Raw genomic sequence first — 57,671 nt, forward strand, 5'->3', positions numbered from 1 at the left:
CGAAAACCGTACAACTCATTGATACTCAAGGAGTTTTCCGTTTCGACTGCGCCGGAAGTGGGGCGAATTATAGGCCGTTAGAATTCTAGGTCAAGCACTCATTTCAGCTTTTAGCGTAATACGCGCAAAAGCCTTCTTGCCAGCCTGACAGACATGTGTCGAGCCCAGCTCATATATATAGCTGCGATCTACCACCTCACCATCTATACGCACCCCACCCGAACCCAGCAAGTCACGCGCGACCGCAGAGTTCTTGACTAGCCCAGCCTTATTGAGAACAGCCGCAATAGGCATATCCTCTGTTGCGGTCAGCTCAATCTCCGGCAGATCATCTGGCAGCTCGCCATCCTTCATGCGATTGCCCGCACCTCGATGCGCATTGGCAGCCGCTTCCTCGCCATGGAATCGCGCCACAATTTCTTCAGCCAACTTGATCTTGATATCGCGCGGATTAGCTCCCGCCTCAACATCAGCCTTGAACCCATTGATTTCGTCCATCGAACGAAAGCTCAGCAGTTCAAAGTAGCGCCACATCAAAGCATCAGGGATAGACACAAGCTTGCTGTACATCACGCCCGGCGCTTCCTGAATACCTACATAGTTGCCCAGAGATTTAGACATCTTCTTGACGCCATCTAACCCCTCAAGCAGCGGCATGGTCACAATGCACTGTGCCTCTTGACCATAACCGCGCTGCAACTCGCGCCCCATCAGCAAGTTGAACTTCTGATCGGTGCCGCCCAACTCAACATCCGCCCGCAACGCAACCGAGTCATACCCCTGCACCAGCGGATAAAGGAACTCATGAATAGCAATTGGCTGATTGGTGGTGTAGCGCTTGTCAAAATCATCGCGCTCTAGCATGCGAGCAACAGTGTACTGGGACGTTAAACGAATGAAGTCCGCAGGCCCCATCTGATCCATCCAGGTGGAATTGAATGCCACCTCGGTTTTAGCAGGATCAAGAATCTTGAAGACTTGCGTCTTATAGGTCTCAGCGTTATCGAGCACTTGCTCGCGAGTCAGCGGCGGACGCGTTGCGCTCTTACCACTCGGATCACCGATCATCCCAGTGAAGTCACCAATAAGGAAGATGACGTGATGACCCAGCTCCTGGAACTGACGCAGCTTATTAATAAGGACGGTATGCCCCAAGTGCAGATCGGGCGCAGTTGGGTCGAATCCAGCCTTAATACGCAGTGGCTGACCGCGCTTTAATTTCTCGACCAACTCAGACTCGACCAGTACCTCTTCGGCACCACGCTTAATTAGCGCTAGCTGCTCTTCTACCGACTTCATATCAGACCCGTAAGGCTCAAATTCAAAGGGAACCAACCATACAAGATCAGGGACTAATTACAAGTTCTGGCGGGCACACGGACAGCTATCCGTCCGAGAAAGACTCGCGGACTTGCTTCAAGGGTGATTTGGTTATATTTTATACAGTTATTTCATCTTCACTATGTCAGTCATCTTTTCCAATTCATCCTTTATCTCAAAGTCAAATTATCTATGACCAGTCAACCGCCTAAAGCGCCACCGCTTTATCCGAAGACCCACCTGCTCGCCGCAAGTGGTATCGCCGCCCTCTTAAGCTTGGCCTTGCTGGTATTCCCCTCCAGCGAAGTAGAAGCCAAAAGAACGACTCTAAATCTGGAGCTGGAAAGCCCCGCTGAACAACTGACACAAGAACAAGACGCTGGCGAACGTGTTCAAGCCACAAATGAAGCCAATCCATCGCCATTTGCACAGATTGAACAGCAAGACACGCCAGTAACCGCAACGACCAAGACCGAAGAACAGAAACAACCAAACCATCGTGAAGTGATAGTGGCTAAAGGCGACACTCTTTCGACACTTTTTGAAAAGGTTGGCTTGCCGGCGGCTTCAGTGCACGAAGTTCTGGCTAGCGATAAGCAAGCCAAGCAATTCAGCCAACTTAAACATGGACAAAAACTCGAATTTGAAATGGGCTCTGACGGCCAGCTGAAGAACCTGCACAGCCAAGTCAGCGACCTGGAAACCATCACCCTAAGCAAGAATGCCAAGGGGTTTACGTTTCGCCGCGTAACTACGCTTCCAACAGTGCGCTCAGCCTATGCTCACGGCGTGATCAGCAGTTCACTTTCCGCCTCTGGACAGCGTGCCGGCCTGCCGCATAGCACCACGATGGATATGGCTAAAGTGTTCGGCTACGACATCGATTTTGCGCAGGATATTCGCCCTGGCGATCAGTTCGAAGTGATCTACGAGCAAAAAGTAGCCAATGGTAAAACTGTAGGCACGGGCAATATCTTGTCTGCGCGCTTCACCAACCGTGGCAAAACTTACACCGCAGTGCGCTATACCAATAAGCAAGGCATCAGCAATTACTACACAGCTGATGGCAACAGTATGCGTAAGGCTTTTATCCGGACACCTGTTGATTTTGCACGCATCAGCTCACGTTTCTCTGCGGGCCGTAAGCACCCTATTCTCAACAAAATCCGCGCCCACAAAGGCGTAGATTATGCTGCACCTCGCGGCACCCCAATCAAGGCCGCCGGTGACGGAAAAGTGCTGCTTGCGGGTCGTCGTGGCGGCTACGGCAACACCGTGATCATTCAACACGGCAACACCTACCGCACGCTTTACGGCCATATGCAGGGTTTCGCCAAAGGCGTTAAAACTGGCGGCACGGTCAAACAAGGTCAAGTCATTGGCTACATCGGTACGACAGGCCTATCCACCGGCCCACACCTGCACTATGAGTTTCAGGTCAACGGCGTACACGTAGATCCATTGGGCCAGAAGCTACCGATGGCTGACCCTATTGCGAAAAACGAACGCTCTCGATTCATGCAACAAAGCCAGCCACTGATGGCCCGCATGAATCAAGAAAAGGCCACCCTGTTGGCCTCGAGCAAGCGCTAAGCAATGACTCTGTATATAGGGGTGATGTCAGGAACCAGTCTAGATGGCCTGGACATCGCACTGGTTGAGCTAGAGGCCAGGACGAGTATTAAGCTGCTTGCCAGCCACTACATTCCAATGCCCGAAGCCATGCGCGCAGAAATACTGGGGCTGTGTAGCAGCGGGGCTGACGAAATAGCCCGCAGTGCCATCGCTGAGAATCGTTGGGTTGAACTAGCAGCCCAAGGCATCGCAGCTCTTCTTGAGCTGCAACAACTAACCGCCCGAGACATCCGTGCGATTGGCAGCCACGGGCAGACCATCCGGCACGAGCCCGCCCAAGGCTTTACCGTGCAAATTGGCAACCCTGCCTTATTGGCAGAACTAACCAACATTTGTGTGGTGGGTGACTTTCGACGCCGCGATGTTGCAGCAGGCGGCCAAGGCGCGCCCTTGGTTCCAGCGTTTCATGAGGCCTTGTTCGCAGACAGCCCCGGCAACAGAGCGATCTTGAACGTAGGGGGATTCAGCAATCTAAGCCTGATAAACCCAACAGATCCCGTCTCTGGATTCGACTGCGGCCCCGGAAATGTTCTGCTTGATGCCTGGATCCAAGAGCAGTGCGGCGAACTTTATGACCGAAACGGAGAGTGGGCAGCCAGCGGCGCAGTAGATACAAGGCTCTTGCAAGTATTACTCCAGGACCCGTTCTTCCAAACCAAAGGCCCTAAAAGCACTGGCCGCGAGGTATTTAACCTTGCTTGGCTAAAACACCATCTGCTCAGCCTGCCCAGCATCTATCCGCAAAACGTACAAGCAACCCTGCTTGAACTCACTGCGTCAACTATCGCTCAGTCACTTCAAACAGCGCAGCCTCATACCGATGAATTACTGGTCTGCGGCGGCGGTGCTCACAATGCTGCACTCATGGCCAGGCTGGCGAGCTTACTTGTACACACCCAAGTGAGCAGCACTCTGACCAAAGGCGTTGATCCGGACTGGGTTGAGGCAATGGCCTTTGCATGGCTTGCACACTGCTGCCTCGAAAACATCCCCGCCAATCGCCCTAGCGTGACCGGCGCCCGAGGCTTACGCGTGCTGGGCGGTATCTATCCGGCCTGAATGGCAGATAGCAAAACGCCGCGAATAGACGCGGCGTTCAGGGTGAAGCTGAACTGCGCAATTAAATCGAGAACGACGACCCGCAACCACATGTCGTGCTTGCATTCGGGTTCTTGATGACAAAGCGCGAGCCTTCCAGACCTTCCTGATAATCCACCTCGGCACCTGCCAAGTACTGGAAGCTCATCGGATCGACCACCAAGCTAACGCCTTCGCGCTCAACAATAGTGTCGTCATCGGCCACTTCTTCATCGAAGGTAAAACCGTACTGAAACCCGGAACAACCGCCGCCCGTAACAAATACGCGCAACTTCAAACGATCATTACCCTCTTCATCGACCAGGCTCTTCACCTTGTGCGCAGCACCTTCGGTGAATTGCAAAGCCATGGGGGTGAAGGATTCGACGCTCATGCTGACTATCTCCCGGCGCTATGCCGCCATAATGCGTGATGACGCGCATTATCCGCTTCTCCTAGAAAAGCGGTCAACTATTCATAAGTAGCAACGGCAAGCTCCAGCTCTACAGATGCAGCCTGCCACCTCAAACGGGCCGCAGGTTTAAGGCAGCATCCCAGCGTGGGACAGCCCCAAACACTCATCCAGCCCAAACAGAATGTTCATGTTCTGAACCGCCTGGCCAGAAGCGCCCTTGACCAAGTTGTCGATCACCGACAACACCACAACCAGATCGCCATCCTGAGGACGATGCACCGCAATCCGGCACACATTCGCTCCACGCACACTGCGTGTTTCCGGGTGGCTACCTGCGGGCATCACATCAACAAATGGCTCATTGGCGTAACGTTTTTCAAACAATGCCTGCAAGTCCACTGAGCGATCAACGACTGTTGCGTACAACGTGGAGTGAATACCACGAATCATTGGGGTCAAGTGTGGGACGAACGTCAGCCCGACATCCTTGCCTGCTGCACGACGCAATCCTTGACGGATTTCCGGCAAATGGCGATGACCTTTAACCGCATAAGCTTTCATGCTCTCTGAGGTTTCGGCATACAGCGAACCCACACTGGCACCACGCCCCGCACCACTCACACCGGATTTACAGTCGGCAATCAACAACGAGGTATCAGCCAAACCAGCCTCCAGCAAAGGCAGAAACCCCAACTGGGTTGCTGTTGGGTAGCAACCTGGGACCGCGATCAGTCGAGCCTGTTTGATCTGCTCACGATTCACTTCTGGCAAACCGTATACCGCCTCATTCAGCAGCTCAGGCGCACCGTGAGGCTGACCGTACCACTTGGCCCACTCATCGGCGTCCTGCAAGCGGAAGTCCGCCGACAGATCAATGACCTTAGTGCCAGCCGCCAGCAGTTCACCTGCCAGAGCATGCGCCACACCATGGGGAGTTGCGAAGAAGACTACGTCGCAAGCCGCCAGAGTCTGCGTGTCCGGCACACTGAAGGCCAAGCCATCATAGTGACCACGCAGGTTGGGGTACATATCAGCAACTGGCAGGCCAGCCTCGGATCGAGAAGTGATAACAACCACTTCTGCTTGCGGATGCTGCGCCAACAAACGCAGCAACTCGACACCGGTGTAACCCGTGCCGCCGACAATACCGACCTTAACCATAACCTGCCCCTCAACGAACCCACTGGAAAGCCTCTGATAATAGGGACAGCACGCCCCTGCGACAACCGCCAAGGTGACTCCCGGACGCTCTACTACTACTATTCGACCTACCGTGAACCTGGGAATAACTAAAAATGCTTTATCTATGGCTCAAAGCCTTCCACATCATCAGCATTGTCTGCTGGTTTGCTGGGCTGTTTTACCTTCCGCGCCTGTTTGTTTACCACGCACAAAGCGAAGACTCCGTCAGCAAAGAGCGCTTCAGCCTAATGGAGCGCAAGCTGTATCGAGGCATCATGGGCCCGGCAATGATCGCCACTCTGGTTTTCGGCGGCTGGCTGATCAGCCTTAACCCAAGTGGTTACTTCAGCCAAGGCTGGATGCACGCCAAGTTGACGTTGGTGGTGCTACTCATCGGCTATCACCACATGTGTGGCGCACAGGTAAAACGCTTTGCTCGCGGCGAGAACAAACGCAGCCATGTGTTCTACCGTTGGTTCAATGAAGTACCGGTCGTGTTTTTGCTGGCCATCGTAATTTTGGTAGTGGTCAAACCGTTTTAAGTCCAACCCACCGCTAATAAAGGTTATCCAATGTCACTGCCCGCCCTGCTTGAAAAACGCCTGCGACTGCCGGTAGTGGCAGCCCCCATGTTCTTGATCTCCAATCCGCAGTTGGTACTCGCCTGTTGCCGCAACGGCGTGGTGGGTAGCTTCCCCGCGCTCAATCAGCGCGAGAGCAGCGGTTTCAAGGCCTGGCTGGAAGAAATCGAAGCAGGGCTCGCGACACTGACAAACCCCGCCCCCTACGCCGTGAACCTAATTGTGCACAACAGTAACCCGCGGTTTCAGGCTGACCTGGCCATTTGCATTGACCACAAAGTGCCCATTGTGATCACCAGCCTTGGCGCCGCAAAGGAAGTTGTCGACGCCGTGCACAGCTATGGCGGTCTTGTGTTTCATGATGTCACGACCCGCCGTCACGCCGAAAAAGCCGCCGAGGCAGGTGTCGATGGCCTGATTGCCGTTGCGGCGGGTGCAGGTGGGCATGCAGGCACTTGGAGCCCATTTGCCCTTGTGGCAGAAATTCGTCAGTTTTTCGACAAAACCGTACTGCTCGCGGGTTGCCTCAACCACGGGCATGAAGTCCTTGCCGCACAGATTTTAGGTGCCGACCTTGCCTACTTGGGCACCCGCTTTATCGGCACCCAAGAAAGCCACGCCCCGGACGCCTACAAGCAAATGCTGTTAGCATCCCGCGCGGCCGATATCATCCACACCCCCGCTGTCTCGGGTGTACCTGCCAGTTTTATGCGCCAAAGCCTCGAAAACGCGGGCTTCGACCTTGCTTCACTGCAAGGCAAAGCGCTAACAAGCAATACGTTAAAACCGCTCAATGACGAAGCCAAGGCTTGGAAAACAGTATGGTCTGCTGGCCAAGGTGTTGGAGAGATTCACGACCTGCCTGCAATGGATGAGTTGATCGCACGACTGGATGAGGAGTACCGCAAGGCTCTAAGCCTGACTTCCCATCTATCGAAACATTGGCCGCACCACTGAAAACTCGAACCTGCCACCAAAGGCAGGTTTTTTGGAAGCTATGACATGGAAGCCACAATGCCTGAACTCCGCTTGGATAAATCCCCTCAAGCCCCCGAAGCAAAACTGGATGTATTCGGTTTTGACGGTCGGATCGGCCGTATGCGCTTGCTGGCCTGGAACCTTGTGCTCTCGACGATCTACATGGTCGCCGCGTTAATCATGATGCTGGTTGTCCAGTCCTCGCCAACGCTGAGCATTTCTATATTGGGTGCGCTGGGTATTGCCTACCTGGTGCTGTGCATCAGAATCAGTGCCCAGCGCTTGCACGACCTTAACTGGTCCGCGTGGATGCTGCTCTTGCACTTGGTTCCGATTGCAAACCTGGTACTGTCCATTGTGCTGCTCTTGATGCCGGGCACACCGGGGCCAAACAAATACGGCCCTCCACCCCCAGCAAACAGCCCTGCCGTTAACGTTTTGGGCTGGATCTGCATCATTCTGATGATCCTGGGCACGCTCATTACCATTGCCGCCTTTGCGATGGGCATGATGAGCTCGCTAATCAACGCAACCAACGGCTACAGCCTGTAGACTCTGCATCTTTAAGAACGCGTTAATGCCAGGGACATCATTGTCACCGGACTGCACCGTTGCGATGGAGAACAGCATGACCCGTTACGCTTTAATCACTGGCGCCTCAAGTGGCATTGGCTTGGCCTTGGCTGAAGCTCTTGCCCGCCGAGGCCGCAGCCTGATTCTGGTGGCACGTCAACGGGACGCACTGGAAACCATCGCACTGGAGCTGACTCAACGTTTTGGTGTCGAAGTTTTATTCCGCGCATGCGACTTGGGCGAGCCTTTACGGCTTTCAGGTTTTCTACTGGAACTCGAAGAAGGTGATCGGCAAATCGACCTCTTGGTCAACTGTGCAGGCATCGGCACCTGTGGGCCATTTCTGGCCCACGACTGGAGTGCCGAGCAAGACTTGATTGAGCTCAACATCCTGGCCTTAACGCGGATGTGCCACGCCATCGGCAACATGATGGCAGTTCAAGGCGGCGGACAGATCCTCAATGTTTCCTCAATCGCCGCTTACCAGCCTGGGCCTTGGCTCAGTACTTATTTCGCCAGCAAAGCCTATGTGCTGCACTTTTCAGAAGGCTTGCGCGAAGAAGTGAAGAAAACCGGAATCAAGGTCTCAGTGCTTTGCCCCGGCATCACTCGCACAGGCTTTTTCGATGCGGCCAACATGAACGTCGATAACGTCACACAAAACCGTAACGCCATGAGCCCTGAAGAAGTCGCTCTCTATACCGTTCGGGCGCTAGAAAAAAACAAGGCCATCATCATGCCCGGCTGGCGCAATCGCTGGTTAACCCGCATCCCTCGCGTGCTTTCACGTTGGCTAACACGAAAAATCGCCGCTTCTGTCAACAAATCTTACTGCCCCCGCTAGCCTTGGGCTGGGCGCCTGAGGCAGTCCTGAGTACACTCAGGCCGGACCTTACCTACGGAGAGACAGCTTTGGATACTCTGTTCACCAAGATCATCAACCGTGAAATTCCGGCCAAGATCATCTATGAAGATGATCAGGTGCTGGCCTTTCACGATATTGCACCCCAAGCGCCTGTGCATTTTTTGGTCATCCCCAAAAAACCGATCCGCACCCTCAACGACCTGACCGAAGAAGACAAGCTACTGGCGGGTCATATCCTGTTCACAGCCCAACGTCTGGCCGTAGAACAAGGCTGCGAAAAAGGATTCCGCGTAGTGATGAACTGCAATGAAGACGGAGGCCAAACGGTCTACCACATTCACATGCACGTTCTGGGTCAACGTCAGATGAACTGGCCTCCGGGCTGATTGGCGCTCAACCCTGCTGACTAACAGTGGGAGCCACTGTGCTCCCCCTGCTCATCGCATGATCCAACGCAAACCCTAGACGCCCGATTGGGGTAAACTGGCCGCCGTGATTTTTACCGGAGGTAAGCATGACTACCCAACGTCACTACTCGCCGATTGACCGTCTTCTGCTTCAGGCCGATACCGCCATGCGCACGCTGCTGCCCTTCAGCGGCCAACCGCATCGCCCATCGCCTGCCATCGTAAAACCTGAAAACCCGCTGAGCGAACAAGCCACTCGCCATGTTGCCGGGCTAATGCGCATCAACCATACCGGCGAAGTCTGTGCTCAGGCGCTGTATCAAGGCCAAGCGCTGACCGCCAAGTTGCCCCATGTGCGCGAAGCAATGGAGCATGCTGCCGAAGAAGAAATCGACCATTTGGCCTGGTGTGAGCAGCGTATCCGCCAATTGGGCAGCCATCCAAGTGTGCTGAACCCTCTGTTCTACGGCATGTCCTTCGGGATCGGTGCCGTTGCCGGGCTGATTAGCGACAAAGTCAGCTTGGGCTTTGTGGCTGCGACTGAAGATCAGGTGTGCAAGCACCTCAACGAACACCTTGAGCAGTTGCCCGCCGAAGACGAAAAGTCTCGAGCAATTCTTGAGCAGATGCGTATTGACGAAGAACACCATGCCGAATCAGCTTTACAGGCTGGGGGGTTCCGCTTCCCTGCACCGGTCAAGTTCGGTATGAGCCTGATGGCAAAAGTCATGACCAAAAGCACATACCGCATCTAACGCCCACAAAACGCAAAAAGGCGGCTACCTCTCGGTAGCCGCCTTTTTTATTGCTCAAACTTTACGACATGTTGCGCGCGTAAAAGATTTCAAGCATTTCGTGCTTCACACGCTCAGTGACCTGAGCACGCTGCTCCACCGACAGGTTGCTGGTCGCGTCGCCGAACAGGTAGTTATCCAGTTCGAAGTCCTTGAGCAGCATCTTGGTGTGGAACAAGTTCTCTTGGTACACATTAACGTCGGTCATTTGATAACCGTCGCGAGTGTCTTCGGAAAGGTAGTTCTGTATCGAATTGATCTCGTGATCAATGAAGTGTTTTTTACCTTCAATGTCACGCGTGAAACCGCGTACGCGGTAATCGACGGTCACAATATCCGAATCAAACTGATGGATCAGATAGTTGAGAGCTTTAAGCGGTGAAATAACGCCACACGTCGACACGTCAATATCCACACGGAAAGTCGCAATCCCATCCACCGGGTGAATCTCCGGGTAGGTATGAACCGTGATATGACTTTTGTCGAGGTGAGCCAGAATGGTCTCGGGCAGCGGGCCTGGGGATTCTTCGATCTGGCTTTCGGTAGGTGTTACCGGCTGCTCCGAAATCAGAATAGTCACGCTGGCGCCTTGGGGATCGTAATCCTGACGAGCGATGTTCAGGATGTTGGCACCAATGATATCAACCACATCTGTAAGGATCTGCGTCAGGCGTTCTGCGTCGTACTCTTGATTGATGTACTCAACGTATGCCTGCTGGTCTTGCGGGGTTTCCGCATAGCAGATGTCATAGATGTTGAAGCTCAAGGTCTTTGTCAGGTTATTGAACCCGTGGAGCTTGAGTTTGCTTTTCACCGTTATAAAACTCTCTATGTCGATGCGGCTCGGCCGCGTGATCCAGCATGCCCGTCAAGTGCGTAGGACGCACCTGCGTAGGACGGTTAACACCTCTTCGCGATGGCGATTTTGGTTATCTGTTCGGACGCGTGACTGGGTAAATTCCCGGCCACGACCCTGAAAAAAGTGGCGCATTATGCAGACGTCAGCGACTGATCGCCAGAGTCTGCATTGCATTTATGAAAATTGAATGTCCACTTAACCCAATTCGATAATTTCGTAATCGTGCGTGATGGCAACGCCTGCTGCGCCGAGCATGATCGATGCTGAGCAGTATTTCTCGGCAGACAGCTCAATGGCACGCTTGACCTGGGCCTCTTTCAAGCCCCGACCTTTGACGACAAAGTGCAGGTGAATCTTGGTGAAAACCTTAGGGTCTTCAGTGGCCCGCTCGGCCTCCAGAAAGGCTTCACAGCTTTCAACAGCCTGACGCGACTTTTTAAGGATGCTGACGACATCAAAGTTACTGCAACCGCCAAGGCCCAGCAGCAGCATTTCCATTGGGCGAACCCCAAGGTTACGACCACCGCTTTCAGGTGGGCCGTCCATCACAACGACGTGGCCACTGCCTGATTCGCCAAGAAACATGGCTTCGCCAGCCCATTGAATGCGCGCCTTCATCGTCCAGACTCCACTGCTTTAAAAGGGGCGCCAGCTTAGCACAGGGTCAAAAACTGATGGCTGACGGCACCAAGGCAAATCTCCTATAAGGCCGGTGGAAAATTCTCCCATACGGACAGAATGCGTCTGTTAAGCTGGCGCCAAATCGCTGGCGCTAGTCAGCAAACGCTCTATATAAAAATAGATATAACCCTCACCGTGCATGTTTTCGGGATACAACCATGGTTGCCCTTACTCCCATACCCAAGATCAAGAACCTCGACAAATTTCTGACTCATTGCCAACGTAAGCGCTACCAAGCCAAGAGCAATATCATTTGTGCTGGCGACCGCTCACAAACCCTGTTTTTCATCCTTAAGGGCTCGGTCACCATCCTGATCGAAGATGATGACGGCCGCGAAATGATCATCGCCTACCTCAACACTGGCGACTTTATTGGCGAGCTGGGGTTGTTCGAACAGGCAGGGCAAGAGCAAACGCGTAGTGCTTGGGTGCGAGCCAAAACTGAATGCGAAGTCGCAGAAATCAGCTACATAAAATTCAGAGAGTACGCGCAGCTAGAACCCGAGCTTCTTTACGCTCTCAGCGGGCAAATCGCACAACGTTTGCGCAACACCACACGCAAAGTCGGCGACTTGGCGTTCTTTGATGTCACAGGACGCGTGGCGCGGTGCTTGCTCGAATTATGCAAACAGCCCGACGCCATGACTCACCCAGACGGCATGCAAATCAAAATAACTCGCCAAGAGATCGGCAGAATTGTCGGCTGCTCACGCGAAATGGTGGGCCGTGTACTCAAGGATCTGGAAGAACAGAACTTGGTGGACGTCAAAGGTAAAACGATGGTGGTGTACGGCACACGTTAAGGCTTGAGCAGGGGCGCCAGAATCTGTTGATAGCTGGCACTCAAGCGCTCGAAGAAGTCCGGCGCGTCAAAAACCTCATGCAATGCAATATGACTCTCGGGACGACAACGTTGCTCCAGCTCACACAGCTGATTGAAACGATTGACCGCCGCCACCATCGACTCACGCTCGTTATCAAGCAGCAGCGCCCCGTGAACCAAACCGACAGGTCGCAGCCCGCCTTTGCTTTGACGCCAGCGCTGCGCGGTACCCACCAACTTTCGGGAATTGAGATTGACGTTAAAGCGGCCATCGCAAAATGCGCCCTCAACCTCCCCCAAAGAAGCGTCGCCCCCTAGCGCTGTGAGCAGATCACAGATCGGCTCGCATAGACGACGGTACGCCGTTTCAATACGACCATGATCGCCCTCACTGCGTGGTGGCGCATAAACCAATGCAATATTGACTGTTGAAGCTGATTGCGGGACAGGTTCGCCGCCCGTTTCGCGCAATAAAATGGGCCACCCACTGGCGGCCAATTCAATACTTGCTTGCTCAAAACCCGGCAAGCGACTCAATCGCCGAGGCATGACCAGCGCATGGTCAATGGGCTGCCAAAACAACACCCCTGCTTGCAGATCGCCCGCACACACTGTGGCCAGTAAATCCTGCTCGGCTTTAAGACCGGCTTCGACGGTGAGTTGCTGGATGAGCGTCATAAGTGTCCTGAGCAAACAAAACAAGGGGCACACACCCGCAGAATAGGAACTTGCTCGCGGAGCCACCTTTACGGCACGTCACACACTGCGCGTTATGCAACGCGAGCAAGCTCGCCTCTACAGGCGTACGCATCAGTCCAGCGTAGAACCTGTCACCGGCGTACCACGCTCCGGGAAGAACAAACGCTGCAGTTCTGCACCGGGTTGCTCTGCCCGCATAAACGCTTCACCGACCAGGAACGAATAAACCTCGCTGATTTCCATCAGCTCGACATCAGCCCGATTGAGAATCCCGCTTTCGGTAATGACCAACCGATCACGCGGGACACGCGGCAGTAGATCCAAAGTGGTTTCAAGACTGACTTCAAACGTGTGCAGGTTACGGTTGTTAATACCCACCAACGGGGTGTCGAGGGTTTTGAGTGCGCGTTCCAGCTCATCACCGTCGTGCACTTCAACCAAGACATCCAGCCCGACGCTTTTGGCAACGGCCGCAAGCTCAGCCATTTTCACGTCATCCAATGCAGAAACGATCAACAGCACGCAATCAGCACCCAATGCACGCGCTTCAACGATCTGATACGGATCGATCATGAAGTCCTTGCGAATCACTGGCAACTTGCAGGCGGCACGCGCCTGTTGCAGGTAACTATCGGCACCTTGGAAGTAATCGATATCAGTCAAAACTGACAAACAGGTCGCGCCGCCCTTTTCGTAACTTTGAGCAATCTCGGCAGGCACGAAGTGTTCGCGAATCACACCTTTGCTGGGCGATGCTTTTTTGATTTCAGCAATCACTGCGGGCTGCTTCAGCTTGGCTTGCGCCAGCAGCGCTTTGGCAAAACCACGCACAGGGTCGGCTTGAGCGGCCTGACGTTCAAGATCGGCCAAGCTCACGCGGGCGCTACGCTCAGCCACTTCCTGAACCTTACGCGCCAGAATATTTTCCAGAACGGTGGGCACACTCATGCTTCATTCTCCTGCTTGAAAATCGCGGTAAACGCACCCAGCTCTTCGAGCTTTTCGCGGGCAAGACCTGTGTGCAGCGCATCGTGAGCCAGCGCTACACCCTCTTTGAGCGTATATGCCAAATCAGCGGCGTACAGTGCAGCCCCCGCATTAAGCACAATCATTTCCGCCGCTTTTTGGCCGTTCTCAGTTTTACGACGATCCAACGCATCACGGATCAACTCCAGCGACTGCTCAGGGCTGTCGACCACCAGACCAAACAAGCTTTGGCTCTTGATGCCCAAGTCTTCAGGCTGAACCCAATACTCGGTGATTTCACCTTTGCGCAGCTCCGCGACGAAGGTCGGTGCAGCCAAGCTGAATTCATCCAGTCCATCTTGTGAATGCACGACCAATACGTGTTTGCTCCCCAAGCGTTGTAACACTTCAGCCAACGGTCGGCACAACGCCTGACTGAACACACCGACCACTTGATGCAACACTCCAGCCGGATTCGTAAGCGGGCCGAGCATGTTGAACAGCGTACGCAGGCCCAGATCTTTGCGTGGGATAGCAGCGTGTTTCATAGCGCCGTGGTGAGACTGAGCAAACATGAAGCCAATGCCGACGTTGTCAATGCAGCGCGCCACTTGTACCGGCGTCAGGTTCAGGTAAACCCCTGCCGCCTCAAGCAAATCGGCACTGCCACTTTTGCCCGAGACCGCGCGATTGCCATGCTTGGCCACTGTGCAACCCGCCGCCGCAATGACAAACGCCGAGGCTGTCGAGACGTTAAAGATATTAGCCCCATCGCCGCCAGTGCCAACAATGTCGACCACACCATCGAGGGTGTTGAGTTCTACTTTATCTGCCAGCTCACGCATGACGGTCACGGCACCGACGATCTCATCGATGCTTTCGCTCTTCATGCGCATGCCCATCATGAACGCGCCAATCTGCGCGTCCGAGCATTGACCCGTCATGATGTCGCGCATCACATCGCGCATTTCATCAGTGCTCAGGTCGAGGTGGCCGACGATACGGCTCAGGGCAGTCTTGATATCCATATGAAGTCCTTAGCGCGTGCCGCCAGTTTGTTTGAGGAAGTTGGCGAACAATTCGTGACCTTGTTCGGTCAGGATCGATTCAGGGTGAAATTGCACCCCTTCGATATTCAGCGTTTTGTGGCGCAGCCCCATGATCTCGTCAACCGAGTCATCAGCGTGCTGCGTCCAGGCCGTCAACTCCAGACAGTCCGGCAAGGTTTCGCGCTTGACCACCAACGAGTGATAACGGGTCACGGTCAACGGGTTGTTCAATCCTTGAAACACCCCCGTGTCGAGATGAAAAACCGGACTGGTCTTGCCGTGCATAACTTGCCGAGCGCGCACCACATCGCCGCCAAAGGCCTGACCGATGGATTGATGCCCAAGGCACACACCCAAAATCGGCAGCTTGCCCGCAAAGTGTTTGATCGCCTCAAGGGAGATGCCCGCCTCATTGGGCGTACACGGCCCAGGGGAAACCACAATGCGCTCAGGGTTAAGCGCTTCGATTTGAGCCACGGTCAGCTCATCGTTGCGCACCACCTTGACCTCTGCACCCAGCTCGCCGAGGTACTGCACAACGTTGTAAGTAAAAGAGTCGTAATTATCGATCATCAGCAACATGGCAAAGCTCCTCAGGCGTCGGACGCGGGGGTTTGTTCAGCGAGCGCTACGGCACGAAACATCGCGCGGCGTTTGTTTAGCGTCTCTTCCCACTCCAGAGCCGGTACAGAGTCAGCGACAATGCCGCCGCCCGCTTGTACATGCAGCTCACCGTTTTTGATCACTGCCGTGCGAATGGCAATGGCCGTGTCCATGTTGCCGTTCCAGGCAAAGTAACCGACTGCGCCGCCATACACGCCGCGTTTGACCGGCTCCAGTTCATCGATGATTTCCATCGCCCGGATTTTCGGCGCACCCGATAAGGTGCCCGCAGGCAGAATTGCGCGCAACGCGTCCATCGCCGTGAGCCCGCTTTTGAGCTGCCCGGTCACGTTGGACACAATGTGCATCACGTTGGAGTAACGTTCGATGACCATTTTTTCAGTGAGCTTGACCGAGCCGATCTCTGATACGCGGCCCGTGTCGTTACGACCGAGGTCAATCAGCATCAGGTGCTCGGCGATTTCTTTGTCATCGCTGAGCAGGTCTTCTTCGAGCGCCAGATCTGCTTCTTCAGTCGCACCCCGTGGGCGCGTCCCGGCAATCGGGCGTACGGTAATCAGATTGTCTTCAACCCGCACCAGCACTTCTGGCGAGCTGCCCACAACGTGGAAGTCACCAAAGTTGAAGAAGTACATATAAGGCGTTGGGTTGAAGCAGCGCAGCGCGCGATACAAATCAATCGGCGCAGCCTTGAAGTCGATGGACATACGTTGCGACGGCACGACCTGCATGCAGTCGCCTGCAAGGATGTAGTCCTTGATGGTATCGACCGCTTTTTCGTAATCGCTTTGTGTGAAGCTGGAGCGGAACACCGGATCAGCCGCTTGCTGCTGGGTGAAGTCCAGGCCACGGCGCGGCGCAATCGGTTGGCGCAGTTGCTCAAGCAACGCTTCCAGGCGGGCCTGGCCTTCTTCGTAGGCATCGGCCTGCGCAGGATCAACCAACACAATCGCGTGCATCTTGCCGGCCAGGTTATCGAACACCACCACGGCATCCGACACCATCAGCAGAATATCCGGCACGCCGAGCGGATCAGGGTTCGGGCACTTGCCCAAGCGCTTCTCCACGTAACGCACGCAGTCATAGCCAAAATAGCCCACCAACCCACCGTTAAAACGCGGCAAGCCAGCGATGGTCGGCACGTTGTAGCGTGCCTTGAACTCTTCAACGAAAGTCAGCGGGTCTTGCGCTTCGTGCGACTCGATCTCAACACCGTCGTGGGTGACGCGGATTTGCTGCTCATGCACACGCAACACTGTGCGGCAGGGCAAGCCAATGATCGAGTAACGGCCCCACTTCTCGCCGCCTTGCACCGACTCCAGCAAATAGGAGTTGGGCTGATCGGCCAGCTTGAGGTAGATCGACAGCGGGGTGTCGAAGTCGGCAAGGGTTTCACGTGCAAGCGGGATACGGTTATAGCCAGCAGCGGCCAAACGCAAGAATTCTTCGCGATTCATGAGGTGCCTCGTGGTCTGAGGGTCAAACAGTCAGGTATGCAAACGTGCCGGTTAACCGGCCAAATAAAAGTCAGGCGCGCCAACGCCAACGGGCCAGGGCCTTGATAACTTTCATCCAGAGTTTGCGAGTGACCACCACGATGGAATCTCTTTGCGAGGGGTGAACAGAAGTGCCCAACGTTATCTCAGCCGCCGAATCTAAGCAACCGGCTATCAGCTCATGCAGATTGCCGATCACCATATCGGGTGACTCTTCTTCAATCGGCCGACCGTGGTTGTAGCCATAGCTGAGCGCCACACAACGCACGCCCGCCGCTTTGGCCGCCAGCACATCGTTGCGAGAATCGCCGACAAACAAAGATTGTTCTGGCGTCACGCCGGCCATTTTCATCACAAACAACAGCGCGGCTGGGTCTGGCTTTTTTTGCGGCAGCGTATCGCCACCAATGATCCAGCGGAAAAACCGCCCCAGCTTTAGCTCATCCAGCAAGGGCGCGACAAAACGTTCAGGCTTGTTGGTGATCAGGGCCATTTCAACACCCTGCTTTTGCAGCCATTTGAGGCTTTCGCGCACACCAGGATAAACCTTGGTGTGTTCATGGCCACCAGCGTAGGCCTCCATGAAAATCTCCAGCGCCTGTTCTGCCTCGGCATCATCGACACCCGAAGCCTCAAGGTTGCCGGCTAATGCGCGACGCACCAACATGGGCGCGCCGTTACCAATCCACATCCGCACGTTTTCAATCCCGGCGGGCGGGCGGCCCAGCTTGAGCAGCATGCTTTCAACGGCAACCGCCAGATCCGGTACCGAATCAATCAAGGTGCCGTCCAGATCGAACATCACCAGTTTTGGAAGTTGTCCTTGAAGTAGCTGCTCAAAGCCACTCATGGGCGTGCCAACGCAAGCTCGGCACGCATTTTTTGAATCACTTCTTCATAGTTTGGCGTGTTGAAGATCGCCGAGCCCGCCACAAAGGTATCTGCGCCGGCTTCTGCAATTTCACGGATGTTGCCAACGTTTACACCGCCGTCGATTTCCAGACGAATTTCACGGCCCGAAGCATCGATCAGGGCGCGCGCTTCACGCAGTTTGTCCAGCGTGCCGGGAATGAACTTCTGCCCGCCAAAGCCTGGGTTAACGCTCATCAGCAAGATCATGTCGACCTTGTCCATTACGTACTTGAGCACATCCAGCGGGGTGGCAGGGTTGAACACCAAACCGGCCTTGCACCCGCCTTCGCGGATCAATTGCAGGGAGCGGTCGATGTGCTGAGTGGCTTCAGGGTGAAAGGTGATGTAAGTCGCGCCAGCGTCAATGAAGTCACCAATGATCCGGTCGACCGGGCTGACCATCAGGTGTGCATCGATGGGAGCGGTGATGCCGTACTTGCGCAGCGCGGCACATACCATCGGCCCGATGGTCAGGTTGGGCACGTAATGATTGTCCATGACATCGAAATGCACGATGTCGGCACCCGCGGCGAGTACGTTGTCCACTTCTTCGCCAAGACGGGCGAAATCGGCGGAAAGAATCGATGGGGCAATAGCGAAGGGCTGCATGACGCACCTTTAGTGAGCTAAACACGGTGGCGCGCATTGTATACCGCCGACCGCAACCCGCACACCGGGGCCGCGATGATTGGCCGCAAGGCCAACGCAATTCCCAGTAGCAGCTGCCGAAGGCGGCGTCCGGCGACGCAGTCGTCGTGAAACCGAACGAGACGGTAAATCAATCAAACCCCGTCCACTGTATTTACGATCGCTGCGCGATCGGACGCAGCCTTCGGCAGCTGCTACAGAACATCGAAACATCCGGTTAATCGTTGCTTGCGTGACTTGCTTGAGGATGACCTAACGTTAAAGAAACATCTGCGCAGAGGGCAATGGATTGCCAAACCCAAAAAATGCTTATCGTCTACGTATCGGCCGTTTCTCCGAGCCCGGCCGCATTTACCTGCTCACCACAGTTACCGAACAACGACGCCCGATTTTCAGCGACTTTCATTTAGGGCGCCTGGTGGTTAATCAACTCAAACACGCCCACGACGAAGGCATCGTCCACTCAATCGCTTGGGTCGTAATGCCAGACCATTGCCATTGGCTCGTCGAGTTACGCCACAAAACCCTCGGCGAACTCATGTGCCGTATCAAGTCGCGCAGCAGCGTAACGGTCAATCAGACAAGCCAGTCCAGCTGCCGTCTGTGGCAAAAGGGCTATCACGACCGAGCCCTGCGCCAAGAGGATGACGTGAAAGCCACCGCCCGTTACATCGTGCGTAACCCGATCCGTGCGCGATTGGCCACACGAATCGGTGATTACCCCCTATGGGATGCCTGCTGGGTGTAAGCCTAAGCCTGTGCTGTGCGCAATTTTTCACTGCGACCGCGTAACCACTCCAGCGTCAGCAGTAGCACCACCGAAAACGCAATCAGCAATGTGGCCGCCGCCGCGATGGTCGGGCTGAGGTTTTCGCGAATGCCGCTGAACATCTGACGCGGCAAGGTCGCTTGTTCTGGCCCGGCCAAAAACAACGTCACCACCACCTCATCAAACGATGTCGCAAAGGCAAACAACGCACCAGAAATCACACCCGGCGCGATCAACGGCAGGGTCACGCGGCGAAAGGCTGTCAACGGTGAAGCGCCCAGACTCGCCGCTGCACGCACCAAGTTATGGTTAAAACCTTGCAAGGTTGCCGACACCGTGATGATCACAAATGGCACGCCCAGCACGGCATGCACCACGATCAGCGAGGTGTAGCTGTTGCCAAAGCCCAGCGGTGCGAAAAACAAATAACTGGCCACACCAATAATCACCACTGGCACCACCATCGGCGAAATCACCAGCGCCATGACCAGCGCTTTGCCGGGGAAGTCGCCACGGGTCAAACCAATCGCGGCCAACGTGCCAAAGACCATCGCCAGCACGGTCGCGGCCGGAGCCACGATGACGCTGTTTTTCAGGGCGCGCATCCACTCGGCCGAGGCGAAAAAGTCCTGATACCAATGCAGGGAAAACCCTTGCAGCGGGTACACCAAAAAACTGCCTGAGTTGAAGGACAACGGGATGATCACCAACACCGGCAAGATCAGAAACAACAGAATCAGCCCACAAAGAATGCGCAAGCTGTAAAACCACACCCGCTCAATGGGTGACATATAAGGGCTCAGCATGGCGATCTCCTTAACTCAAGCGCAGGCGGCTCGCGCCCACCAGCCAGTTGTAAATCAGGTAAAGCACGACCGTCGCTAGCAACAACAAGCCGCCCAATGCGGTCGCCATGCCCCAGTTGATGCTGGTGTTGGTGTAGAACGCGACGAAGTAACTGACCATTTGATCGTTCGGGCTGCCGAGCAAGGCCGGGGTGATGTAGTAGCCAATCGCAATGATGAACACCAGTAAACACCCGGCGCCCACACCGGCATAAGTCTGTGGGAAGTACACCCGCCAGAAACTGGCAAATGGATGGCAGCCCAGCGAGATGGCGGCGCGCATATAAGTCGGAGAAATACCTTTCATCACGCTGTAAATCGGCAAAATCATAAACGGCAGCAAGATGTGCACCATCGAGATGTACACCCCCGTGCGGTTGAACACCAACTCCAGCGGCTCATCAATCAAGCCCATGTTGATCAAGGTGCTGTTAATCAAGCCACCCGACTGCAACAACACAATCCAGGCCGCAACCCGCACCAATACAGAGGTCCAAAACGGCAGTAACACCAGAATCATCAGCAAATTGCTTTGGCGCGCTGGCAGATTGGCCAGCAAGTACGCTAGCGGATAAGCCAACACTAGGCAGATGCCGGTGATGACAAAACCCATCCAAAAGGTGCGGGCGAAGATGTCCAGATAGATCGCTTGGTCAGGCGTAGCCGGGGCCACTTCACCCAAATCATCGATTCGGTGGTCAACTGCCGCCAGCAAGTAAAACGGAGTCACGCTAGAGCTGTTGCGCTTGATCGCCTGCCAATACGCAGGATCACCCCAACGCTCATCCAAGGCTTCCATTGCATCTTTGTACGACTCAGGCGCCACGCTCAATGGCAAGGCCTTGGCCGTTTTCATCAACAAACTGCGATAACCCGCCAACTCCATGTTCAAGCGCTTGGACAAGTCGCCCAGCACCTGATTTTTGCGCGCCAGCGCCAAGTCTTCACTGAGCGCTTGGTACACCGGTTCCGCCGGCAAACCCTTGCCATCCCAAGACTCCACTGCAACCACTGTGCGCGGCAAACCTTCGACCACTTCCGGGTTGCCGACACTTTTGTAGAGCAATGCAGCAATCGGCACCAAAAACACCAGCAGCAAGAAAATAACCAACGGTGCAATCAGTGCCTGCGCTTTCCAGCGGTTAACCCGCTCGGCATGCGCAAGGCGCTTCTTCAGCGATGGGCCGGCGACCTCGTTCAGGGGGATGGCGATGGCCATGGCGAACTCCGCAAATCGTTAAACGATAGCGGCGCGCCCTTTCAGGCGCCCCGCGTGACAGTGCTGCTTATTTGGCAGCCCAGGCGTTGAAGCGTTGTTCCAGTTGCTCACCGTTATCGGCCCAGAAGCTGACGTCGATCTGCACCTGATTTTTGATGTTTTCAGGCGCGGTCGGCATGTCTGGCTGCACGGCTTCAGGCAGCAAGGGCATCGCCGCCTTGTTCGCCGGGCCGTAGGCGATGTTTTGCGAGTACGTGCTCTGTTGCTGAGGTTGCAGCGTGAAGGCCATGAACTTCTTGGCCGCTTCTGCTTTGTCTTTGTTCAGACCTTTAGGAATGGCCCACGCGTCAAAGTCATAAATCCCGCCGTTCCACACAATCTTCAGGTTGCTTTCTTTCTGCACGGCGGCAATCCGGCCGTTGTAAGCCGAGCTCATTACCACGTCACCCGAGGCCAGGTACTGCGGTGGCTGTGCGCCGGCTTCCCACCATTGAATGCTGGGTTTGAGCTCATCGAGCTTTTTGAATGCCCGGTTCTGGCCGTCTTTGCTCGCCAGTACCGTGTAAACGTCTTTGGGTGCAACGCCATCGGCCATCAGCGCGAATTCCAGCGTGTACTTGGCGCCTTTACGCAGCCCGCGTTTGCCCGGAAAGGTCTTGGTGTCCCAGAAGTCAGCCCAGCTCGTCGGCGCCGTTTTCAGCTTGTCGGCGTTGTAGGCCATCACAGTGGACCATACAAAGAAGCCCGCGCCACACGCTTGAATCGCCCCAGGGACGTACTGGTCAGAATTACCAAACAGCGCTGGGTCCAATTGCTCGAACATGTCTTCGTCACAACCACGGGACAACTCTGGCGATTCAACTTCTACCAAATCCCAAGAGATGCTTTTGGTGTCGACCATCGCTTTGATTTTGGCCATTTCACCGTTGTATTCACCGGCGATGATTTTGCCGTCACCTTTGGCTTCCCAAGGGGCGTAAAACGCTTTGACCTGAGCCGCTTTGTTCGCGCCGCCAAACGACACCACTGTCAGATCCGTTGCAGCCATCGCATTGGCCGCACACATAAGACCCACACTCAGGGCCGTGAACTTAAGCATTTTCATTGTTGTTCTCCACTAGGGTTGGTGAAGCCGGGGCGATTAATTCGCCTCTAAGAGAGGGTCCAGCGCGCGTACATGTTCGACCTGCCAGCCCAGCGGCACGACATCGCCAACGGCCAAGGCCGGGTCCAGCTCAGCAATGGGCTGTTTTACAAAAAAGTCGTTTTTGCCACAGACTTCCAGGCGCAACCGAACGTGGTCGCCCAGGTAGATAAATTCTTCCACACGCCCCGAAAAACGGTTCACGCACGACTCGCTGTGACCATTGAGGCTCACCCGCTCCGGGCGAATGGATAAAGTCACCGGATCACCCGTGCGGCCCACATTCACCGCCAGCGCCTGTACTTTTTCACCGCGGCTCAGCTCAACCACACAGCGCTCGCCGTCCTGACTGAGCAGGCGGCCATTGAGGCGGTTGTTTTCGCCGATGAAGTTAGCCACAAAGGTATTTTTCGGTTCTTCGTACAAGCAACGGGGCGGCGCGATTTGCTGGATTTCGCCTTGATGGAATACCGCAACGCGGTCTGACATGGTCAGTGCTTCGCCCTGATCGTGGGTCACATACACCACCGTGACGCCCAAGCGCTGGTGCAGGTGTTTGATCTCCATCTGCATGTGTTCGCGTAACTGTTTGTCCAATGCGCCGAGCGGCTCATCCATCAGCACCAATTGCGGCTCGAACACCAGCGCCCGCGCCAGTGCAACCCGCTGTTGCTGACCACCAGAAAGTTGCGCCGGGTAGCGCTGCGCAAAAGCATCGAGCTGCACCATGCTCAACACACGCTTGACGCGTTCACTGATGTCAGTTCGGTTTAGGCCGCGCACTGATAACGGAAACGCCAGGTTTTCGGCCACCGTCATGTGCGGGAACAGTGCGTAGTTCTGAAACACCATGCCGATATCGCGCTTGTGCGGCGGCACGTTGTTGATCGAGCGGCCGGCCAGCAAAATCTCACCTGCTGTCGGCGTTTCAAAACCCGCCAGCATCATCAAACTGGTGGTTTTGCCCGAACCGGAAGGGCCGAGCAAGGTCAGGAACTCGCCTTTGCGAATATCCAGATTGAGATCTTTGACGATCAAGTTCTCGCCGTCGTAGCTCTTTTGCACACCACGAAAGCTGACCAACACATCACTCGCCCCAGCGCTTGCACCGACCTCACTCATAGCCACACCTTTTGTTTTGGACTGCCGTGGCCCAAGACTAAAGAAGCTGCCAGCCCGCAGAAATCGGGGCGCAGGAGAGATTCACATCAGGAGGTTGGAAGGGTTGGTGTAGGGATCGCCCTACAGCAATGTCGCGAATAGAACACTCATTTGCATCAAGCCTCGCAACAAGGCAGAGGCTGGTCATAAAACTGTCGTAAACAGGCAAGCTCGGAAACGTAGCCGTCGCGAATCAGACAGGGCGTCGGTTAGAGCAATTTATGTTCCATCGCGTATTTCACCAGTTCAGCCAGCGAGGTGACGTTGAGCTTTTGCATCAGTCGCGCTTTGTGGGTGCTGATGGTTTTACTGCTCAGTGCCAGTTGCTGGGCAATGTCGTTGACGTTGACGCCCTGCGCCAATCGTTCAAACACTGAAAACTCCCGCTCGGAAAGCAAGGCATGCAGTGGACGGGCATCGGTCAAGCCCACTTCAAACACCATACGATCCGCCAGATCCGGGTCGATATAGCGCCCACCCGCTGCGACTTTGCGGATGGCCGTGAGCAACAGTGCCGGGTCGCTGTCTTTGGTCGCGTAACCCGCCGCCCCAAACTTCAACGCTCGGGCAGCCATTTGTGCTTCGTCGTGCATCGACAGCACCAAAATCGCCGGTGGGTTGTTCAGGGCGCGAATCCTGGGAATGGCTTCAAGGCCATTCACGCCCGGCATCGAAATATCCAGCAGCACCACTTCACACGGAACATGGCGCAAGGTCTCAAGCAGTTGCTCACCATTGCTCGCCTCACCCACCACCAGCAGGTCTTTGGCCAGGCCGATCAGTTGTTTGATGCCCTCACGCACGATGGTGTGGTCTTCCGCTACCAGTACACGAATCACGTCTATGTCCTCATCAAAGATCACTAAAGGGCTTGGCGCAAAGGCACCCGCACACTCAAGGTTGTGCCTTCTCCAGGCTCGCTGTGCAGGGACAACGTGCCACCCAACATCAACACCCGCTCGCGCATTCCCACCAGACCAAAGGAGGTCGGGCGCCCAGACGCGGGGACAAAACCCTGGCCATCGTCACTGATGCTCAGGCACAGCTCATGACCTTCAACGCTCAAGGTCAATTCAACGGTTTGCGCCTGAGCGTGACGCATTACGTTGGTCAGGGCCTCCTGCAAAATCCTGAACAACCCCACTTCCTTGGCTGCACTCAGCGGCGGCAAGTGTTCCGGCACCCGAACCAGACACGGGATTTGCGTTCGCGCTTCAAAACGATGAGCCTGCCACTCGATAGCCGAACTGATGCCCGCGTCCAAAATCGGCGGGCGTAATGCTGTGGCCACATCCCGCACCAGTTGAAATAACTGGGCGATCAGTTTTTTCATGCTGTTAAGTCGCTCACGCAACCCTGGATCAAGCTCGGCATACGCCAGCTCGCACATCGACGTTTCTAGCTTGAGCACCGTCAACATCTGACCCAGTTCGTCGTGTACTTCGCGGGCGATGCGAGCCTTTTCTTCTTCGCGCACGCTTTCAAGGTGCGCCGACAGTTCTCGCAATTGCCCCCGCGAACTGTCCAGCTCCAACTCGATGCGCTTGCTCTCGCTGATATCCCAGACGATGCCATCCCACACAACAGTGCCATCTTCTAGCCGACGGGTAATGGCCTTGATTTCGGCCCAGCGCTGCTGACCTTGACGGGTCAAAATCCGCCCCTGCCACGACCAATCACTGTCGCTGTCCAGCGCCATGTCTTGCACGCGATGGTAATCCGCCCTGTCATCCGGGTGTACCAAGCTGCGTAGTCCCACCTCATGCCGACGCAATGTAGCGGGCGAGTAGCCCGCCAAACTTTCACTGCCTTCACTGATGTAAGGAAAATCCAGCTCACCAGTCAGTAACGAGCGCTCAAGACGAAAGACCAAGCCCGGAACGTTGGCAGCAATGCCTTGCAGACGCGCATCGCTTTCTTGCAAAGCAGCCTGCACCTGACGGCGCTCAGTGATGTCATTGAGGTAAACCACCAAGTACTCGGCAGCTTGAAAGCGCAAAAAGCTCAAGGTCACATCTGCTGGAAACTCACTGCCATCAGCGCGAATGCAGTGGGTTTCGATACGCTGCGCGCCGTCTTCGCTGGCGCGCGCGCGCTTCCACAAGCTCAGCCAGCGATCCATGCTCAAGCCCGGCTCAAAGCTGCTTAATGGTCGTTCCAGTAACCCGCCCGCTTTATAGCCGAGCATGTCCTCCGCGGCGCGGTTGGCGTAGCGCACGTGGCTGTCCCAGTTCACCCACAAAATACCCACCGGGCTTTGGTCGATTGAAAACTGGGTCAGCCGCAACGCCTCAGCGCTAGCGGCGCGCAGCGCAATATCTTCTCGCGCGCCGAGCAGCGCACTCTCCAATGAGGTTTGCTGGCGCCGCTGCCAATACACAATTGCCATGCTGGCCAGCAGCAACGCACCGATCAACACACTCAGGTTTTGCCAAAAACTTGGCGACGGTCCCGCATGCGGGTATTTGGGTTGCAACCAACGACTGTGCAGTTGCTCCATGTCCCGCGCCGGGATCGCATGCAGCCCTCGCTCAACGATGGCGGCCAACTGCGGCCAGTCACGTCGAGTGGCGACGCGCAGCAGTTGCGGCAAACCAATATCACCGACAACCGCCAACCCCGCGAACTCGGGCTCGATCGACAAACGACTGAGTTGAGCTTCGTCGATCACCGCATAAGTTGCTTGCTGGCTCAGCAACAGTTGCAGGGCCTGACGCTCAAGCGGCACGCCCTGCAAGTTGAGGCCTGGGTAACTGCTGTGTAAAAAGTCTGCCGTGGCACTGGGCATGCGCACTGCAACACGGGTCTGGCTGTTCACCTGCTCCAAATCAACAGAGCCCGTGCCATCTCGCACGCCCACCACCAATTGCGGCACACGCATGTAAGGGTCAGAAAACTGCCACAGCCGTAAACCTGCCGGGGTTTGAGTCAGGCCCGGCACCCAGTCAATTTCACCTCGGCGGGCAGCCTGTTCCAGCTGCTCCAGATCAGGGTAATTACGCCAGATCAGCTCAACATTCAGCGCCTGCGCCAACCACTTCATGAGCTCAACATTGGCCCCCGATAACTGCTGCAAACGTTGGTCGAACTTGGCATAGGGGGCTTGCAACACAAGCCCTACACGCAGGGTTTTGTGCTGCGCCAGCCACTGTTGCTGCTCAGTGGTCAATTGCGCCGCAGGCACGGGCTGCGCACTGACCATCAAGGGCAGCCACAACCAGCCGATAACTAACAGATAGCAAAAACGTATCATCTGAACGCTCACACCCTGACAAATACTGACCAACCCATTAGGCTGCCGGGATTACTTCTGGCCTGGAATAACTGATGTCTTCTTACTCTCTGGCAGTGCCAGCTTTGTGCCTGTCGCTGATGTTGCCTTGTGCCTTACCAGTGCTAGCAGCTGATCCGGCCCCAGCTGACGAACCCGCTAAAACCGAGCCAGTGGTGCGCCAACCGCTGCTTGAACGCAGCCAGGAAGACGCCACCGCACTTGAGCGCCAACTGCCGCAACACGAGCAACAACAGCTGCAAGCAGGCGACGACAACTTTCTCGCGCTGTGGAAGCCTGCCAACAGCAGCGACCCGGCAGGCGCGGTGATTATCGTCCCCGGCGCCGGCGAAACAGCTGATTGGCCGCAAGCCGTTGGGCCTTTGCGCAACAAGCTACCTGACGCCAATTGGGCCAGCCTGAGCCTGAGTTTGCCTGATATGCAAAGCGAAGCCAGCCAGGCTCGGGTGGTCGAGCCGCAAAAAGCACCCACGCCAGAAGCGCCAGACAGTAGCAGTAAAGAAGCCAGCACCACAGCCAAACCCATCGAGCAAGCGGCCAGTGCTGAAGCAGAAAGTGCAGGCGCGAACACCACCCCGACTCAAACATTTGAAGAAATGAGCAAAGCGGATGCCGAGCGTATTTTTGCCCGTATTGATGCAGCGATAGCGTTCGCTCAACAACAAAACGTGCGCAGCCTTGTTTTGCTAGGCCACGGCACAGGTGCCTATTGGGCGGCACGCTATATCAGCGAAAAACAGCCGCCACAGGTGCCAAAGTTGATCATGGTTGCCGCACAAACGCCCGCACAGGCACAAGCCGATTTGAGCCAACTGACCCCGAGCCTCAAAGTTGCACTGCTGGACGTTTACTACAAAGACAAGGCGCTGGCGCGCAAGGCCGCCTTGCAACGGCTGCAAGCCAGCAAGCGGGTTAATGGTGCGAATTTCAATCAACTAGGGTTGGCCGCCATACCGGGCAATCGCGATGCCGAACAAGAGCAACTGTTGCGCCGTGTTCGCGGCTGGCTCAGCCCTCAGCCTGTGGATAAGTAAGCGTCAACAGCGCGCGGTTAAAATCCGCGCTGCTGGCGAATCAGGGCGTAAGCGTGATGCAACTCACGGGTTTTTTCTGTGGCCTCACGCACTTGCGCCGGGCTGGCACCACTGCCTGCGACTTTGTCGGGGTGATGACGGCTGAGCAAACGTCGATACGCGCGTTTGATCTGCGCCGGATCGCTGCTGTGCGTCACGCCCAGCAACGTCAGCGACTCTTGATAAGTGCCGCCGTAAGTTGCCAACGGCTTTTTGTGCGCCTGGTAATCAGCGCCCAAGGCCTGAATCTGTTGCGGCGTCCAGCCCAGCCAACGCCCCCAAAGCACGATCAAGTCGTGCTCTTCTGGGTCAACCCGGCCATCGGCAACCGCCATTCGCCAACACGCACGCAACACACCTTCGGCTGCATGCGGCTGGGCTTTTAAACGCCGCAGATAGCCACGAAGCGAGTCATTACCAGACTTGCCGCGATTAAATGCGCCAATGGCCCGCTTCTGCGCCGGGGCGCTCATGTCGAGCAAGCGCATTTCGTATCGCGCTTGCTCAATATGTTTGTCCACCACGCGTCCGCCGCTTTTGGCCAGACGGCCTAGCAACACGAACAGCAGTTCATCGTTGCGCAACACAGCGCGACCGCCTAAACGCTCGCGCAAGTGTGCCCAGCTCTGTAGTTGCAAGCGACGATCCAGCGCCTGCCCCAAGAGAGCACCGAGTATGGCCCCTGGAATATGGGCAATCAAAAAGCCCGATCCTGCACCAACCAGAGTCCCAAGCCACAGCATGTTAGTGGGCGCTCGCGATCAACGACTCAACCTCAGCCAAGCGCTCATGCGTCCCCACATCCACCCAATGCCCTTGCAAACGCTCTCCTGTTACCCGGCCTTTGGCCATGGCTTGACGTAATAAAGGTGCCAGCTTGAACGCCCCGGCCTGCGCGCCTTCAAACAACGCAGGGCTAAGCACGGCGATACCGCTGTAAGTCAGGGTGTCGACACCCGGCTCTGCGTCTCGAACGTGTTCAGCACTCAGGCAAAAATCACCCTTTGGATGATGCGCCGGGTTGTCCACCAGCACTAAATGCGCCACCCCGTTTAAAGGCTGACGCAACCGCTCAAAATCGTAGTCGGTCCAGATATCACCGTTCACCACGACAAACGGGTTATCGCCCAGCAATGGCAATGCTTTAAAAATTCCGCCGCCGGTTTCCAAAGGCTCGCCTTCAGCGGAGTACTGAATCTTGACCCCAAAGCGCGAACCATCACCCAAGTGGTCTTCAATTTGCTGACCCAGCCATGCGTGATTGATCACTATGTCGGTAAAACCTGCCGCCGCCAGTGCGCGCAGGTGGAACTCGATCAAGGGCACACCGCCTGCCCTGATCAACGGTTTTGGGGTGTGCAACGTCAGCGGCCGCAAGCGCTCGCCTTTGCCTGCGGCCAGAATCATCGCTTTCATACAGTGGCCTCGGCAGGCTCGCGAAGGCTGGTAATCAGCTCACCCAATTCAGCCAGCTCAGGGCGGCGCGCCAATACCGCTTCTATATAAGAGAAGAAACGCGGCACGTCGGCCAGGTAACGAGGCTTTCCATCCCGATGACAGATGCGGGCAAAAATACCGATCACTTTCAAATGACGCTGCACGCCCATCAGATCACTGGCACGCAAGAAGTCCTGAAGGACGGGCTGCACCGGAATGGCCAAATGCCGGGCGTTTTCCCAGTAATTGCTTAACCACTGCAACACCCGCTCTTCAGGCCAGCTGAGAAACGCGTCCTTGAACAGACACGTAATGTCGTAGGTTACTGGGCCATACACAGCATCCTGAAAATCCAGCACGCCGGGATTCGGGATGCTCAGCATCAGGTTGCGCGGCATAAAGTCGCGGTGCACCAACACTTTTGGCTGCTCCAGAGCACTGACGATCAAAACATCACTGACCCGCTGCCAAAGCGCCTGTTGCTGCTCATCAAGTTCAATGCCCAAGTGGCGGCGGATGTACCACTCCGGGAACAGCTCCAGCTCTCGGCGCAGCAAAGCCACGTCATAGCTAGGCAGGTCGGCGTCCATTGGCAATTGCTGAAAGGCCAACAGCGCTTCAATGGCATCGTCAAAAAGCTCATCGGCGTTGTCATCATTAATAACGTCGAGAAAGGTTTTATTGCCCAAATCGTTGAGCAGCAAAAATCCACGCTCAAGGTCTTGAGCATAAATTTTCGGCACATTTATGGTGCTGGTGCGCAGCAATTGGGCGATATCGACGAAAGGTTTGCAGTTTTCCTGGGGCGGTGGCGCGTCCATGACGATAAAACTGCGGCCTTCGCCGTCCCAGCGAAAATAGCGACGAAAACTGGCGTCACTACTGGCCGCAGTCAACGTGGCCGGGGGTACAGTGCCCCAACCTTCATTCGCAAACAGGATAGCCAACTGCTCATCGAGCCAAACTTTCAGGTGTTGCAAGCGTACATCTTGGTCAGGCATTACAAGGGTCTCCGACGGCGCTAGCCGTCAAGCGGGTCATGCTTTATTATCCAGCATCTTTTCCAGACCATCGAGAGGCGTGCGGTCCCCCACCGCGGGCTGATGGCACGCAGGAAGCCCGGACTAATAAGATGGCATTGAAATCCCCCGCGTTTCGTAAAAAATTTCCGTTGCTGGTAACCGGCAGTTTGCTGGCCATGCAACCTTTAGCCACGCCTTTCGCTGTTGCCGAGGAGCAGTATGACTGTTCCGTGTCGGCTACGGGCGGCTGGGATTGCGCACCCAAAGCGACGACGGCGCAATTGCCCCCTCGCCCGGTGCACAACGATGGCTCGGTAGGCGCCAGCGGCGAAACCGCCGAGCAAGTCGCTCAGGCTCCGCTGGTGACCGAAGCCAAAGGCCGTGGGCTCAAGGCGCGCAGTGCTGATTACAGCCACCTTGACTGGGTGCCGCGCGACAAACTGACCCCTGCGCAACTGGCCGAAACCGGCCCGTATTGCTCTGGCGGTTATGTTGAGCCCACCCGTCCGGGCATGAACGACACCACCAGCAAAAGCGATGCACCGACCTTCATCGGCGCTAAAGCTTCGCGCTATCAGCAGGAAGAGCAGATCGCAACGCTGGCCGGTGACGTCGTTATGCGTCAGGGCAGCATGCAGATCGAAGCCGACGAAGCGAGCCTGTATCAGGCCGAAAACCGGGGCGAGCTCAATGGCAAGGTCCGCCTGCGCGACAACGGCGCACTGATCGTCGGCGACCACGCTGATGTACAGCTGGACACCGGCGCGGCCAAAGTCGACAACGCTGAATACGTATTGCACAAGTCGCGCATTCGCGGCAGTGCGCTGTACGCCAAACGTGCTGAAAACGCGGTCATCCGTCTCAAGGATGGTACGTACACCACGTGCGAGCCGAACAGCAATGCCTGGCAGCTCAAGGGCAACAACATCACGCTCAACCCTGCTACCGGTTTTGGTACAGCGACCAACGTGACGTTGCGGGTTAAAGACATCCCGATCTTCTACACCCCGTACATCTACTTCCCGATCGACGATCGCCGTCAGTCCGGTTTCCTGCCGCCGTCCTTCAGCAGCAGCACCGACACCGGCTTTATGCTCGTGACCCCGTACTACTTCAACCTGGCACCCAACTACGATGCCACGTTGTACCCGCGTTACATGACCAAGCGTGGCTTGTTGATGGAAGGCGAATTCCGCTACCTGACAGAGTCCAGCGAAGGGCAGTTAGGTGCGGCGTACCTGAACGACGACAACGACGATCGCAAGCGTCAGACCGACTACACCGACAAGCGCTACCTGCTCAACTGGCAGCACAAAGGCGGCTTGGATTCGCGCATCCTGACTGAAGTTGACTACACCAAAATCAGCGACCCGTATTACTTCCAAGATCTGGAAAGTGACCAAATTGGCGTTGAAAACCGTAGTTACCTCAACCAGCAGGGCTCTGTCAGCTATCGCGGCGATACCTACACCGCCAAGCTGAATGCGCAAGCCTATCAAATGGCCACCATCACTCAGGTGACGCCTTACAACAAGCTGCCACAACTCACACTGAATGGTGCGCTTCCGTATCACCCAAGCGGGCTGAATTTCAACTACAACACTGAGTTGGTTCGGTTTGATCGTGACTTGGAAACTGGCGACTTTATCAACGAAGATGGCACCACTGCTCGCCGTTTAGATACCAACGTTAAAGGTCTGGCTCGCGCCAACGGCACGCGCCTTAACCTTAAGCCAGGTGTCAGCCTGCCGCTCAACTGGAGCTACGGCTACCTGACACCATCGCTCAAGTACATGTACACGCAGTACGATCTTGATCTGGATAGCAAAGGTAAAGAAACTTTACTTGCTGGCCAGAAATTCAACAGTACGCAAACTCGCAGCGTTCCAATCGCCAGCGTAGACGGCGGCCTGTACTTCGACCGCAACACCCAGTGGTTCGGCACCAACTACCGCCAAACTCTGGAACCGCGTGCGTTCTACCTGTATGTGCCTGAGCGTGACCAACAGGACATACCGGTATTCGACACTGGCGAAAGCACCTTCAACTACTCCTCGCTGTGGCGTGAGAACCGCTTCTCTGGCTCCGACCGTGTGGGCGACGAGAACAAGCTGTCCTTGGGTGTGACCAGCCGCTGGATTGAAGACAACGGCTTTGAACGTCAACGCATCAGCGTCGGCCAGGCTTACTACTTCAAAGATCGCAAGGTTCAACTGCCAGGTATTTCTGACAACCGTCAGGACTCAACCGCCAGTGTGTCGCCGTATGCCGTGGATTATGCCTATCGCTTCAACCGCGACTGGCGTGCCACCGCTGACTACAACTGGGATCCGGACACCCACAGCCCGCGTTCGGGCAGTGCGATGATGCACTACCAGCCAGAAGACAACCCAAGTAAGGTGGTCAACGCCGGCTTCCGTTATCGTAACGACCAGATCCGCTACGACCAGTACACCGGTCAGTGGGTTGTGGGCGGTGGTGACTACGGCACCAAAGGCCAGCCGGGCTACATCAAGGACTACTACAAGATCAAGCAGCACGACTTCTCGGTTATCTGGCCGGTTGTGCCGCAATGGAACGTGATCAGCCGCTGGCAGTATGACTACAACCGCAACCGCACTCTGGAAGCCTTCGGTGGTTTCGAGTACGACAACTGCTGCTGGAAGCTGCGTCTGATCAGCCGTTATTGGGTTTCCAACGACGAGTACACCCAGGAAGCCCCGGAAAACGAAAAGGGCGACCATGGTCTCTTCCTTCAAATTGTGCTGAAAGGTCTCGGTGGCGTTGTTGGCACCAAAGTAGAGAGCTTCCTCGACAAAGGCATCCAAGGTTATCGTGAACGTGAAGATCAAGCTTTCTGAGTGTCTGCGCCCGCTAATGCTGGGCGCGTTGTTCCTGGGCACTGCCGCTAACGCGGCAGTTCAACCTCTGGATAAAGTGGTGGCCATCGTCGATAACGATGTGATCATGCAGAGCCAACTGGACCAGCGTGTCCACGAAGTTCAGCAGACCATCGCCAAGCGTGGCCAAGGCGTACCGCCTGCCAGCGTGCTGGATCAGCAAGTGCTTGAGCGTCTGATCGTCGAAAACCTGCAATTGCAGCTCGGCGAACGCGCTGGCATTCGCATCACTGACGAAGAGCTGAATCAAGCCATCGGCTCCATTGCCCAGCGCAATGGCATGACCATCGAGCAGTTCCGTCAGGCCTTGGCGCGTGACGGCCTGTCTTATGAAGACGCCCGTGAACAGGTGCGTCGCGAGATGATCATCAGCCGTGTTCGCCAGCGTCGCGTGGCAGAACGCATTCAGGTGAGCGAGCAGGAAGTCAAAAACTTCCTCGCCTCCGACCTGGGCAAAATGCAAATGTCCGAAGAGTTCAACCTGGCCAACATCCTGATTCCCACGCCTGAAAGCGCGAACTCAGAAGCCATTCAGAACGCCTATAAGCAAGCTGTAGAGATCTACAACCAGCTTAAAAAAGGCGCGGACTTCGGCCAAATGGCAATCTCGCGTTCAGGCAGTGACACGGCGCTGGAAGGCGGCGACATGGGCTGGCGTAAGGCGGCTCAATTGCCACCTCCGTTTGACCGCATGTTGAGCGAAATGCCAGTGGGCGATATTACTGAGCCCATCCGCACACCGGGCGGCTTCATCATTCTTAAGCTCAATGGCAAGCGCGGTGGCGAGTCGGTGGTTGTGGACGAAGTTCACGTTCGCCACATTCTGCTCAAGCCAAGCGAAATCCGCAGCGAAGCCGCTACCAAAGAGCTGGCAGACAAACTGTACGAGCGCATCACTTCGGGCGAAGACTTTGCCACTCTGGCAAAAACCTACTCCGAAGACCCGGGCTCCGCGCTCAATGGCGGCGACCTGAACTGGGTTAACCCTGATTCGTTGGTGCCTGAGTTCCGCGAAGCAATGGCAGATACCCCGCAGGGCGTACTGTCCAAACCCTTCCAGACCCAATACGGCTGGCATGTTTTGGAAGTCCTTGGCCGTCGCGCCACCGACAGCACCAGCCAAGCTCGCGAGCAACAAGCTATGAACGTCTTGCGTAACCGCAAGTACGATGAAGAGCTGCAAACCTGGCTGCGTCAGATCCGCGACGAAGCCTATGTAGAAATCAAACTGCCTGGCGCCAACTCGCAAGAGAGCACAGACCAGGCAGCACAGTGAAAACCCAGCGTTTTGCACTGACACCCGGCGAACCAGCAGGCATAGGCCCAGACCTGTGCCTGCTACTCGCTTCGCAACGCCAGCCACACCCTCTGATTGCCATTACCAGCCGCGACCTGCTCCTTGAGCGGGCCGCGCAACTGGGCGTGGCAGTCAGTTTGTTGTCGGTCAGCCCCGATCATTGGCCTGACCAACCCGCCCCGGCGGGGAGCCTGTACGTGTGGGACACCCCGCTGAACGCCAAGGTCACTGCCGGTACGCTAGACAAAGCTAACGCTGCTTTTGTGCTGCAAACACTGACCCGTGCCGCCCTTGGCTGTGTGTCTGGCGATTTCGCCGGCATGATCACAGCCCCCGTACACAAGGGCGTGATCAACGAAGCGGGCATCCCGTTTTCTGGCCACACCGAATTCCTCGCTGACCTGACCCACACCGAGCAAGTTGTGATGATGCTTGCCACTCGCGGATTGCGCGTGGCGCTGGTCACCACTCACCTGCCGCTGCGTCAGGTTGCCGATGCAATCACCCCCGAGCGACTGACGCGGGTTACCCGCATTCTGCACGCCGACCTGCAACAAAAATTCGGCATTGCCCAGCCGCGCATCCTGGTGTGTGGGCTCAACCCCCATGCTGGTGAAGGCGGCCATTTGGGCCATGAAGAAATCGACATCATCGAACCAACCCTAGAGCGCCTGCGTAGCGAGGGCATGGACCTTCGTGGCCCGCTGCCTGCCGACACTCTGTTTACCCCCAAATATCTGGAGCACTGCGACGCGGTGCTGGCGATGTACCACGACCAAGGCCTGCCCGTACTGAAATACAAAGGGTTCGGTGCCGCAGTCAACATCACCCTGGGCTTGCCGATCATCCGCACTTCCGTCGACCACGGCACCGCCCTGGATCTGGCGGGCAGCGGCAACGTCGATACCGGCAGCCTGCAAGTCGCCCTGGAAACCGCCTACCAGATGGCCGAGACCCGTATATGAACGAGCAATACCAACACAAGGCGCGTAAGCGTTTTGGTCAAAACTTTTTGCACGATGCTGGCGTTATTGACCGCATCCTGCGTGCTATCAACGCCAAAGCCAGCGACCGTCTGCTGGAAATCGGCCCGGGCCAAGGCGCTTTGACCGAAGGCATTCTGAACAGCGGCGGCCAGCTGGATGTCGTTGAACTCGACAAAGACCTGATCCCGATTCTGAATCAGCAATTCGCGGGCATGAGCAACTTCACCCTGCATCAGGGCGATGCGCTCAAGTTCGACTTCAAGAGTCTCAACGCAGCGCCGCGCACCCTGCGTGTGGTCGGCAACCTGCCGTACAACATCTCGACACCGCTGATTTTTCACCTGTTGAAAAACGCCGAGCTGATCCGCGACATGCACTTCATGCTGCAAAAAGAAGTGGTTGAACGTATGGCCGCAGGCCCGGGCGGCGGTGATTGGGGTCGTTTGTCGATCATGGTTCAGTACCACTGCCGTGTCGAACACCTGTTCAACGTCGGCCCTGGTGCGTTCAACCCGCCGCCTAAAGTTGATTCAGCGATTGTCCGTCTGGTGCCTCACGATGTGTTGCCGCATCCGGCAAAAGACCATCGCGTGCTAGAGCGCGTGGTGCGCGAAGCATTCAACCAGCGTCGTAAAACCCTGCGCAACACCCTCAAAGCCTTGCTCAGCAACGCTGAAATCGAAGCCGCTGGCGTCGATGGCAGCCTGCGTCCAGAGCAACTCGACCTGGCTGCTTTCGTGCGCCTGGCCGACAAACTCAGCGAACAACCCGCCGCCGCACCCGCTGGCGACTGATAGCGAAACAAATACCGGGTACAGGCACAGACTCCACATCTGGCCTAGTACCCGTTACTTGGCCTAGACTCAGCCATCAGTTTTATCCCGAACTGTGTCTCCGCTTTCAAGTAGGCCTTTCGCATGTCCGATCCCCGCTATCTGGTCGACGTCAGCGTCGTCACCCGTTACCTGCCAGAACAATCCCAACCCGAACATGATCGTTACGCCTTCGCCTATACCATCACCGTGAAAAACAACGGCTCGCAACCTGCGACGTTGCTGTCCAGACACTGGGTGATTACTGACGGCGATGGCCATGTTGAAGAAGTTCGCGGCTCAGGGGTCGTAGGGCAGCAACCCTTGATCGAGCCCGGCGAGCAATACACCTACAGCAGCGGCTCGGTGATCACTACCAAAGTGGGCACCATGCAAGGCAGCTACCTGATGCACGCCCTCGACGGCAACGACTTCAAAGCCATCATTGCGCCCTTCCGCCTTGCCGTACCCGGAGCGTTGCACTAATGGCGGTGTATGCCGTTGGCGACCTGCAAGGGTGCCTGCAACCACTCAAGTCTCTACTGGCGCGAGTCGCTTTCGACCCAGCCAAAGACAGGTTATGGCTGGTAGGTGATCTGGTTAATCGAGGGCCGGAGTCGCTCGAAACCCTGCGCTTTCTGTACCGCATGCGCGAATCGCTGGTGTGTGTGCTGGGCAATCACGACCTGCACCTGCTGGCGGTGGCCAGTAATATCGAACGCCTGAAAAAAGGCGACACCCTGCGCGAAATCATTCAAGCCCCCGATGCTCAAGAGCTGCTGGACTGGCTGCGCCAACAAAAGCTGCTGCACTATGACGCCGAGCGCAACACCGCGTTAGTGCACGCGGGCATTCCGCCACAGTGGACACTAAAAAAAGCACTCAAGTGCGCCGCTGAAGTTGAACACGCACTGCGCGACGATAACCTCTACGGCCCTTATCTGGACGGCATGTACGGCAATGAGCCCAGCAAGTGGGATAGCGACCTGACAGGTGTTGCTCGCCTGCGGGTGATTACAAATTATTTCACTCGCATGCGCTTTTGCACCCGCGAAGGCAAACTCGACCTTAAGAGCAAAGAAGGCGCAGACACCGCCCTGCCCGGCTACGCGCCTTGGTTCACATACAAAGACCGCAAAACCCAAGGCCTGAAAATCATCTTCGGCCATTGGGCAGCCCTAGAAGGCAAGTGCGACGAGCCCGGCATCTTTGCTCTGGACACGGGCTGTGTCTGGGGCGGTGCGATGACGCTGCTCAATGTCGACACGGGGCAACGCCTGTGCTGTGACTGCGACGACCTTGGTTTCGCCGCCCCTGCTACTCAACCCCATTCTTCCCAATCGTTGGATGCCCGTTAACGCGCACCCGTTATCAGGCAAAAGGAAACTCCCATGACCGAATTCAAACGCATCCCCCCCGAGCAAGCCCAAGCCCTTCGCGAACAAGGCGCTGTAGTGGTCGACATCCGCGACCCTCAGGCTTTTGCAGCCCTGCACATCAGCGGCGCAAAACATTTGGACAACCACTCCCTGCACGACTTCATCACCCATGCGGATCTCGACGCGCCATTGATCGTTGCGTGCTATCACGGCAACTCCAGCCAAAGCGCAGCCGCCTACTTGGTCGGCCAAGGTTTCAGTGAGGTCTACAGCCTGGATGGCGGCTTTGAGTTGTGGCGTGCGACTTATCCGAAAGAAACATCCAAAGGTACAGCCGAATAATTTTTTATCTCCCCCAAGCCCGCGTGATCAGCGGGCTTGCGCCCTACCTGACCAACGGTCAAACCGAACAAATTTCGCATCTCGCCTTGACCTCCCTGATTACCAACTATCCTTAAGCGCAGGCCATCCGAATCTGGGGAGAGCCGGTACACCGGCGTATGGATCATCGGTAGTAACTTCAAGGGGTTAGCCACCTTGATGGTGTCCTGGGGGGTACACAGCAACTGCATGGTTGCTGCATGCCAGCACTCGAACTGACCGATCTGTCGCCGGCTCCACGTATCGAGCGAGGTGACGTCATGAGTATTTTTAGCCACTTCCAACAACGCTTTGAATCCACACGCCAAGAAGAGCTCACGCTCCAGGAATACCTTGAGCTGTGCAAACAAGACAAAAGCGCTTATGCCTCCGCTGCCGAAAGGCTGCTACTGGCCATTGGTGAACCCGAACTACTGGACACCTCGACCAACTCTCGGTTATCGCGCATTTTTTCCAACAAGGTAATTCGTCGCTATCCGGCCTTTGAAGACTTTCATGGAATGGAAGAATGCATCGACCAGATCGTGTCTTACTTCCGCCACGCGGCGCAGGGCCTGGAAGAGAAAAAGCAAATCCTCTATCTGCTCGGCCCCGTCGGCGGCGGCAAGTCGTCGCTGGCTGAAAAACTCAAACAACTGATCGAAAAAGTCCCCTTCTACGCCATCAAGGGCTCGCCGGTGTTTGAGTCGCCTCTGGGCCTGTTCAATGCCACCGAAGATGGCGCGATTCTCGAAGAAGACTTCGGCATCCCTAAACGCTACCTGAGCACCATCATGTCGCCGTGGGCCACCAAACGTCTGGCCGAATTTGGCGGCGATATCAGCCAGTTCCGCGTGGTGAAGCTGTATCCCTCGATTCTTAATCAGATCGGTGTGGCCAAAACCGAACCCGGCGACGAGAACAACCAAGACATTTCGGCGCTGGTGGGCAAGGTTGATATCCGAAAACTCGAAGAATTCCCGCAAAACGACGCGGACGCCTACAGCTACTCGGGCGCTCTGTGCCGGGCCAACCAAGGCCTGATGGAATTTGTCGAAATGTTCAAAGCACCGATCAAAGTGCTGCACCCACTGCTGACCGCCACTCAAGAAGGCAACTACAACAGCACCGAAGGTTTAGGGGCAATTCCTTTTACCGGGATTTTGCTGGCCCACTCCAACGAATCGGAGTGGCACACCTTCCGCAACAACAAGAACAACGAAGCCTTTATCGACCGGATCTACATCGTCAAAGTGCCGTACTGCCTGCGGGTCAGCGACGAAGTGAAGATCTACGACAAACTGTTGTTCAACAGTTCGCTGGCCAAAGCTCATTGCGCGCCAGACACCCTGAAAATGCTCGCTCAATTCACCGTGCTGTCACGCCTTAAAGAGCCTGAAAACTCCAACATCTACTCCAAAATGCGGGTCTATGACGGCGAAAACCTTAAAGACACCGACCCAAAAGCCAAGTCGATTCAGGAATACCGCGACAGCGCGGGCGTAGACGAAGGCATGAACGGCCTGTCGACTCGTTTCGCGTTCAAAATCCTGTCCAAAGTCTTCAACTTTGACCCGCATGAAATCGCGGCCAACCCCGTTCACCTGCTTTACGTGCTTGAGCAACAGATCGAGCAAGAACAGTTCCAGGCCGAAACCCGCGAGCGTTATCTGCGCTTTCTCAAAGAGTATCTGGCGCCTCGCTACATCGAGTTCATCGGCAAAGAGATTCAAACGGCCTACCTTGAGTCTTACAGCGAATACGGACAAAACATCTTCGACCGCTACGTGCTGTACGCAGACTTCTGGATTCAGGATCAGGAATACCGCGACCCTGAAACCGGAGAGATCCTCAACCGTGTCGCCCTCAACGAAGAACTGGAGAAAATCGAGAAACCGGCAGGCATCAGCAACCCGAAAGATTTCCGCAACGAAATCGTCAACTTCGTGCTGCGCGCCCGTGCCAACAACAATGGCAAAAACCCGACATGGCTCAGCTACGAAAAACTGCGCGTCGTGATCGAGAAAAAAATGTTCTCTAACACCGAGGACCTGCTGCCAGTTATCAGCTTCAACGCCAAAGCGAGCAAAGAGGACCAGCAAAAACACAACGACTTTGTCACACGAATGGTCGAGCGCGGTTACACCGACAAACAAGTACGACTGCTCTCCGAGTGGTACCTGCGGGTCAGAAAGTCGCAGTAACACAGCGACTGGCTTCAAGCCCAAGGCTGCAAGAGAACGCTCGTACCCGCGACGGCCTTCCCTTGCAGCTTGAGGCTTACCACTTGAAGCTCCCCGGAGGGGCCCATGAGCTATGTGATCGACCGACGCCTCAATGGCAAAAACAAGAGCACGGTAAACCGCCAGCGTTTTCTGCGGCGTTACCGTGACCACATCAAAAAGGCCGTCGAAGAGGCCGTAGGCCATCGCTCCATCACTGACATGGAGCATGGTGAACAAATCAGCATCCCGGGCCGCGATATTGATGAGCCCGTGCTGCATCATGGCCGTGGCGGCAAGCAAACCGTGGTTCACCCCGGCAACAAGGAGTTCACCAGCGGCGAACATATTCAGCGCCCTCAAGGGGGAGCGGGTGGCGGTGGTGGGCCTGGCAAGGCGGGCAATTCCGGCGAAGGCATGGATGAGTTCGTATTCCAGATCACCCAAGAAGAGTTCCTCGAATTCATGTTCGAAGACCTCGAACTGCCGAACTTGGTCAAACGCAATCTGACGGGCACAGACACCTTCAAAACGGTGCGCGCCGGCATTAGCAACGAGGGCAATCCGTCCCGGATCAACATCATTCGCACCCTGCGCTCTGCCCACGCACGCCGTATTGCTCTGTCCGGCAGCAGCCGAGCCAAACTGCGAGAGGCAAAAGCTGAACTTGAACGCCTAAAACGCGAAGAACCCGACAATTTCGGCGACATTAAACAGATAGAAGCCGAAATAGAGCGTCTGAGCGCACGCATTCATCGCGTGCCGTTTCTCGACACCTTTGACCTCAAATACAACTTGCTGGTCAAACAACCCAACCCCAGCTCAAAAGCAGTGATGTTTTGCCTGATGGACGTTTCGGGCTCCATGACCCAAGCCACCAAAGACATCGCCAAACGCTTCTTCATCCTGCTGTACCTGTTCCTCAAGCGGAACTACGACAAGATTGACGTGGTGTTTATTCGCCATCACACCAGCGCCCGCGAAGTTGACGAGGAGGAGTTCTTCTATTCACGGGAAACCGGCGGCACCATCGTGTCAAGCGCACTCAAGTTGATGCAGGAGATCATGGCCGAACGCTACCCGACCAACGAGTGGAACATCTACGCCGCACAGGCCTCCGACGGCGATAACTGGAACGACGACTCACCCATTTGCCGCGACATTTTGATCAATCAGATCATGCCGTTCGTGCAGTACTACACTTACGTAGAAATCACCCCACGCGAACATCAGGCTTTGTGGTTCGAATATGAGCGGATCAGAGAGGCTTTTTCCGACACCTTCGCTCAACAGCAACTGGTCTCGGCCGGGGATATTTATCCGGTCTTCCGTGAACTCTTCCAGCGCAGGTTAGCGACATGACCGCCAAAGAGCATAAACGCCACCCCATCTCCACAGGGTCAGAGTGGACCTTTGAGCTGATCCAGGCCTACGACCGCGAAATCGGCCGCCTCGCGGAACGCTATGCGCTGGACACCTATCCCAACCAGATCGAAGTCATTACCGCCGAACAAATGATGGATGCCTACGCGTCTGTAGGCATGCCACTGGGTTACCACCACTGGTCTTACGGCAAACACTTCTTAAGCACCGAAAAGTCCTACAGTCGAGGCCAAATGGGGCTGGCCTACGAAATCGTCATTAACTCAGACCCGTGCATTGCTTACCTGATGGAAGAAAACACCATCTGCATGCAGGCGCTCGTGGTTGCGCACGCGTGCTATGGCCATAACAGCTTCTTCAAGGGCAACTACCTGTTTCGCACATGGACCGACGCCAGTTCGATCATCGATTACCTCGTATTCGCCAAGCAGTACATCATGCAGTGCGAAGAGCGCCACGGCATCGACGCAGTAGAAGACCTGCTCGACTCCTGCCATGCACTGATGAATTACGGCGTTGACCGCTACAAACGGCCCTACCCTATTTCCGCCGAAGAAGAGCGGCGTCGCCAGAAAGACCGCGAAGAGCACCTGCAAAAGCAAATCAATGATCTGTGGCGCACCATCCCTAAAAGCGCTGACAAGTTCAGCGAGAAGGACAACGCTCGCTTCCCTGATGAACCCCAGGAAAACATCCTGTACTTCATCGAAAAACACGCCCCCTTACTGGAGCCGTGGCAGCGCGAAGTGGTGCGTATTGTGCGCAAAATCGCCCAGTACTTTTACCCACAACGCCAAACTCAGGTAATGAACGAAGGCTGGGCAACCTTCTGGCACTACACCTTGATGAACGACTTGTACGACGAAGGCTTGGTGACTGAAGGCTTCATGATGGAGTTCCTCACTTCCCACACCAGCGTGGTGTTTCAGCCCGGCTTCGACAGCCCGTATTACAGCGGGATCAACCCCTACGCACTGGGTTTTGCGATGTACCGCGATATTCGCCGCATCTGCGAGAGCCCTACCGAGGAGGACTATCGTTGGTTCCCGGACATAGCAGGCAGTGATTGGCTATCAAGCATCAAGTTCGCCATGAGCAGCTTCAAGGATGAGAGTTTTATCCTGCAATACCTGTCGCCCAAGGTTATCCGTGACCTCAAACTGTTCAGCATCATGGACGATGATCAAAAGGACGATTTACTGGTGCCCGCTATTCATGACGAAAACGGCTACCGCATCATTCGTGAAACGCTGGCTGCGCAGTACAACTTGGGCAATCGAGAGCCAAACGTACAAATCTGGAGCATCGACCGCCGAGGTGACCGCTCCCTGACCCTTCGCCACCAGCAACATGACCGCAAACCACTGGGCGACTCCACTGACGAGGTACTCAAGCATCTGCACAGGTTGTGGGGTTTTGATATCCACCTCGAAACCCTCCAGGGCGATCAGGTGATGAAGGTCCACCATGTACCCCCTAAAGGCGAACATGGTGACGGGGACTATGGACGACTGGATCTGTCAGCCATCCATTTGTAATCACGCCAGCCTCCGTTTTGATAAGACAAGGGTTATCCTGTCGCGCTAACGGAGGCTTCTTATGCAGATCTATAAAGTGGGCGGCGCGGTTCGCGACCGCTTACTGGGCAAACCCGTCACAGACATCGATTGGGTGGTGGTTGGCGCCACTGCCGAGCAGATGCTCGCCAAAGGATTTCGCCCGGTGGGTTCAGATTTCCCGGTATTTCTCCACCCAAAAACCGGTGAAGAATATGCGCTGGCACGCACCGAGCGCAAAAGTGGTCACGGCTATGGCGGCTTTGTGTTCCACGCCAGCCCTGACGTCACTCTTGAAGAAGACTTAATCCGACGCGACCTGACCATCAATGCGATGGCCGAAGATGATGCCGGCAATTTGACTGACCCCTACCAAGGCCAGCGCGATCTCGAAGCTCGTGTTTTACGCCACGTTTCACCCGCATTCGCCGAAGATCCACTCCGAGTGCTGCGTGTTGCCCGCTTCGCCGCGCGCTATGCCGGGCTAGGTTTCAGTGTCGCCCCCGAAACGCTAGAGCTGATGCGCCAACTGTCGCACTCGGGCGAGCTGAAAGCCCTGACCCCGGAGCGCTGCTGGAAAGAAATTTCCCGCGCACTGATGGAAGATTATCCGCAGGTATTTATTGAGGTATTGCGCAGCTGTGATGCGCTGCACGTACTACTGCCTGAAGTCGACGCCTTGTTTGGGGTGCCGCAACCTCCGGCTCACCACCCAGAAATCGACAGCGGCGTGCATACGCTGAGCGTACTTGAACAATCAGCATTACACGGGCAGCCACTGACCGTGCGCTGGGCTTGCCTGCTACACGATTTAGGCAAAGGACTTACACCTGAAAGCCAATGGCCAAGGCATATTGCCCACGAGCACAAAGGCCTGCGCCTGATCAAAGCCGTCAACGATCGCTACAAAGTGCCAAGAGACTGCCAAGAACTGGCCCTGCTGGTGGGCGAATACCACACACATGGTCATCGCGCACTGGAGCTCAAGGCGTCAACACTCTTGGAGTTACTGCAACGTTTTGACGTATACCGTCGACCGCAACGCTTTGAAGAGTTTGTCGTCGCGTGCGAGATGGACGCCAAAGGGCGTCTGGGGCTGGAAAACCGACCCTACCCGCAAGCTGACTACTTGCGAGGTGCCGCTTTGGCCGCTCAAGCGGTGGCTGTTCAACCTCTGCTTGAGCAAGGTTTTAAAGGCCCGGAGCTGGGCGAAGCCCTGAAGCGCGAACGACTCAAAGCTCTGCAAGCCTACAAGGATGCGGCCAAGCACTGACATCAAACGGCGGGAGCTGCCAAAGGCTGCGGTCTTTTGATCTTTAAACCTGAATAAGCAAAAGATCGCAGCCTTCAGCAGCCCTTAAGAGAGGACTCACGCAGTGTCTAGCTAGAAAGCATCTGCGCCGGCGTGAGTTGCTCACCTCGCCACTCAAACGCCGCCGGGGCGAGCACTTGGTCAATCTGCGCATCTGCCCACATTTGGCCGAGGGTCATACGCGTGCCTGGATGCACCTTGTCTGGAGCAATCAACGACAAAGGCCAAAGCACAAACGCGTTCTTGAGAATCTCGGCTCGCGGCAAGGTCAAGCCCTCGAAATTGCCGACCATATCGCTGTAAAAGAGCACATCAATATCCAGCGGCAAACCTTTGCGATCTTGGGCATAACGTCCGTTATCAGCTTCGATCAGCTTCAAACGCCGACTTAACTCGGCTAATGGCAAATCAGTTTTAGCTGACACCACCAAATTGAAAAAAGGCCCACTTTTGATGCCCACTGGCTGGCTTTCAAACACCGCCGAACACTTCATGTCCTGCAAAAAATCAGCAAGCGCGTCGAGCCCGGCACACAAATGCTTTTCGCGCTCGACATTGCTGCCCAGCCCCAAATAAACCTCTGTTAGCGGCATCCGCGCTCAATCTCCACGCCCACCCCTGTGGCCGCCGCAACGGCGCCGGGCTTGGTCAGCTTGAGATGCAACCAAGGAATATTGAATTCACTCATCAATACTTCAGCCAAACGCTCAGCAAAGGTTTCAACCAGTTGGAATTGAGCCTGCTCGGCGAATGCCTGAATGCGCGACGATACGCTCGCGTAATCCAGTGCCAATGTCAGATCATCTCCTGCGGCCGCTGGGCGGTTATCCCACGCAAAGCTCAGATCGAGCCGCAGGCATTGGCGGATGCCACGCTCCCAGTCATAAGCACCGATAACGGTGTCAACTTCCAGGCCTTCGATAAACACTCTGTCCAAGCACTCTTCTCCGCAGCACGACAAGGGCGCAATGCGCCGTTAGAATCAGGGCGTCCTCGCCCGGAATAGTTAGCATGTTTTGGTTACTGGCGATTCTCGCCTACCTGCTTGGCTCTCTGTCCTTCGCCATTTTGCTCAGCCGCCTGACCGGAAAACCCGATCCGCGAATGAGTGGCTCAGGCAATGCTGGCGCAACCAACATGTTGCGCCTTGCGGGCAAAAAGCTCGCCATCCTGACCCTGCTCGGCGATCTGTGCAAAGGCCTTTTGCCCGTCTTGCTGACCCAACAGCTCGCAGGCTCACTCCAGGAGCAAGCCTGGATTGGCGTGTGCGCGGTGGTCGGCCACATGTACCCGGTGTACTTTCGCTTTCGCGGTGGCAAAGGCGTCGCAACCGCTGCTGGTATGCTGCTGGGGCTTTACCCTCCCGCCGCATTGCTCGCCATTGCAGCATGGCTACTAACCTTTCAACTGACGCGCACCAGCTCACTGGCCGCGCTAATCGCCACACCGCTGACGCTGCCACTGCTTGCCTGGCAAGAGCCTGCTGCGTTGCTCCCCATGAGTGCACTAACCATGTTGATTGTGTGGCGTCATCGCGGCAATTTACGCGACCTGCTGGCCGGGCGCGAACGGCATTTTTGAATCAGCCGAGTGAACAACACTCACGTTCGCGCCACAAGCAACACCAACCCAAACCTTACAAGGGCTTGAGCTGCTCCATTGGCCAGCGTGCCTGCACGCTGATGGCCAAGCTTTCATGCTGCCCCGCCTGAAGGCGCTGGCAGCCTGCAAACGCAATCATTGCGCCGTTATCCGTGCAGAACTCCGGACGAGCGTAAAAAACATTGCCACCCATGTCGCCAAGCATTTTTTCCAGCGAGACACGCAGAGCTTTGTTCGCACTGACCCCGCCCGCTATCACCAAACGCTTCATGCCAGCGTGCTTTAGGGCGCGTTTGCATTTGATGGTCAAGGTCTCGACCACTGCCTGCTGAAACGCTAGAGAAATGTCACAGCGTGTTTGCTCACTGTCATCTCCGGCCGCTACACAACGCTGCCAAGTGTTCAGTGCAAAGGTTTTGAGCCCGCTGAAGCTGAACTCAAGGCCCGGGCGGTCTGTCATGGGCCGCGGGAATACAAAACGCCCCGCCACGCCTTGAGCCGCCAAACGAGCGATTTCCGGGCCACCCGGATAATTGAGCCCCATCATCTTAGCGGTCTTGTCAAACGCCTCGCCCGCAGCATCATCGAGCGTCTCGCCCAAAAGCTCGTATTGACCAATGCCATCAACACGAACCAACTGCGTATGGCCGCCTGACACCAACAAAGCGACGAACGGGAATTCAGGCGGTTGTTCCTCCAGCATAGGGGCCAACAAATGACCTTCCATGTGGTGCACGCCCAGCGCAGGAATACCCCAGGCAAAAGCCAGCGCCTGAGCACAAGAAGCCCCAACCAGAAGGGCTCCAACCAAACCCGGGCCCGCCGTGTAGGCAATTGCATCAATCTCGGTCGGTACGCAGTCAGCCTCGGCCAGCACCTGACGAATCAAGGGCAGCATGCGCTTGACGTGATCCCTTGAGGCCAGCTCCGGAACCACACCGCCATAAGCTCGGTGCAGGTCGATCTGACTGAACAGTGCGTCGGCCAAAAGCCCGCGTTCACTGTCGTATAGCGCGACGCCGGTTTCGTCGCAGGAGGTTTCTAATCCCAGTACTAGCATGGGTTTACGCCTTGTAGAGGCTAAATTCGAAGGCGCGCATAATAGTCGCCACTCCCGCCCCCGGCCAGCGGTTTTCGATCAGAGGCTTTGCATTCCGGGCGATGAGGGGTTAACATCCGCAACCCTTAAAAACCGACGTCTTCCAACGCGATTTTGCCTTGAGACGTTGACCCCGGTAATGAATGAAGGTAGCTCTGGATGCCAGCCGTCAAAGTAAAAGAGAACGAACCCTTCGACGTAGCTCTGCGTCGTTTCAAGCGCTCCTGCGAAAAAGCCGGTGTACTGGCTGAAGTTCGCAGCCGCGAATTTTACGAGAAGCCGACTTCTGAGCGTAAGCGTAAAGCAGCAGCTGCTGTTAAGCGTCACGCGAAGAAAGTTCAGCGCGAGCAGCGCCGCGCCGTTCGTCTGTACTAATACACAGACGTTCGTTGCAAGCTTCTGCCAAGCCCGGCCTAAAGCCGGGCCGTAGGCAGTTGCAGCAAGTTACATGCACTATCGTCAAGGCCGCAGACGCGACCGCGACAAAGCGCTACATCACGTCAGACCTGGCTTTAACAGCCAGCGGTGCACGTCTTTACTGACGAGCCTTACAAGGCTACCGACGAGCACACCTCTCTGATTTTCCCAAAGACGATCAGCCCAAGGCATTTCTCCTGTGCCTGCTTATGAGCTATCCGAGACCTACCACTGGTCGATGCCGGACTCAGAGCGCAACACCTATCGAATACATTCACACTGATTAAAAACGTTAGTCAGATGCGTTTCGACAGATACACTCCCCAAAAATTGATTGAGCAGACGTCACACGATCGAGCAGAGCATCCGCCTGCACGCCTTTATGACCAAGCCTCTCATGTGGGTTAATTTCTGCACCGTGATGACGAGAACGCCATGGCCGGGTTAATCCCCCAGAGCTTTATTGACGACCTTCTGAACCGTACCGATATCGTCGACGTCGTCAGCTCGCGCGTGCAAATGAAAAAAGCAGGCAAGAACTACACGGCTTGCTGCCCGTTCCACAAAGAGAAAACACCCTCTTTTAGCGTCAGCCCCGACAAACAGTTTTATTACTGCTTTGGTTGCGGCGCTGGGGGCAATGCCCTCGGGTTCATCATGGACCACGACAACCTGGATTTTCCTCAGGCTGTCGAAGAGCTGGCCAAAGCCGCCGGCATGGAAATCCCGCGAGAAGAAAGCGGCCGCCCACACAAGCCTCGGCAACCGACTGACTCGCCGCTGTACCCACTGCTAACAGCCGCCGCAGACTTTTATCGCCAAGCACTAAAAAGCCACCCCGCACGCAAAGCGGCGGTGGACTATTTGAAGGGTCGCGGCCTGACCGGAGAAATCGCTCGCGATTTTGGCCTGGGCTTCGCCCCGCCCGGCTGGGACAACCTTTACAAGCATTTGAGCAGCGACACGCTACAGCAAAAGGCCATGATCGACGCCGGACTGCTGGTCGAAAATGCCGAAACCGGCAAACGTTACGACCGCTTCCGCGACCGCGTCATGTTCCCGATTCGTGACAGCCGCGGCCGTATCATCGCCTTTGGCGGCCGAGTGCTGGGCGACGACAAGCCCAAATACCTGAACTCCCCGGAAACCCCTGTCTTCCACAAAGGCCAAGAGCTTTACGGGTTGTTTGAAGCACGCAAATTTAATCGCAGCCTCGATGAAATTATCGTTGTTGAAGGCTATATGGACGTCATCGCGCTGGCCCAACAAGGCTTACGCAATGCTGTCGCCACACTCGGCACCGCCACCAGCGAAGAGCACATGAAGCGCTTATTCCGCGTTGTGCCCAGCGTTTTGTTCTGTTTTGACGGCGACCAAGCGGGCCGTAATGCCGCCTGGCGAGCACTTGAAGCCACCCTGCCCTGCTTGCAGGATGGGCGCCGCGCCCGCTTTTTGTTTTTACCCGAAGGAGAAGACCCGGACACCCTGGTTCGCTCCGAAGGCACCGACGCTTTCAAGGCACGCATCAATCAGCACGCACAGCCGCTGGCTGATTACTTCTTCCAGCAATTGACCGAAGAGTCCGACCCGCGATCGTTGGAAGGCAAGGCCCACATGGCCACACTGGCGGCTCCGCTGATCGACAAAGTACCGGGCGCCAACCTGCGCGCTTTAATGCGTCAGCGATTGAGTGAAATAACCGGACTCAACAGCGAAGCGGTCAGCCAACTGGCTCAAAATGCGCCGGCACCCGCACAACCTGCCTACGACCCGGGTATTGATTACGATGCAATGCCTGACTACAGCGACTTCCAGCAGCCAGACATGTATCTGCCTCAACAGGAATGGACGCCGAAAAAGTCGGGCACTGGCGGCAAAAAGTGGGAAAACAAACCTTGGGACAAAAAAGGCAAGCGCGGCGCAGAGCGCGAGCAAGCCTGGATCCCGGTCGGGGTTGAGCCGCCCACACTGACGGCCCTGCGCACCCTATTGCACCACCCTCAACTCGCTAAAAAAGTTGAAGATGCCGAGCACTTTGCCGCAGAAGATCAGACCAATAACCAGCTATTGATTGCTCTGGTGGAAGCCGTACAGAAAAATCCTAAGCTAAGCTCTATACAGTTGTTGTCCCGCTGGCACGGCACCGAACAGGGCCGCTTGCTGCAAAGGCTGCTGGAAAAGGAATGGCTAATTGATGCCGACAACCTTGAACAACAGTTTTTCGACACCATAACTAGCTTGTCAGCTCGCCAACGCGAGCGAAAACTCGAACAACTTCTTCGAAAAGCACGTCAAGGCGAGCTAAGTAGCGAGGAGAAAAATCAGTTACTCGACCTTCTAGGTCGTAATAATCCCGCATCAAGCCCGACCTCAACTGGCGCGTGAGGTCATAGCTAAGGTATAATCCTCGGCTTGTTTTTTGCCCGCCAAGACCTTCAGTGGATAGGGTGTTATGTCCGGAAAAGCGCAACAGCAGTCTCGTATCAAAGAGTTGATCACCCTCGGCCGTGAGCAGAAGTATCTGACTTACGCAGAGGTCAACGACCACCTGCCCGAAGATATTTCAGATCCGGAGCAAGTGGAAGACATCATCCGCATGATTAATGACATGGGGATCCCCGTACACGAGAGTGCTCCGGATGCGGACGCCCTTATGTTGGCCGATGCTGACACCGACGAAGCCGCTGCTGAAGAAGCAGCGGCTGCGTTGGCGGCAGTAGAGACCGATATTGGTCGTACTACCGACCCTGTGCGCATGTATATGCGTGAAATGGGCACGGTAGAACTGCTGACACGTGAAGGCGAAATCGAAATCGCCAAGCGTATCGAAGAAGGCATCCGTGAAGTGATGGGCGCAATCGCGCACTTCCCTGGCACGGTTGACCATATTCTCTCCGAGTACACTCGCGTCACCACCGAAGGTGGCCGCCTGTCCGACGTCCTTAGCGGTTATATCGACCCGGACGATGGTATTGCGCCACCTGCAGCCGAAGTGCCGCCTCCTGTCGACGAAAAGGTGAAAGCCGAAGGCGACGAGGATGAGGACGAAAAGGAAGAGTCCACCGAGGAAGAGGAAGAGGTCGAAAGCGGCCCTGACCCGATCATCGCGGCTCAACGTTTTGGCGCCGTGTCCGACCAGATGGAAGTGGCACGCAAGGCACTGAAAAAGCACGGCCGTGGCAGCAAGCAAGCAATTGCTGAGCTGGTTGCACTGGCTGAGCTGTTCATGCCAATCAAGCTGGTCCCGAAGCAATTCGAAGGCCTGGTTGAACGTGTTCGCAGCGCTTTGGAGCGTCTTCGTGCGCAAGAACGCGCCATCATGCAGCTTTGTGTGCGTGATGCACGTATGCCGCGCACTGACTTCCTGCGCCTGTTCCCGGGCAACGAAGTTGACGAAAGCTGGAGCGACGCGCTGGCCAAAGGCAAAAGCAAATACGCTGAAGCCATTGGTCGCCTGCAACCGGACATCATCCGTTGCCAGCAAAAGCTGTCTGCACTTGAAGCCGAAACGGGCTTGAAGATTGCCGAGATCAAGGACATCAACCGTCGGATGTCGATCGGTGAGGCCAAAGCCCGCCGTGCGAAGAAAGAAATGGTTGAAGCCAACTTGCGTCTGGTTATCTCCATTGCCAAGAAGTACACCAACCGTGGCTTGCAATTCCTCGATCTGATCCAGGAAGGCAACATCGGCTTGATGAAAGCGGTAGACAAGTTTGAATACCGCCGCGGCTACAAATTCTCGACTTATGCCACCTGGTGGATCCGTCAGGCGATCACTCGCTCGATTGCCGACCAGGCCCGCACCATTCGTATTCCGGTGCACATGATCGAGACGATCAACAAGCTCAACCGTATTTCCCGTCAGATGTTGCAGGAAATGGGTCGCGAACCGACCCCGGAAGAGCTGGGCGAACGCATGGAAATGCCTGAGGACAAAATCCGTAAGGTATTGAAGATCGCTAAAGAGCCGATCTCCATGGAAACCCCAATCGGTGATGACGAAGACTCCCATTTGGGTGACTTCATCGAAGACTCGACTATGCAGTCGCCAATCGATGTAGCCACTGTTGAGAGCCTTAAAGAAGCGACACGCGACGTACTCGGCGGCCTCACAGCACGTGAAGCCAAAGTACTGCGCATGCGCTTCGGTATCGACATGAATACCGACCACACCCTTGAGGAGGTTGGTAAGCAGTTCGACGTTACCCGTGAGCGGATTCGTCAGATCGAAGCCAAAGCGCTACGCAAGTTGCGCCACCCGACGAGAAGCGAGCACCTGCGCTCCTTCCTCGACGAGTGATCACAAAACCCCCGGCCCTGCCGGGGGTTTTGCTTTAAGCCACACAATCTCCCGCCCTCTGTAGTAATCACTTGTGCCTTAGCCCGTCTACACTCGATTAATTCGAGAGTACTAAAGAGACGCGCATGTCACGATTGCTGGCCATCTTGTTAATGTCGCTTCTCGCTTGGAGCTCGGCCGCGCTCGCCCTCACATTTACTTCCGAAGAACAGCAATGGCTCAAAGATCATCCCGAACTCAAACTGGGCGTTGATGCCTCATGGCCACCTTTTGAGTTTAGAGACCAGCAAGGCCTCTACACCGGTCTCGCCGCAGACTATGTGCAACTGATCAAAAACCGTTTGGGCATCTCTATAAAACCTGTCGAGCCCTATGGCTGGGCAAATGTGCTGGAGATGGCTGAAAAGAACCAAATAGAGTGGCTCCCGGGCATCATGTCGACCCCTGAGCGACAAAAAACCCTGGCCTTTACTCGCCCCTACCTCGACTTCCCTATCGTCATACTCGCCCACAAAGGCGGGGCGGCCCCAAGAAACATGAATGATCTATACGGCCTGAAGATAGCCGTAGTTGAAGATTATTCGCCCCATGAACTGCTGCGCTCGCAACATCCCGACCTAAACCTGGTGCCTCTGCCCAATGTCAGCTCAGCGCTGCAAGCACTGGCCACCGATCAAGTGGATGCAATGGTCGGCGACCTTGCATCCAGTGTATGGAGCCTGCGCCAACTCAAGCTCAATGGCCTTTATGTCAGCGGTGAAACGCCCTATCGCTACCAACTGGCAATGGCCGTTCCCAAAGATCAAATCGTTCTGCTTGGCCTGCTCGACAAAGTGCTCGCCAGCATGACGCCCGGTGAAACCGCTGCCATCCAAGAGCGCTGGATGGGCAATTTAGTCGATATGCAAACGCTATGGCGCACCCTGCTGCTCTATGTGTTGCCCGGCATTGCGCTGCTGATTGCCATTCTGGCCATTGTCATTCGCATCAATCGCCGACTGCGCTCCGAGATTTCCCGACGGGTCGCCCTCGAACAAGCACTGCGCAGCAGTGAATATCGCTACAGAGGGTTGATTGAAAGCCTTTCTGCCGTAGCCTGGGAAGCAAACCCGGAGGATTACACCTACACCTTTGTCTCGCCTCAGGCCCAATCCTTACTCGGCTATCCTCTGGCGCTCTGGCTAACGCCGGGGTTCTGGTACAGCATCTTGCATCCTGACGACCGGGAATGGGCCAAGGCTCAAAGCGCCCAAAAAGTACTGACCGGGCGCGACTACAGCATGGATTACAGGGTAAAAACCTCTGACGGCAAAACCCTGTGGCTACGCGACATAATCAGCATCACCACCCATCACCAACAGCCGGTATTACGGGGCCTGCTGATCAATATCAGCGAAGCAAAAGAGACCGAAGAAGCCCTGCGCCTTTCTGAAGAAAAGTTCGCAAAAGCCTTTCATGCCTCACCTGACGGCCTTTTATTGAGCCGACAAAGTGACGGCCTGTTAATCGAGGTAAACGAGGGCTTCAGCCGTATCACGGGTTACGACAGCGCTGACTCTCTCTATCGCTCAACCCTTGACCTGAACCTGTGGGCAGATCGCCAACAACGAACAGAGTTATTAGCCCTGCTAAAACTTCACGGCTTTGTGCGCGACTTTAGATGCAAAATCCAACATAAAAACGGCAGGCTTCGGCTCTGCGAAGTGTCGAGTAGGCCCCTGATGATCGGCAGCGACAGCTGCATGTTAACCATCGCCCGCGACATTACTGATCGTCAGCAGATGCACGAGAAACTGCTGCAAACAGCCACTGTCTTTGAAAGCACCGCCGAAGGGATTTTGTTCACGGACACACGGCAAAGAATTACTGCCGTTAACCGCGCCTTTAGCGAAATAACCGGCTACAGCGAAAGTGAGACCCTCGGCCAAACCCCACGCCTTTTATCTTCAGGGCAGCATGACAGCGCTTTCTACGCGGCCATGTGGCATCAATTAACAAGCGAAGGGCACTGGCAAGGCGAGATCTATAACAAACGTAAAAACGGGCAGTTTTATCCCAGCTGGATGAACATCAACGCTGTGCGCAACAGCGAAAACCTCGTCACTCACTTTGTTGCCGTATTTGCCGATATTTCCAGCCTGAAACAGGCTCAGGCACGTCTCGACTATCAAGCTCACCACGACCCATTGACCGGTTTGCCCAATCGCTTGCTGTTTGAAAATCGACTGCAACAGGTTCTGTCAGATCAAGACAGTAATTTCCAACACGGCGCCGTTGTGTTTCTGGATCTTGATCGCTTCAAAAACATCAATGACAGCCTGGGGCATCCCGTCGGCGACCTCTTGCTCAAAGGCATTGCGACACGCCTCAAAGACCAACTGCGCGATCTCGACACCGTCGCCCGTCTAGGGGGTGATGAGTTCATCATCCTACTGCCCGGGCTCCATCACCCTGGGGATGCCGAGCTGATTGCCGACAAACTGCTGGCGTGTTTCAACGCCCCCTTTGCGGCGGGTGAACACGAGTTATTCATTAGCGCCAGCATCGGGTTCAGCATTTACCCAGAAGACGGCGACGATGTGGCCTCGTTAGTCAAACACGCCGACGCCGCTATGTACCGCTCCAAACTCAAAGGCCGTAACCGCGTCGAACGCTACACCCGCGACCTCACCTCCCAGGCCAGCCAGCGCGTGCTGCTCGAACAAGAATTACGACGCGCCCTTGAGCGCAACGAGCTTTCGTTGTTTTACCAACCACAAATCAGCCTGCACGATCTGCGGCTTGTGGGGGCAGAGGCTTTGATTCGTTGGAAGCACCCAACATTGGGAGAAATCCCCCCCGAGCGGTTCATCCCGCTGGCCGAAGAGAACGGCATGATCATCCAGATTGGTGACTGGGTACTGGAGCGCGCCTGCCTGCAACTCAATAGCTGGAACCAGACCTACGAGCCTTTCGGCCACGTCTCAGTCAACTTGGCGGGCGTGCAACTGCGCCAACCAACATTGCTGAGCCGCATCCAGCAACTGCTAAAAAACAACCAACTCAAACCCGGCTGCTTACAGCTGGAGATCACCGAAAACTTCATCATGAGCCAAGCAGAAGAAGCGCTCGCAGTCTTGCATCAACTCAAAGTACTTGGCGTGCAACTGGCTATCGACGATTTCGGTACCGGCTACTCGTCCCTGAGTTACCTCAAACGCTTACCGCTGGACACACTGAAAATCGACCAATCGTTCATACGCGGCCTACCCGACGACCCGCACGATGCCGCAATCGTGCGCGCCATTGTCGCGCTAGGGCGCAGCATGCAATTCACCATCATTGCCGAAGGTGTCGAAACCCAAGCCCAGCAGGATTTCTTGACTGACGAAGGCTGCGAACAAATACAGGGCTACATCGTCAGCGTGCCTTTATCGGCAGAAGAATTCGCCGCAACCTTTCTTCGCATCTCTATTTCGGACTTTTCGGATAGCACTGCCGAGAAACCATCGTTATAATCCGCGACTTACTGAGGGCCTATAGCTCAGTTGGTTAGAGCAGGGGACTCATAATCCCTTGGTCGTAGGTTCGAGTCCTACTGGGCCCACCAAACTCAAAGCCGCGCACTGCGCGGCTTTTGTGTATCTGGAGTCTTCCTTTGTCTGATACCCGCTCGTGCGCACTGGATGAAATTGACCGTCAATTAATTGCGGCCTTGCAGCTCAATGCCCGTGAAAGCGTCGCGATGCTGGCACGTCAGTTGGGGATTGCACGCACCACCGTGACATCGCGGCTAGCACGACTGGAAAAAAACGGGGTCATCACCGGTTATGGCGTTCGTCTGGGCCAGCGCCTGATTGAGGGTGGTTTGCAGGCTTACGTGGGGATCACCGTGCAACCACGCTCCGGCAAAGAAGTGGTACGGCGCTTGAGTGCGATGGCCCAAGTACAGCAACTGTGCGCGGTCAGCGGCGAATTCGATTACGTAGCTTGGCTGCGCAGCGACTCCCCCGAGCAGCTAGACCAATTGCTTGATCAAATCGGCAGCGTCGAAGGGGTCGAGAAAACCACAACGTCGATCATCCTCAGCAGCAAAGTCGATCGTGGATAAGTCATTTCGACCGCAAACTTCGTCATATCGACCAAACAAAAGCCATAACGACGACACTTTGCGTCTTATTAACGTGCTCTGCGCTCCCTATCATGGTGCCTGTCTTTTCCTATACTCAGCGTTAAACGCGGGTCGCCAGCAAGGTCAGCCATGAACAAGAATAATCGCCACCCAGTTGATGGGAAAAAACCGGTCACTATCTTCGGCCCAGACTTCCCCTTTGCCTTTGATGACTGGATCGAACATCCGGCCGGATTGGGCAGCATTCCCGCCCATAAGCAGGGTGCCGAAGTGGCGATTGTCGGCGCAGGCATGGCCGGTATGGTGGCCGCTTATGAGCTGATGAAGTTAGGCCTCAAACCTGTGGTGTATGAAGCCTCAAAAATGGGTGGCCGTTTGCGCTCCCAAGCCTTTGAAGGCAGCGAAGGGGTAATTGCCGAGCTGGGCGGCATGCGTTTCCCAGTCTCTTCAACGGCGTTTTACCACTACGTTGACAAACTGGGCCTCGAAACAAAGCCCTTTCCCAACCCGCTAACACCCGCCTCTGGCAGCACCGTTATCGACCTTGAAGGTCAGACCTTCTACGCACAAAAACTGGCTGACTTGCCGGCCTTGTTTCAGGAAGTGGCCGACGCTTGGGCTGATGCGCTGGAAGAAGGCTCGCGCTTTGGCGATATTCAGCAGGCCATACGTGATCGCGACGTCCCGCGCCTCAAAGAACTCTGGAACACACTGGTTCCGCTGTGGGACGACCGCACGTTCTATGACTTCGTCGCAACGTCCAAAGCCTTTGCCAAACTGTCTTTTCAGCACCGCGAGGTGTTTGGTCAGGTCGGCTTTGGCACGGGCGGCTGGGATTCGGACTTCCCGAACTCAATGCTCGAGATTTTTCGCGTGGTGATGACCAACTGCGATGACCATCAACACTTGGTGGTGGGTGGCGTTGAGCAAGTGCCGCTGGGCATCTGGCGTCATGCGCCCGAGCGCTGCGCTCACTGGCCAGTTGGCACTAGCCTCAGCTCACTGCACCACGGGGCGCCACGCACAGGGGTCAAGAGTATTTGCCGTGCAGCAGATGGCCAGTTTTCGGTCACCGACAACCTTGGCGTAACACGCCCTTATGAGGCCGTGCTGGTCACTTGCCAAAGCTGGCTGCTGACCACGCAAATTGAATGCGAAGAGTCGCTGTTTTCACAAAAGGTGTGGATGGCACTGGACCGTACACGCTACATGCAATCATCCAAAACCTTCGTCATGGTTGATCGCCCGTTCTGGAAAGACAAAGACCCCGAGACCGGCCGCGACCTGATGAGCATGACGCTCACCGATCGCCTGACCCGTGGCACTTACCTTTTCGACAATGGCGATGACAAGCCGGGAGTGATTTGTCTGTCGTACTCATGGATGAGC

Annotated in this window: 53 protein-coding genes and 1 tRNA gene (1 of these 54 running past the window's edge); 30 read left to right on the plus strand and 24 right to left on the minus strand. The window is 55.8% G+C overall.

Annotated elements, in window-relative coordinates:
- Nucleotides 1–90 precede the first annotated feature (90 nt).
- Nucleotides 91–1,299, minus strand: coding sequence for a tyrosine--tRNA ligase (gene tyrS / locus ACZRJQ_RS19990; protein ID WP_463980032.1), 1,209 nt, complete (start codon nucleotides 1,297–1,299; stop codon nucleotides 91–93).
- Between the two features lie 213 nt (nucleotides 1,300–1,512).
- On the opposite strand from tyrS, the gene ACZRJQ_RS19995 reads away from it, so the two are divergent.
- The gene (locus tag ACZRJQ_RS19995) at nucleotides 1,513–2,913 is read left to right on the plus strand and encodes a peptidoglycan DD-metalloendopeptidase family protein (protein ID WP_463980033.1); all 1,401 of its coding nucleotides are present in this window, start codon (nucleotides 1,513–1,515) and stop codon (nucleotides 2,911–2,913) included.
- Nucleotides 2,914–2,916: 3 nt separating this feature from the next.
- On the plus strand, nucleotides 2,917–4,014 hold the full coding sequence (locus tag ACZRJQ_RS20000) for an anhydro-N-acetylmuramic acid kinase (RefSeq protein ID WP_463980034.1): 1,098 nt from the start codon (nucleotides 2,917–2,919) through the stop codon (nucleotides 4,012–4,014).
- Between the two features lie 61 nt (nucleotides 4,015–4,075).
- Here the strand turns inward: ACZRJQ_RS20000 and erpA are convergent, their stop codons facing one another.
- Nucleotides 4,076–4,426 (minus strand): iron-sulfur cluster insertion protein ErpA, encoded by a 351-nt coding sequence (gene erpA, locus ACZRJQ_RS20005; protein ID WP_463980035.1) that lies wholly within the window; start codon nucleotides 4,424–4,426, stop codon nucleotides 4,076–4,078.
- A gap of 147 nt (nucleotides 4,427–4,573) precedes the next feature.
- Entirely contained in the window at nucleotides 4,574–5,608 is a 1,035-nt protein-coding gene (argC, locus tag ACZRJQ_RS20010) for an N-acetyl-gamma-glutamyl-phosphate reductase (protein ID WP_463980036.1), read from the minus strand.
- A gap of 134 nt (nucleotides 5,609–5,742) precedes the next feature.
- Between argC and hemJ the strand changes: the two genes are divergently transcribed.
- From hemJ to coq7, 6 genes are all read left to right on the plus strand, one after another.
- On the plus strand, nucleotides 5,743–6,171 hold the full coding sequence (gene hemJ / locus ACZRJQ_RS20015; protein ID WP_463980037.1) for a protoporphyrinogen oxidase HemJ: 429 nt from the start codon (nucleotides 5,743–5,745) through the stop codon (nucleotides 6,169–6,171).
- A 30-nt stretch (nucleotides 6,172–6,201) separates the two neighbouring features.
- A complete protein-coding gene (locus tag ACZRJQ_RS20020) occupies nucleotides 6,202–7,167 on the plus strand; it encodes an NAD(P)H-dependent flavin oxidoreductase (protein WP_463980038.1) in 966 nt (321 codons plus the stop codon).
- A gap of 57 nt (nucleotides 7,168–7,224) precedes the next feature.
- Nucleotides 7,225–7,740 carry a DUF805 domain-containing protein gene (locus ACZRJQ_RS20025; RefSeq protein ID WP_463980039.1) on the plus strand — a complete coding sequence of 172 codons (516 nt, stop codon included), beginning with the start codon at nucleotides 7,225–7,227 and terminating at the stop codon, nucleotides 7,738–7,740.
- Between the two features lie 76 nt (nucleotides 7,741–7,816).
- Complete coding sequence (locus tag ACZRJQ_RS20030) at nucleotides 7,817–8,605, plus strand: SDR family NAD(P)-dependent oxidoreductase (RefSeq protein ID WP_463980040.1); 789 nt, start codon at nucleotides 7,817–7,819, stop codon at nucleotides 8,603–8,605.
- A gap of 68 nt (nucleotides 8,606–8,673) precedes the next feature.
- Nucleotides 8,674–9,012, plus strand: a complete 339-nt coding sequence (locus tag ACZRJQ_RS20035) for a histidine triad nucleotide-binding protein (RefSeq protein WP_463980041.1) — start codon at nucleotides 8,674–8,676, stop codon at nucleotides 9,010–9,012.
- 128 nt (nucleotides 9,013–9,140) lie between these two features.
- A complete protein-coding gene (gene coq7, locus ACZRJQ_RS20040; protein ID WP_463980042.1) occupies nucleotides 9,141–9,788 on the plus strand; it encodes a 2-polyprenyl-3-methyl-6-methoxy-1,4-benzoquinone monooxygenase in 648 nt (215 codons plus the stop codon).
- Between the two features lie 61 nt (nucleotides 9,789–9,849).
- Here the strand turns inward: coq7 and speD are convergent, their stop codons facing one another.
- Entirely contained in the window at nucleotides 9,850–10,641 is a 792-nt protein-coding gene (gene speD, locus ACZRJQ_RS20045) for an adenosylmethionine decarboxylase (RefSeq protein WP_463980043.1), read from the minus strand.
- Nucleotides 10,642–10,881: 240 nt separating this feature from the next.
- Complete coding sequence (locus ACZRJQ_RS20050; protein WP_463980044.1) at nucleotides 10,882–11,304, minus strand: OsmC family protein; 423 nt, start codon at nucleotides 11,302–11,304, stop codon at nucleotides 10,882–10,884.
- Nucleotides 11,305–11,525: 221 nt separating this feature from the next.
- Here ACZRJQ_RS20050 and crp point away from each other — a divergent pair, with 221 nt between their 5' ends.
- Nucleotides 11,526–12,170: a cAMP-activated global transcriptional regulator CRP gene (crp, locus tag ACZRJQ_RS20055; protein ID WP_463980045.1), complete on the plus strand. Its 645-nt coding sequence runs from the start codon at nucleotides 11,526–11,528 to the stop codon at nucleotides 12,168–12,170.
- Here the strand turns inward: crp and ACZRJQ_RS20060 are convergent.
- The 7 genes from ACZRJQ_RS20060 to rpe form a co-directional block, all read right to left on the minus strand.
- The gene (locus ACZRJQ_RS20060) at nucleotides 12,167–12,868 is read right to left on the minus strand and encodes a lipoate--protein ligase family protein (RefSeq protein WP_463980046.1); all 702 of its coding nucleotides are present in this window, start codon (nucleotides 12,866–12,868) and stop codon (nucleotides 12,167–12,169) included. The two genes, crp and ACZRJQ_RS20060, sit on opposite strands and share 4 nt — an antisense overlap.
- Before the next feature lie 132 nt (nucleotides 12,869–13,000).
- Nucleotides 13,001–13,837 carry an indole-3-glycerol phosphate synthase TrpC gene (gene trpC / locus ACZRJQ_RS20065; RefSeq protein WP_463980047.1) on the minus strand — a complete coding sequence of 279 codons (837 nt, stop codon included), beginning with the start codon at nucleotides 13,835–13,837 and terminating at the stop codon, nucleotides 13,001–13,003.
- Nucleotides 13,834–14,883, minus strand: a complete 1,050-nt coding sequence (gene trpD, locus ACZRJQ_RS20070) for an anthranilate phosphoribosyltransferase (protein ID WP_463980048.1) — start codon at nucleotides 14,881–14,883, stop codon at nucleotides 13,834–13,836. Before trpD ends, trpC begins: the two co-directional genes overlap by 4 nt.
- Before the next feature lie 9 nt (nucleotides 14,884–14,892).
- On the minus strand, nucleotides 14,893–15,486 hold the full coding sequence (locus ACZRJQ_RS20075) for an aminodeoxychorismate/anthranilate synthase component II (RefSeq protein WP_463980049.1): 594 nt from the start codon (nucleotides 15,484–15,486) through the stop codon (nucleotides 14,893–14,895).
- An 11-nt stretch (nucleotides 15,487–15,497) separates the two neighbouring features.
- Entirely contained in the window at nucleotides 15,498–16,985 is a 1,488-nt protein-coding gene (trpE, locus tag ACZRJQ_RS20080; protein WP_463980050.1) for an anthranilate synthase component I, read from the minus strand.
- A gap of 70 nt (nucleotides 16,986–17,055) precedes the next feature.
- Nucleotides 17,056–17,874, minus strand: a complete 819-nt coding sequence (locus tag ACZRJQ_RS20085) for a phosphoglycolate phosphatase (RefSeq protein WP_463980051.1) — start codon at nucleotides 17,872–17,874, stop codon at nucleotides 17,056–17,058.
- The gene (rpe, locus tag ACZRJQ_RS20090; protein ID WP_463980052.1) at nucleotides 17,871–18,545 is read right to left on the minus strand and encodes a ribulose-phosphate 3-epimerase; all 675 of its coding nucleotides are present in this window, start codon (nucleotides 18,543–18,545) and stop codon (nucleotides 17,871–17,873) included. Before rpe ends, ACZRJQ_RS20085 begins: the two co-directional genes overlap by 4 nt.
- A gap of 328 nt (nucleotides 18,546–18,873) precedes the next feature.
- On the opposite strand from rpe, the gene ACZRJQ_RS20095 reads away from it, so the two are divergent.
- Nucleotides 18,874–19,332 (plus strand): REP-associated tyrosine transposase, encoded by a 459-nt coding sequence (locus ACZRJQ_RS20095; RefSeq protein WP_463980053.1) that lies wholly within the window; start codon nucleotides 18,874–18,876, stop codon nucleotides 19,330–19,332.
- Nucleotides 19,333–19,334: 2 nt separating this feature from the next.
- Here ACZRJQ_RS20095 and ACZRJQ_RS20100 read toward each other — a convergent pair whose 3' ends face one another.
- From ACZRJQ_RS20100 to ACZRJQ_RS20125, 6 genes are all read right to left on the minus strand, one after another.
- A complete protein-coding gene (locus ACZRJQ_RS20100; protein WP_463980054.1) occupies nucleotides 19,335–20,159 on the minus strand; it encodes an ABC transporter permease in 825 nt (274 codons plus the stop codon).
- A 10-nt stretch (nucleotides 20,160–20,169) separates the two neighbouring features.
- Nucleotides 20,170–21,417, minus strand: coding sequence for an ABC transporter permease (locus ACZRJQ_RS20105; protein WP_463980055.1), 1,248 nt, complete (start codon nucleotides 21,415–21,417; stop codon nucleotides 20,170–20,172).
- A 67-nt stretch (nucleotides 21,418–21,484) separates the two neighbouring features.
- Nucleotides 21,485–22,522: an ABC transporter substrate-binding protein gene (locus ACZRJQ_RS20110; protein ID WP_463980056.1), complete on the minus strand. Its 1,038-nt coding sequence runs from the start codon at nucleotides 22,520–22,522 to the stop codon at nucleotides 21,485–21,487.
- Between the two features lie 36 nt (nucleotides 22,523–22,558).
- Nucleotides 22,559–23,683, minus strand: a complete 1,125-nt coding sequence (locus ACZRJQ_RS20115) for an ABC transporter ATP-binding protein (RefSeq protein WP_463980057.1) — start codon at nucleotides 23,681–23,683, stop codon at nucleotides 22,559–22,561.
- Between the two features lie 248 nt (nucleotides 23,684–23,931).
- Nucleotides 23,932–24,561, minus strand: a complete 630-nt coding sequence (locus tag ACZRJQ_RS20120) for a response regulator (RefSeq protein WP_463980058.1) — start codon at nucleotides 24,559–24,561, stop codon at nucleotides 23,932–23,934.
- A gap of 23 nt (nucleotides 24,562–24,584) precedes the next feature.
- Nucleotides 24,585–26,975 (minus strand): PAS domain-containing sensor histidine kinase, encoded by a 2,391-nt coding sequence (locus ACZRJQ_RS20125; RefSeq protein ID WP_463980059.1) that lies wholly within the window; start codon nucleotides 26,973–26,975, stop codon nucleotides 24,585–24,587.
- Between the two features lie 74 nt (nucleotides 26,976–27,049).
- Here ACZRJQ_RS20125 and ACZRJQ_RS20130 point away from each other — a divergent pair, with 74 nt between their 5' ends.
- Nucleotides 27,050–28,048 (plus strand): alpha/beta hydrolase family protein, encoded by a 999-nt coding sequence (locus tag ACZRJQ_RS20130; RefSeq protein ID WP_463980060.1) that lies wholly within the window; start codon nucleotides 27,050–27,052, stop codon nucleotides 28,046–28,048.
- Nucleotides 28,049–28,065: 17 nt separating this feature from the next.
- On the opposite strand, the gene ACZRJQ_RS20135 is transcribed toward ACZRJQ_RS20130, so the two are convergent.
- The 3 genes from ACZRJQ_RS20135 to ACZRJQ_RS20145 are packed head-to-tail and all read right to left on the minus strand — an operon-like array spanning nucleotide 28,066 to nucleotide 30,525.
- A complete protein-coding gene (locus ACZRJQ_RS20135) occupies nucleotides 28,066–28,830 on the minus strand; it encodes a TerB family tellurite resistance protein (protein ID WP_463980061.1) in 765 nt (254 codons plus the stop codon).
- A gap of 1 nt (nucleotide 28,831) precedes the next feature.
- Nucleotides 28,832–29,503 (minus strand): N-acetylmuramate alpha-1-phosphate uridylyltransferase MurU, encoded by a 672-nt coding sequence (gene murU, locus ACZRJQ_RS20140; protein ID WP_463980062.1) that lies wholly within the window; start codon nucleotides 29,501–29,503, stop codon nucleotides 28,832–28,834.
- Entirely contained in the window at nucleotides 29,500–30,525 is a 1,026-nt protein-coding gene (locus tag ACZRJQ_RS20145; protein WP_463980063.1) for an aminoglycoside phosphotransferase family protein, read from the minus strand. The genes murU and ACZRJQ_RS20145 overlap by 4 nt, the downstream gene beginning before the upstream one ends.
- Before the next feature lie 131 nt (nucleotides 30,526–30,656).
- Between ACZRJQ_RS20145 and ACZRJQ_RS20150 the strand changes: the two genes are divergently transcribed.
- The 11 genes from ACZRJQ_RS20150 to ACZRJQ_RS20200 all read left to right on the plus strand — a co-directional run bounded on the left by ACZRJQ_RS20150 (nucleotide 30,657) and on the right by ACZRJQ_RS20200 (nucleotide 44,714).
- Nucleotides 30,657–33,407: an LPS-assembly protein LptD gene (locus ACZRJQ_RS20150; RefSeq protein ID WP_463980064.1), complete on the plus strand. Its 2,751-nt coding sequence runs from the start codon at nucleotides 30,657–30,659 to the stop codon at nucleotides 33,405–33,407.
- A complete protein-coding gene (gene surA, locus ACZRJQ_RS20155) occupies nucleotides 33,388–34,722 on the plus strand; it encodes a peptidylprolyl isomerase SurA (protein WP_463980065.1) in 1,335 nt (444 codons plus the stop codon). The genes ACZRJQ_RS20150 and surA overlap by 20 nt, the downstream gene beginning before the upstream one ends.
- Nucleotides 34,719–35,708, plus strand: coding sequence for a 4-hydroxythreonine-4-phosphate dehydrogenase PdxA (pdxA, locus tag ACZRJQ_RS20160; RefSeq protein ID WP_463980066.1), 990 nt, complete (start codon nucleotides 34,719–34,721; stop codon nucleotides 35,706–35,708). Before surA ends, pdxA begins: the two co-directional genes overlap by 4 nt.
- Nucleotides 35,705–36,523 (plus strand): 16S rRNA (adenine(1518)-N(6)/adenine(1519)-N(6))-dimethyltransferase RsmA, encoded by an 819-nt coding sequence (gene rsmA, locus ACZRJQ_RS20165; RefSeq protein WP_463980067.1) that lies wholly within the window; start codon nucleotides 35,705–35,707, stop codon nucleotides 36,521–36,523. Before pdxA ends, rsmA begins: the two co-directional genes overlap by 4 nt.
- Nucleotides 36,524–36,646: 123 nt before the next feature.
- Complete coding sequence (gene apaG, locus ACZRJQ_RS20170) at nucleotides 36,647–37,027, plus strand: Co2+/Mg2+ efflux protein ApaG (RefSeq protein WP_463980068.1); 381 nt, start codon at nucleotides 36,647–36,649, stop codon at nucleotides 37,025–37,027.
- On the plus strand, nucleotides 37,027–37,899 hold the full coding sequence (locus ACZRJQ_RS20175; protein ID WP_463980069.1) for a symmetrical bis(5'-nucleosyl)-tetraphosphatase: 873 nt from the start codon (nucleotides 37,027–37,029) through the stop codon (nucleotides 37,897–37,899). Before apaG ends, ACZRJQ_RS20175 begins: the two co-directional genes overlap by 1 nt.
- Before the next feature lie 33 nt (nucleotides 37,900–37,932).
- Nucleotides 37,933–38,262 (plus strand): thiosulfate sulfurtransferase GlpE, encoded by a 330-nt coding sequence (gene glpE / locus ACZRJQ_RS20180; RefSeq protein ID WP_463980070.1) that lies wholly within the window; start codon nucleotides 37,933–37,935, stop codon nucleotides 38,260–38,262.
- A gap of 299 nt (nucleotides 38,263–38,561) precedes the next feature.
- Nucleotides 38,562–40,484 carry a PrkA family serine protein kinase gene (locus tag ACZRJQ_RS20185; RefSeq protein ID WP_019409846.1) on the plus strand — a complete coding sequence of 641 codons (1,923 nt, stop codon included), beginning with the start codon at nucleotides 38,562–38,564 and terminating at the stop codon, nucleotides 40,482–40,484.
- Between the two features lie 105 nt (nucleotides 40,485–40,589).
- Nucleotides 40,590–41,864, plus strand: a complete 1,275-nt coding sequence (locus ACZRJQ_RS20190; protein WP_463980071.1) for a YeaH/YhbH family protein — start codon at nucleotides 40,590–40,592, stop codon at nucleotides 41,862–41,864.
- On the plus strand, nucleotides 41,861–43,423 hold the full coding sequence (locus ACZRJQ_RS20195; RefSeq protein WP_463980072.1) for a SpoVR family protein: 1,563 nt from the start codon (nucleotides 41,861–41,863) through the stop codon (nucleotides 43,421–43,423). The genes ACZRJQ_RS20190 and ACZRJQ_RS20195 overlap by 4 nt, the downstream gene beginning before the upstream one ends.
- Before the next feature lie 61 nt (nucleotides 43,424–43,484).
- Entirely contained in the window at nucleotides 43,485–44,714 is a 1,230-nt protein-coding gene (locus ACZRJQ_RS20200) for a multifunctional CCA addition/repair protein (protein WP_463980073.1), read from the plus strand.
- Nucleotides 44,715–44,821: 107 nt separating this feature from the next.
- On the opposite strand, the gene folK is transcribed toward ACZRJQ_RS20200, so the two are convergent.
- Both folK and folB read right to left on the minus strand, forming a co-directional pair.
- On the minus strand, nucleotides 44,822–45,346 hold the full coding sequence (gene folK, locus ACZRJQ_RS20205) for a 2-amino-4-hydroxy-6-hydroxymethyldihydropteridine diphosphokinase (RefSeq protein WP_463980074.1): 525 nt from the start codon (nucleotides 45,344–45,346) through the stop codon (nucleotides 44,822–44,824).
- On the minus strand, nucleotides 45,337–45,690 hold the full coding sequence (gene folB, locus ACZRJQ_RS20210; RefSeq protein WP_095031104.1) for a dihydroneopterin aldolase: 354 nt from the start codon (nucleotides 45,688–45,690) through the stop codon (nucleotides 45,337–45,339). The genes folK and folB overlap by 10 nt, the downstream gene beginning before the upstream one ends.
- A 74-nt stretch (nucleotides 45,691–45,764) precedes the next feature.
- On the opposite strand from folB, the gene plsY reads away from it, so the two are divergent.
- Nucleotides 45,765–46,334 (plus strand): glycerol-3-phosphate 1-O-acyltransferase PlsY, encoded by a 570-nt coding sequence (gene plsY, locus ACZRJQ_RS20215; RefSeq protein WP_463980075.1) that lies wholly within the window; start codon nucleotides 45,765–45,767, stop codon nucleotides 46,332–46,334.
- A gap of 55 nt (nucleotides 46,335–46,389) precedes the next feature.
- Here plsY and tsaD read toward each other — a convergent pair whose 3' ends face one another.
- Nucleotides 46,390–47,415: a tRNA (adenosine(37)-N6)-threonylcarbamoyltransferase complex transferase subunit TsaD gene (tsaD, locus tag ACZRJQ_RS20220; RefSeq protein ID WP_463980076.1), complete on the minus strand. Its 1,026-nt coding sequence runs from the start codon at nucleotides 47,413–47,415 to the stop codon at nucleotides 46,390–46,392.
- Nucleotides 47,416–47,613: 198 nt separating this feature from the next.
- On the opposite strand from tsaD, the gene rpsU reads away from it, so the two are divergent.
- The 7 genes from rpsU to ACZRJQ_RS20255 all read left to right on the plus strand — a co-directional run.
- On the plus strand, nucleotides 47,614–47,829 hold the full coding sequence (gene rpsU, locus ACZRJQ_RS20225; protein WP_002551877.1) for a 30S ribosomal protein S21: 216 nt from the start codon (nucleotides 47,614–47,616) through the stop codon (nucleotides 47,827–47,829).
- A 477-nt stretch (nucleotides 47,830–48,306) separates the two neighbouring features.
- Complete coding sequence (dnaG, locus tag ACZRJQ_RS20230) at nucleotides 48,307–50,256, plus strand: DNA primase (protein WP_463980077.1); 1,950 nt, start codon at nucleotides 48,307–48,309, stop codon at nucleotides 50,254–50,256.
- 67 nt (nucleotides 50,257–50,323) lie between these two features.
- A complete protein-coding gene (rpoD, locus tag ACZRJQ_RS20235; protein ID WP_463980078.1) occupies nucleotides 50,324–52,171 on the plus strand; it encodes an RNA polymerase sigma factor RpoD in 1,848 nt (615 codons plus the stop codon).
- Between the two features lie 125 nt (nucleotides 52,172–52,296).
- Complete coding sequence (locus tag ACZRJQ_RS20240; RefSeq protein WP_463980079.1) at nucleotides 52,297–55,668, plus strand: bifunctional diguanylate cyclase/phosphodiesterase; 3,372 nt, start codon at nucleotides 52,297–52,299, stop codon at nucleotides 55,666–55,668.
- Between the two features lie 15 nt (nucleotides 55,669–55,683).
- Nucleotides 55,684–55,760: transfer RNA gene (locus ACZRJQ_RS20245), tRNA-Ile, on the plus strand.
- Nucleotides 55,761–55,808: 48 nt separating this feature from the next.
- Nucleotides 55,809–56,261 (plus strand): Lrp/AsnC family transcriptional regulator, encoded by a 453-nt coding sequence (locus ACZRJQ_RS20250; protein WP_463980080.1) that lies wholly within the window; start codon nucleotides 55,809–55,811, stop codon nucleotides 56,259–56,261.
- A 150-nt stretch (nucleotides 56,262–56,411) separates the two neighbouring features.
- Nucleotides 56,412–57,671 carry the 5' portion of a flavin monoamine oxidase family protein gene (locus ACZRJQ_RS20255; protein ID WP_463980081.1) on the plus strand. The gene runs 423 nt beyond the window's last position, so the window shows 1,260 of its 1,683 coding nt (coding positions 1–1,260); the start codon lies at nucleotides 56,412–56,414; its stop codon lies off the right edge, out of view.

This window comes from Pseudomonas sp. E315, from assembly GCF_055406205.1.

Bases quoted from the DNA above. Each gene is read 5' to 3' on its own strand.
- tyrS (WP_463980032.1), bottom strand. From the start codon at position 1,299: ATGAAGTCGGTAGAAGAGCAGCTAGCGCTAATTAAGCGTGGTGCCGAA.
- ACZRJQ_RS19995 (WP_463980033.1), top strand. From the start codon at position 1,513: ATGACCAGTCAACCGCCTAAAGCGCCACCGCTTTATCCGAAGACCCAC.
- ACZRJQ_RS20000 (WP_463980034.1), top strand. From the start codon at position 2,917: ATGACTCTGTATATAGGGGTGATGTCAGGAACCAGTCTAGATGGCCTG.
- erpA (WP_463980035.1), bottom strand. From the start codon at position 4,426: ATGAGCGTCGAATCCTTCACCCCCATGGCTTTGCAATTCACCGAAGGT.
- argC (WP_463980036.1), bottom strand. From the start codon at position 5,608: ATGGTTAAGGTCGGTATTGTCGGCGGCACGGGTTACACCGGTGTCGAG.
- hemJ (WP_463980037.1), top strand. From the start codon at position 5,743: ATGCTTTATCTATGGCTCAAAGCCTTCCACATCATCAGCATTGTCTGC.
- ACZRJQ_RS20020 (WP_463980038.1), top strand. From the start codon at position 6,202: ATGTCACTGCCCGCCCTGCTTGAAAAACGCCTGCGACTGCCGGTAGTG.
- ACZRJQ_RS20025 (WP_463980039.1), top strand. From the start codon at position 7,225: ATGCCTGAACTCCGCTTGGATAAATCCCCTCAAGCCCCCGAAGCAAAA.
- ACZRJQ_RS20030 (WP_463980040.1), top strand. From the start codon at position 7,817: ATGACCCGTTACGCTTTAATCACTGGCGCCTCAAGTGGCATTGGCTTG.
- coq7 (WP_463980042.1), top strand. From the start codon at position 9,141: ATGACTACCCAACGTCACTACTCGCCGATTGACCGTCTTCTGCTTCAG.
- ACZRJQ_RS20050 (WP_463980044.1), bottom strand. From the start codon at position 11,304: ATGAAGGCGCGCATTCAATGGGCTGGCGAAGCCATGTTTCTTGGCGAA.
- crp (WP_463980045.1), top strand. From the start codon at position 11,526: ATGGTTGCCCTTACTCCCATACCCAAGATCAAGAACCTCGACAAATTT.
- ACZRJQ_RS20060 (WP_463980046.1), bottom strand. From the start codon at position 12,868: ATGACGCTCATCCAGCAACTCACCGTCGAAGCCGGTCTTAAAGCCGAG.
- trpC (WP_463980047.1), bottom strand. From the start codon at position 13,837: ATGAGTGTGCCCACCGTTCTGGAAAATATTCTGGCGCGTAAGGTTCAG.
- trpD (WP_463980048.1), bottom strand. From the start codon at position 14,883: ATGGATATCAAGACTGCCCTGAGCCGTATCGTCGGCCACCTCGACCTG.
- ACZRJQ_RS20075 (WP_463980049.1), bottom strand. From the start codon at position 15,486: ATGTTGCTGATGATCGATAATTACGACTCTTTTACTTACAACGTTGTG.
- trpE (WP_463980050.1), bottom strand. From the start codon at position 16,985: ATGAATCGCGAAGAATTCTTGCGTTTGGCCGCTGCTGGCTATAACCGT.
- ACZRJQ_RS20085 (WP_463980051.1), bottom strand. From the start codon at position 17,874: ATGAGTGGCTTTGAGCAGCTACTTCAAGGACAACTTCCAAAACTGGTG.
- rpe (WP_463980052.1), bottom strand. From the start codon at position 18,545: ATGCAGCCCTTCGCTATTGCCCCATCGATTCTTTCCGCCGATTTCGCC.
- ACZRJQ_RS20100 (WP_463980054.1), bottom strand. From the start codon at position 20,159: ATGCTGAGCCCTTATATGTCACCCATTGAGCGGGTGTGGTTTTACAGC.
- ACZRJQ_RS20105 (WP_463980055.1), bottom strand. From the start codon at position 21,417: ATGGCCATCGCCATCCCCCTGAACGAGGTCGCCGGCCCATCGCTGAAG.
- ACZRJQ_RS20110 (WP_463980056.1), bottom strand. From the start codon at position 22,522: ATGAAAATGCTTAAGTTCACGGCCCTGAGTGTGGGTCTTATGTGTGCG.
- ACZRJQ_RS20115 (WP_463980057.1), bottom strand. From the start codon at position 23,683: ATGAGTGAGGTCGGTGCAAGCGCTGGGGCGAGTGATGTGTTGGTCAGC.
- ACZRJQ_RS20125 (WP_463980059.1), bottom strand. From the start codon at position 26,975: ATGATACGTTTTTGCTATCTGTTAGTTATCGGCTGGTTGTGGCTGCCC.
- ACZRJQ_RS20130 (WP_463980060.1), top strand. From the start codon at position 27,050: ATGTCTTCTTACTCTCTGGCAGTGCCAGCTTTGTGCCTGTCGCTGATG.
- ACZRJQ_RS20135 (WP_463980061.1), bottom strand. From the start codon at position 28,830: ATGCTGTGGCTTGGGACTCTGGTTGGTGCAGGATCGGGCTTTTTGATT.
- murU (WP_463980062.1), bottom strand. From the start codon at position 29,503: ATGAAAGCGATGATTCTGGCCGCAGGCAAAGGCGAGCGCTTGCGGCCG.
- ACZRJQ_RS20145 (WP_463980063.1), bottom strand. From the start codon at position 30,525: ATGCCTGACCAAGATGTACGCTTGCAACACCTGAAAGTTTGGCTCGAT.
- ACZRJQ_RS20150 (WP_463980064.1), top strand. From the start codon at position 30,657: ATGGCATTGAAATCCCCCGCGTTTCGTAAAAAATTTCCGTTGCTGGTA.
- rsmA (WP_463980067.1), top strand. From the start codon at position 35,705: ATGAACGAGCAATACCAACACAAGGCGCGTAAGCGTTTTGGTCAAAAC.
- apaG (WP_463980068.1), top strand. From the start codon at position 36,647: ATGTCCGATCCCCGCTATCTGGTCGACGTCAGCGTCGTCACCCGTTAC.
- ACZRJQ_RS20175 (WP_463980069.1), top strand. From the start codon at position 37,027: ATGGCGGTGTATGCCGTTGGCGACCTGCAAGGGTGCCTGCAACCACTC.
- glpE (WP_463980070.1), top strand. From the start codon at position 37,933: ATGACCGAATTCAAACGCATCCCCCCCGAGCAAGCCCAAGCCCTTCGC.
- ACZRJQ_RS20185 (WP_019409846.1), top strand. From the start codon at position 38,562: ATGAGTATTTTTAGCCACTTCCAACAACGCTTTGAATCCACACGCCAA.
- ACZRJQ_RS20190 (WP_463980071.1), top strand. From the start codon at position 40,590: ATGAGCTATGTGATCGACCGACGCCTCAATGGCAAAAACAAGAGCACG.
- ACZRJQ_RS20195 (WP_463980072.1), top strand. From the start codon at position 41,861: ATGACCGCCAAAGAGCATAAACGCCACCCCATCTCCACAGGGTCAGAG.
- ACZRJQ_RS20200 (WP_463980073.1), top strand. From the start codon at position 43,485: ATGCAGATCTATAAAGTGGGCGGCGCGGTTCGCGACCGCTTACTGGGC.
- folK (WP_463980074.1), bottom strand. From the start codon at position 45,346: ATGCCGCTAACAGAGGTTTATTTGGGGCTGGGCAGCAATGTCGAGCGC.
- plsY (WP_463980075.1), top strand. From the start codon at position 45,765: ATGTTTTGGTTACTGGCGATTCTCGCCTACCTGCTTGGCTCTCTGTCC.
- tsaD (WP_463980076.1), bottom strand. From the start codon at position 47,415: ATGCTAGTACTGGGATTAGAAACCTCCTGCGACGAAACCGGCGTCGCG.
- rpsU (WP_002551877.1), top strand. From the start codon at position 47,614: ATGCCAGCCGTCAAAGTAAAAGAGAACGAACCCTTCGACGTAGCTCTG.
- dnaG (WP_463980077.1), top strand. From the start codon at position 48,307: ATGGCCGGGTTAATCCCCCAGAGCTTTATTGACGACCTTCTGAACCGT.
- rpoD (WP_463980078.1), top strand. From the start codon at position 50,324: ATGTCCGGAAAAGCGCAACAGCAGTCTCGTATCAAAGAGTTGATCACC.
- ACZRJQ_RS20240 (WP_463980079.1), top strand. From the start codon at position 52,297: ATGTCACGATTGCTGGCCATCTTGTTAATGTCGCTTCTCGCTTGGAGC.